Source organism: Parasphingomonas caseinilytica, assembly GCF_036663755.1.
Classification (GTDB): Bacteria; Pseudomonadota; Alphaproteobacteria; order Sphingomonadales; family Sphingomonadaceae; genus Sphingomonas.
The window spans coordinates 1-57,671 of sequence record NZ_JAXOJL010000008.1 but is presented as its reverse complement, the minus strand read 5'-3'; the positions used below and the strand labels follow the sequence as shown (position 1 = coordinate 57,671).

The window sequence follows — 57,671 nt, the reverse complement described above, 5'->3', positions numbered from 1 at the left end:
CATCCGCCGGCGGCAGGAGACGGACAACACCAAGTCGCTCCAGACCGGCGGTTCGTTCACTCTCGGCGATGCAAAGCTCGATCTGGCCGGTAGCTGGACCCGGGCCCAAAAGCGCGATCCGCTGCGCTCGGAATATACGTTCCGCACCGGCACAAGTGCGCTGACAGTCAATTACGATATCTCGGACACGCCGTATCTCTTTACGCCGACCGTGCGGCCCGCCGACAATCTGTCCGCGTATAATTTTCAGCAGGTCAATTACGATCGCCGCCTCGCGGTCGAGACGCTGTGGCAGGGGCGTGCCGACGTGACATTGCCCATCGGCATCGGATCGGACTCGACGATCAAGGCGGGCCTTAAATATCTCGACCGGCACAAAACCAACGAGCGCGATATTCTGGTGTACGGGCTGACCAGCGGACGAACATTCACCGCCGCCAGTGTCGCCTATATCGGCGATACCAACTTCTACGACGGCCGTTATCTCTTCGGCCCGCGGATCGGTTACGACGCGGCGGAAGCCTTCCAGGCGGCGAACCCGGGCGTGGCGACCGTCAATATTGCAAGCTCGCTCAACAACAGCCTTGCCAACGATTACGATGTGACCGAGCGGATCTATGCCGGCTATGCGATGGCGACGCTCAAGCTTGGCGATTTCACGCTCGTGCCGGGCGTTCGGGTCGAACATACGCGCGACCGGACCAAGGCGAAGCTCATCACGGCCAATTCCGCGCTGAACCAGGGTTTCAACGCGTTCGGCGCGAAGGATTATACCGACTTCTTCCCGGGCCTCAACGCGCGCTACGACGCGACGCGCGACCTCGTCGTGCGGGCGGCGGTGACCACCGCGATCGGCCGACCGAACTATCCCGATCTTTCGCCATATGTTTCGGTCGATCTTACGACCAGCCCGCGCCCTGTCGTTACGCTCGGCAATCCCGATCTGAAGGCGTACAAGGCGCTCAATGCCGATCTCGGCGTCGAATATTATCTGCCGGGCCAGGGCATGCTGTCGGTCGGGCTGTTCTACAAAAAGATCGACAACCCGATCTACACCCAGACCCAAGTCGCCACGACCGGCACTTTTGCCGGGCAGACGTTCGGCGCGGGCCAGACGTTCGCGGCGGTCGATCTCGTGCAGCCGCGCAACATCGACGTCGCGTATGTGAAGGGCATCGAGGCGAACGCCCAGATCCGCTTCACTTTCCTGCCATCGCCGCTCGACGGTTTCGGCGTGGCCGCGAACTATGCGCATATCGAGGGGCATGGCGAGGGCACGATCCTGGGCGCGATACCGCGCACCGGCAACGTGCCGCTGTTCCTGCAATCGAAGAATGTCGGCAGCGCGCAATTGTTCTACGAGAAATACGGCTTTGCGGTGCGCGCGGCATATTCCTATCGCTCGCCCTATCTCGACACGCTCGGCGCGACTGCGGCGACCGATCAATATACCGACAGCAACGGTCAGCTGGATGTGAATTTGAGTTATCAGGTGACGCCGCAGCTGACGTTCTTCGGTCAGGCGCTCAATCTGACCGACGCGGCGTGGCGCCGCTATATCGGGATCAAGACGCAACTGGTCGAGCGCGAGCGCTACGATTACAGCTTCCGTTGGGGCGTGCAGCTGCACTTCTAGGAGGCCGATATGAAGAAAATCGTGCGAGCGGCAATCGTCGGTGCCTTGATCCTGGCGGCCCCCGCGACCGCGCAGGATGTGCCGCGCGGGCTCACCCTGGAGCGCGTTGTGCTGATGATGCGGCACGGCGTGCGTCCGCCCACCAAATCCCCGGCCATGCCGGCCGGTGTTGCGAGCGAGGCGTGGCCGGACTGGCCGGTGAAGCCGGGCTATCTGACGCCGAACGGCGCGATGGCGGTGAAGCTGATCGCAGCCAACGACCGGGCGCGTTTCGTCTCGGCGGGCTTGCTCGCCCGCGCGGCCTGCCCGCGCGCCGGTGCGATCCGGATCGTCGCCGACAGCGATCAGCGCACGATCGCAACGGCACAAGCGTGGCTCGATGTTCTCGCGCCCAAATGCGACATGCCGATGTCGCATAAACCGCAGGACGTGCCCGATCCGCTGTTTTCACCGCTGGATGAGGGCTTGGCCACGCTCGACCCGGCGCGGGCCAATGCGGCCGTTCATGAGGCGGCCGGAACGGGTGGGATACCGGCGCAGGAGGCGCGGCTTCGCCCGATCCTCGCGCGGCTCGACGCCATCCTGTGCGGCGCGATCAGGCAGGCATGCGGCATTTCCGGCCAGCCATCGGGACTGGCCGAAGCGACGGCGAACAAGCGCCCCAAACTGACCGGCGCTCTCGACCGTGGATCGACCGTCGCGCAGATTCTGTTGCTGGAATATGCCGACGGCAAGCCGATGCGCGATGTCGGCTGGGGCCGCGCGACGGTTGCCGACATCACCCGCGCTTCGGAACTGCACGCCGTCGAATTCGCCCTGCTCGCGCGCCCGGAATATATCGCGCGCGCCAATCTTGCGGGGCTAGCGCCGATTATTTCGAACGCCCTGAGCGATCGCAGCGCAGACGCGCCGGTGGTCACGATGATTTCCGGGCACGACACCAATGTCGCGAGTCTGGGCGGCGTGCTTGGCCTGCATTGGCACGTTCCCGGCTTTGCCGCCGACGATCCCACTCCCGGTGGTGCCATCGTGCTCGAACGGCTGCGCGATGCGAAGGGGCGCTTCTATGTCCGCGCGGTGTATCGCTCGCTGACACTGGAACAGACCCGCGCGCAGACGCGAGGGGGAGCGCCATACCGGTCGGTCATGCCGATCGCCGGCTGCACTGCGCGGGGCATTCCCGGCTTGTGCGACGAGGCCGTTTTCTTGCGGTTGATGTCCGCGCGCTGATCCGTCAGTTTTTCGGCACTGGTTGAAGTCTAAACGCGCCGTGCCGCAACGATCGGTCCGCCCCGCCCTGCCTGTAAGATGAGTGCCGTCTCCGCCCCCTGCACCGCTGCGGGCAAGTTGAACCGCTTCGCCACGCCGTTCCATGTGCCGAGCGAGACGAGATCGCGAACGATGTTGCGATGGGGAAGAGTGCGCCCGCCATTCTCGCCCGCACGGATCGCGACCTGTATGGTACGCGGATCGTAGCGGACCAGCCATAAGGTCGCAGGCACCGACGCCCTGCCCTCCTGTATGCTGATGATCGACCCGTTCAACAAGATGGCCGGACCGCTCTGCGCTGCCCGAGCGCGCGTGATAACGGCATCGACCTCGGCGGCGCGACTGCCGACGATCGCGGTGCGACCGCCGACGATCATCTGCGGCGTCGAGACGTTCCCGCGTCCGCCGCTACGCGCATACTCCCATTGCCGGGCGGTGTAGGCCGGCTTGGCGAACGTATCCTTCCAACCGAGCTGATCCCAATAGGTCACGGCGAAGTTGAGCGCGATGACATCCTGGCGCGTGGCGAGCGCGTTGAGCACGGCATCGGCGGGCGGGCAGGATGAACAGCCCTGGCTCTGATAGAGTTCGACCACGACCGGCTTGTCCACCAGCGGCGCAGCGGACGCGGACGCTGCAAGCAGCAGGCAGAGCGAGAGCGGGGCGATCAGGCGCATGAAATTTCCTTCGTAACGATTTTCAATATCAGTCCATCGGCGAACCATTGGCCGAGCATCTGCCCGGCCAGCGCCAGTCCTTCCGCCTCGCCCCTCGCTTCGACCAGCGTCGTGCAGAGATCGGCGAATGCGACACCCGCCACGGCCTGCGAAATCGCAGCGTGTTCGACCGTCTCGATCGTCCGGAAACACGGCGTGAAATCCTGTCGCCACACCAGCATCGCAGCGGGTTCCGGTAGAAGCGCGACGATGGGTGGCATTTCCCCAGCAGCGAGCGCGGACCAGATCGCGCCAGCATTGGTCAACACCGGCACCGTGCGCAGGCCGGGCACGACGACGAGCACAGCATCGTCCCAGTCGATCCCGCCGATCGCGCCGGGCGGCAAGGTTTCGGCATCGCCGGATTCGAAGGCGCGCGACAATAACCATTCGAGCAGGGCAAGCTCGGCCACTTCGGGATCGTCGGGATAGAGCGCCGCCAGCGTCCGCGCAAAGCCCTCACCATATGCGCCCAGCGTCCAGCCGCTCGGGGCATTGGCTTCGATATGCTCCCGCATCGCGGCAAGAAACGCCTCACCGCCGAGCCAGGCGTGAGTCTGCTTGTAGGTTTCAGCCAGGCAGTCGATCAACTGCGCGCGGTAAGCGTTGTGATAAACCGCCAACCCGGGCGCGGCACCGCCGACCCAATCATCGATCCCACCGGAGACATCGACCAGATGGCGGTGGAAGTCGCGTTGCATGGCGAGCAGGCTCATGCCGCGAGCCGATCGAGCGATGCGGCGATGCCACGCGCGATATCGAGTTCGGCGAGTAGATCGGCAAGCGGCGGAATATCGTCGTCCCGCTCGATCATCGTCGCAACCGGGCCGACCAGTGCCAGCGCCACCTCGTACAGCGTCCAGACCGAGGCCGGCACGGGACGATCGTGCGTGTCGATCAGCAAATCCTTGCCCTGGCTATGCCCGGCGAGGTGGATCTGGCGCACCCGCTCTGCCGGCACGCCATGGATATAGTCGATCGCGTCGAATCCGTGATTGCTCGCGCTGACGAAGATGTTGTTGACGTCGAGCAGCAGATCGCAGCCGGTACGCGCGCACAGTTCGGCGAGGAACTGCCATTCGGTAGCGTCGGCCTGTGCGAACTGGACGTAGCTGGAGGGATTCTCGATCAGCATCGACCGGCCCAGCACGTCCTGCGCGCGGGCGACATTCGCGCACACCACGTCCATCGCCTCCTGCGTGTAGGGCAGCGGCAGAAGATCGTGCGAGTTGAAGCCGTCGATCCGCGTCCAGCATAGATGATCGGACACGAACAGCGGATCGATACGATCGACCAAGGTCTTGAGACGGGCAAGATGATCGCGATCGAGACCATCGGCCGAGCCGATCGACATCGACACGCCGTGCAGCGCGACCGGATGCCGTGCGCGGATGCGATCGAGGATATCGAGCGGGCGGCCGCCATCGATCATGAAATTCTCGGAAATCACCTCGACGAAATCTACCGGTACGGCACTTTCCAGAAAGTCCGGATAATGTACCGAGCGCAGCCCGAGGCCGAAACCGTGGAAACGGGGATTGGAGATCGTCATATGCTGCTCCCGTGGGAGGTGCGGGCCCGGCCGTGGGACACGGGCCCGCGAGAGATCACTTGGCTTCGGTCAGGCTGCCGCCCGCCTTGGCGCAAGCCTTGGACGACACCGCTTTGAAGCCGTGGCCCTTGCATTCGTTCTGACCCTTGCACTCGTTCGCCGCGGTCTTGCAGTCCGACGTGCCCTTGCAGCTGTTGATGCCGTAGCAATGGACCAGCTTTGCGCCCTTGGCGACGGCCGGGGTGGCGGTGGTCACACCGGCGACGGCGATGATGGCGGCGGTGGCGGCAAAGCTGGCGCCGAGGATACGAGTGTTCATGGGTTCGGTCTCCGAATGATAGCCGGAAGCGGCTATCGGTTCATTCGCGACGGCACCGCGGCCGGTTACACTACCAGCGCAACAATCGCGGCCCGAGCAGCGCACCGATCCCCGCAGCGGCAAGGATACCGAGCGTATACCAGACCAGCACGAACAACGCCGATACCTCCGGGCAGTGCAGGCAATACAGCACTGCACCGCATGCGCCCGCCGCCAGACCGGCGACCGCGCCGGTCAATCGCAACCGCGTCGGCGCGAAACGACGAAAGGCCAGCATCAGCCCGGCGAAGATCGGCAGCGACAGGATCGCAACGTTGCGCGTGCAGACGTGCCAGCTCCGGCCCTGCCACAAGGCGGTCCAGTCACCCGGCGGCGTGGCGAGCAACTGAACGACGGTCAGCACGGCGAGAATGCCGACCGGCAAGGCCAGCCATGGCAATGCGCGCGCCTGTGCCGCCTCCGGTCGGGCGAGATGGATCGTTGCCGACACCGCGATGGCGGCGGTCGAAAGCGTGTAACCCCATTTCATCCAGAACGGGAAGCCGAGCACCGCACTGCCCAGATCGTGCCGCAGCCCGAGCCATGTCGCGACCAGCAGCATCGTCACCATGCCACCGCCGGCAATGCCGAACGCCATGCGACGCGGCACCGCGCCACGCGGCACCGCGCGCACATTGCCGGCCAGGGATGCGATCAGATCCTCGGTGCGCATCACGATCCACCCTTCAGGCGCCTGGCCATCGCCAGCAGCCCGCGATGCACCGAAACCTTCACGTCGGACTCGCTGATCTCGCCACGTTCCGCCGCTTCGGCGGTGCTCAGCCCCTCGATCTTGGTCTGGCGGATGATCCGTTGCTGTTTCGCCGACAATCCGCCGAGCAGGCGATCCACATCCATCCGGGCCGAGGTCGCATCCTCGAATCCCTCGGCGACCAGGATATCCTCCAGCCCCTCGAGCGGCACGGTCGTGCGGGTACGGCGAAAATGGTCGATCATCTTGTAACGCGCGATCGCATAGGCCCAGGCCGTGAACATACGGTCCCGATCATAGCTCGCGCGACGGGTGTGAATGGCAATCATCGTTTCCTGCACCAAATCCTCGATATCCTCCGCGCCGCCACGCATGCGCCGCGCGAAAAAGGATCGCAGCATCGGTACGAGCGCATCGAGCAAGGCGGTATAGGCCCGGGCATCTCCATCGAGACCCCCGGTCATCCATATCCTGAGCTGGTCTTCGCTCGCCCTCACATGCACTCCCGAACAGGCATTCGTGCGACCGCGGCGGAAAGTTACAGCGCCCGCGCCAACGGCGAGATCTTGATCCTGCTGTAACCGATCCCGGCACGCCTGCGAAACCCTCATCGTGACCCCGCCCCCAAAGGCCTCCCAGGGTCACCGTGCGGCGGGGGTCGAACCCTCGGCCCCCGCCGCACGTCGAGGCCGCTCGTTTCGAAAGACCATCCCATGACCAAGACCCCGGCGGCGATCGCCGCCGCACTCGCGCTCAGCATCGCGCTCGGCAGCGCCGCCAACGCGCAAGCCGCCAAGAAGCCGATGGAAAAATGCTACGGCGTGTCGCTTGCCGGCAAGAACGACTGCAAGGCCGGTGCCGGCACCAGCTGCGCAGGCACGTCGAAGGTCGCCTATCAGGGCGATGCGTGGAAGCTCGTTCCCGTCGGCACCTGCGCCAAGATCAAGACGCCCAAGGGCAACGGCTCGCTCAGCGCCAAATCCTGAACCAGCGGCCCGACGGAAGGACGATCATGACCCGAAACCTCTATGCCCACCTGTCAAACCGGATCGATGGCGCGATTTCCAGCGACATTCTCCTGCTGGTCGCACGGGCAGGCATCGCCGCGATCTTCTTCCTGTCGGGCCGCACCAAGGTGGAGGGCGTGCTGACCATCACCGATTCCGCGCGAAATTTGTTCGAAACCGAATATGTCCTGCCGCTGATCCCGCCGAACATCGCCGTTCATGCCGCGACCTATTCCGAGCATTTGTTTCCGATCCTGCTGGTGTTCGGTCTGTTCACGCGCGGCGCGGCGGCGGCCCTGCTCGGTATGACGCTGGTGATCGAGATCTTCGTCTATCCCGATGCGTGGCCGACCCATCTCAGCTGGGCCGCGATCCTGCTACCGCTGATCGCGCGCGGGCCTGGGAAGTGGTCTCTCGATCATCTGTTCGGCCTAGACCGGGCGAACGAGAGGCATTCGCTCGCGCGCTAGCGATCGCAGGAGCATCGTCGACCTTCAACCCGACTGATGCTTTCCGCATCACCTAGGCCGACGGCCTACGCGCGATAAGGCGATCATCTTGCAGCAGAAAACCAAGAGACCGGTTCCGTTCGGACGGATATCGTAACCGGCAAGATCGGGCCTTCTTAAGCGACCGCCGTTTCGCGCAGCAAGGGGATCGCGCACACCATACCGGCCGTTCAAGTATAGGCGGTAGCGCGCATAGGAGAAGAGATGCAGCATCGCCCGGCCCGGCACGCCGTCGATCCGAAAGCGATGAAGGGGGATTGGCCCTCGGGATCGGTCGATAGCGGAATCTCCCGCCCGTCATCGTCTGCCCAGATCATCGCCCCGCGCAACAACGCGCGCGTTATCTGCCGTCCCCGGCCGCGATGCCTCGACGCGCAAACGAGATGGCGTGGACCTTAACCTCTTGCGCGGCGACCGCTCCGAGAATCGATCGCCAATCAACCATTCCCCGTACATCCTGCCTAGGAGACACGGACCCGGCGGACATTCCGCCGGGTCCGTGTCCGTAAGGGCCATCAGAATTTGATCGTCGTGCCGAACGAGATGTTGCGACCCAGCGAATCGTAACGCTGCGGGATGGTATTGTTGCGCGACAGGCTGACCGAATAGGAATTCGGGATGATCGGCGGATCCTTGTCGAGCAGGTTGTTCGCCGTGATACGGAAGCCGAACTGCCTGGCGATGCGGAAGCTGATCGCGAGATCGAAGTAATCGTACGCCGGGATGCGATAGAAGGTCTGGCGCACGTCCGCGGCGGTGAACCCGAACAAACCGGAATTGGTCGTGTTGAGCAATGGCCCGATATGCCGCCAGTTGAGCGAGATGCTCGCGAACTGGTCCGGCGTCGTATAGGTCGTGCGCAGGCCGTGCGACCATTTCGGGATCAGTTGGCCGCAGCCCGATCCGTAATAGCCGTCCGCGCAATCGCGCACCGGCTGGATCGGCGAATCCTGCTGGCTGGCGACGGTGGCGAGCGATCCGTTGAAGATCCATTCCACGCTGCCCAGCCGTTGCGTCAGCAGGGTATATTGCCCCTGGAAATCCCAGCCGTGCGACTTCAGCTTGTAATTGTTGGTGGTGCCCTGGCGGATATAACCGCTGGTCGGGTTGCTGCCCGCCGCATTGTAGAGGATGCCGGTGGCCGCATCGCGGACGAGGAACGAACAGAAATAAGCCAGGCCGCTCTTCGCGCAGCCGTCCTGATAATAACTGTAGTCGTTATACCCGATCGAGTTGTTCAAATCGATGATGTACCGATCGACCGAGAAGGCGAAGCGCGGCAGGAAACGCGGCTGGATCAAAACGCCGAAGGTCTTGGTGTAGGCCGTTTCGGGATCGACCGTGAAGCCACCCGTCCGCACCGTGCATTGCGAATTCGGGCAAGACAGGGTGGTGCTGCCATAGAGCGCGGCGAGCGATCCGGTCAGCCCGGTTGCGGCGCAGATTTCCCGCGACACCGTCGGCGCGTGATAGGTCGGAATGCGCCGCGTGCCGGTCGGATCGGTCGGGTCGATTTCCTGGGTGATCGTGCCGGCGCAGAAATCGTTCTGCGATCCGCCCTGCAGGCCGTAGCTGGAACCGGTCGCCTGCGCGATTTCGACCACGGTCGGCGCACGCTGCGCCTTGTTGATCGATCCGCGGAAAGTAAGGCCGGGTAGCGGCGAATACAGCCCCTCCGCCTTCCAGGTGCTGAACGTCTCCGGATTGGTATCGTATTTCGACACGCGGTAGCCGCCGTTGACCTGCAACAGTTCGGCGAAGCGGCGCTTTTCGAAGATCGGCACCTGCAGCTCGATGTTCGCTTCCTTCACGTTCTGCTGCAACGTCACGTCCGATCCACCATTCTGGCTGCGGTACAGCGCGTCGGCGGTATTGTTCAGGTGATCCTCGCGATATTCGGCGCCGATCGCGAGCGCGATGCCCTGCTCCGCCCACGGGCTCTTGATGCCGTATTTGCCCAGATCGCCCGTCACGTTGAACAATACGTCATACAGCGCATTGCGCCCGATCGTCGTCCCATCCCGGCCGGTAAAAAGATAGTTGCCCAAAGCTGCGTCACTGTTGTTCGCGCTGAACGCGTCGAACGGCACGCAGTTCGGATCGACGCCGGATATCTTGGCGGCGCAGGTCGGCACGCCGTTTACATTGACCACGTTCAGCGAACGATTGACCTTGTCGAAATCGGCATAGGCCGACGCGGTATAGGCCTGCCGGTTGCGGGCATAGACGCCGCCCAGATCGTAATGCCACGCCTCGCCGATATCGCCGCGCACACCGGCGGTGATGCGGACACCTTCGTTGACATATACGTCCGTCGCCGGCGGCAGGTTGTTGAAGCGATAGCGCACCTCGAGCGGCACCGTGGCCGACGTGCCGGCCTGCGCGCCGCAGATCGTGCTCGCCTGGCTGGCGGACAGGAAGGGGTTGTTGCAATTCACCTGGTACGGCGTGCCGCCATAGACGGTGTAGCTGTAGATCCGCGTGGGATAGGGATTGGACGACTTGTCGTGGAACCACAGGCCGGTCGAGTACAGCTCCGCTGCATCGGAAATCTTCAGGCTGGCAAACCCGCCGGCGTTCACCCGCTCCGCCGCGCGCTGGTACGGATAGCCGTCATACGGATTGGCGGCCAGGCCGGGGCCGTTGCCATAGCCGACGAAGGTGCGCGTGCCATTGGGGTTGTTGACATAGACCGATCCCGCATTCGGCCCGCTTTGCGGCGAGATGTAGCCGCTGCTTGAATAGGTCGATCGCTGGCAGCTCAGCACCCCGTCCTTGCCTGCTTCGTTCAGCTGGCAGGCAGAGGTCGCGCGATTTGTGTAGGGGACGAAATTGGCTTTGCGGTAATTGACGAAGCCCGAAACCTTGAGCGCATCATCGAACAAATGCTTGCCTGCGGTCAGCGTCAGGTCGGCGCGCGCGCCGTCATTCACCTGCCCCAATGGCGTGGCGAAGGCATAGGTCTGGGCAATCGGCGTGATGATGTTGGCGCGATTGGTGTGGTTGTAGAAACTGTAATTGCCGTCGATCTGAAGGCCGGTGAAATCTTTCTTCAGGATGAAATTGACCACGCCGGAAATGGCGTCCGATCCGTAGACCGACGATGCGCCGCCCGACAGGATATCGATCCGCTCAACCATCGATGTCGGGATCATGCCGACGTCCACGCCGTTCTGCGTGCCCGCGCGTTGCCCGTCGATCAGCGTCAGCGTGCGCTCGAACCCCAGATTGCGCAGCTTGATGCGTTGGCGCCCGTCCGAATCCTGATAATTCTGCTGACTGTCCGGCGCGATCTGCGGCATCCGGTTCAGCACTTCCTCGATATTCACGGCGGCCTGGGCCTGGATTTCGCGTGCGGTTATCGACGTTATCGGGGCGGCGGAAACCATGTTCGGGCGGCGGATGCGCGTGCCCGTCACCACCACTTCGTTGTCGTCAGCCTTGTTCTCGACGGCCGCCGCCGGGCGCTCGACCTGTCCTATTCCGAGAGTGAAGGTGCGCCCATCGCTGGACAGGACATGGAGGCCGGTGCCCTGCAACAAACGCTGAAGCGCCTCAGCGACGGGCATGTTGCCCTTGATGGACGGCGTGCGCTTGCCGCGCACCGCCCCGCTGGCGACCAGGATCTGTACGTCGGCCTGGCGAGCCAATTCGGGAATGGCTGTCGCCGCGGCTTGGGCGGGTATGTTGAACGCACGGGCCTGAGCAGATGCCGGCGATGCGGCCGTCAAGGCGATGATGGCAGTCGATGTGATCAGCGCGGCGTGAATGCCCCTGTTGCTTTGCGTCATAACGCCCCCTTAGGCCCTTGATTGGACCTTTATTGGTACGATGAAGCGCTGACCATAATCCTTAAAGTCGCGTAAAAATATTTCATCGACGTGACAGAACAATCTGATCGTTGGACATTTCGGCATGTACACCGAGCAGCACACCGGCCGAACGCGCGAAGGCATCGGGTTCGTTCGTCCTGAAACGACCCACGACCTGTTCGCGCGCCAAATCCGGATCGTCGATCCGCAACTGGATCGCATTGTAGCGATTGAATTCCGCCGCCGCGGCACCGAGCGAGTTGCCGTCGAAGATCAATTGTCCACCACGCCAGGCCAGAGCCCGGTCGATATCGACCGACGCCTCGATCGGTTGCGCCGGCCCGACGACATCACTCACGAACGTACGCGAGCCCGCGGAAATCCGGCTGATTTCGTGTTCCCGATCAATGCTCCATGCCTCGACCACGCCTTCCGTCACCTGAACATCTGCGCCAGTGTCGTGCCGGCGCACGGAAAAGGCGGTGCCGACCGCGCGGATGCGGACATTGCCGGCCGACACGACGAACGGACGCTGGCGATCCTTGGCGACCTGGAACCAAGCCTCACCTTCGTCGACATGCAGATTGCGGATTTTCGGTTTCAGATCGACAGTGAGCTTCGTCGCGGTGTTCACAGCGACAAGCGAACCATCCGCCAAAGGAACCCGACGGATTTCGCCGAGTGCGGTCTCGATGCGCAAAGGCCTGTTACGCCAGAGCGTCTGTAGTCCGTAGCCGCCGACCAAGCAGGCCGCAGCCGCGCCGCCACCCCATATCAATCGTCGCCGGGATGGGCCGAACTCCGCCACGGGCGGGCCGCAATCGTCACGCGCGCCAGTTCCCATAGCGCTAGCCCGGTCGAGCATCGCCCAGGCGGCTTCGGCGCGGAAAAACGCGCCGCGCCGCCGATCGTCGCCGGCGAGCCAGTCATCGAGTTCGTCCTGCGCCGCCTGATCCAGCGGCAGATGGTCGATCCTGGCTACCCAGCGGGCGGCACGATCATTGATCGACTGCGCTGTTTCGGTCTCGTTCATGTCTTCCAACTTTGATTAAGGCCTTTTCAGCCTGTTCTTCGCTCGTCGTGATGGCTTGCAGGATCAATCGGAGTCCCTTGGCCACATCGTTCTCGACGGTATATTCCGGTATTCTCAATCGCTGCGCCACATCGCGTTGGGACAGCCCTTCGATCTTGCGCATCTCGAAAATTTGCCGGCACCGGTCGGGTAGTGCCGCGATCAGCATCCTCACCCGATCCAGTTCCCGCCGCGCCGTCACCACCCGTTCGGGCGAAGGGTCGTCATGCGCAAAATTCATCATATCCAGTTCGGCAACGGCTTCGATGCTTACGACGCGCGCGCGCCGAACCCGCTCCAGCATCAGCATCCGCGCCGTCGTGAACAGATAGGCACGTCCATTCTGGATGTGGCCGATATCGGTCAGCCCCGAAATCCGGCAATAGCTCTCCTGGATGATATCCTCGACCTCGTCCGGGCCGGTCATCCGCCGAAGCCAACGGCGCACGCAAGGCTCGTGGGGAAGCACCTCGCTGCCCACCCAAACCATGATCCGCCGTCGGCTATCGCCGTCCAATATCGCTCCCTTCTATTATGCAGGATGTACCAGCGTCGGTCTTCCGTAAAGATTGACGGAAATCGGCGCTGTCATGGCTAATACACCGGCGATTGCTCATCTGGTTGGTCGTGCCAAGCAAGACGCGACAAAGTACCGCCGTGCCGCAGGCCGGCGAGCGGGAATAAACTCAAAACCTAATAAAATATGAACCTGATCGGCCGTGGCGGGCACAAAGGGACGGAGCGACTGAAGCGCGTGCTGATCTTTTAGGTGGCGCGGCGCTCCCGCGATCGGCGTCTTCCCGGCGGATCGCGTCCCTGATGAAGCACGGAGTCTGCACATGCGCCGATCGATCACCACAATTTCATGGATACTCCCCCTCCTGTTGGCGGCGGCGCCGGCCGGAGCCGCGACCGTCATCGATGCGACGGGCGATTTCCTGCCGACCTATACCGGTCCACAGCTGGCGGATCTCGACGTGACGAGCTTCTCGGTGAACTTTGATCCGATCAGCAGGCTCTTCACGCTGGGGGCAACGTTCGCCGGTGCGATCGACCCGACGACGGGGGGAGCCTATATCTTCGGCGTGAACACCGGCACCGGCACGATCCGACCGTTCGCCGCGATCGGGCAGGCCAACGTGATTTTCAACCAGGCGATCACCGTCAACAAGAATGGCACCGGCACCCTCGGCGGCGTGGCGCTCAACCCCGCCGACATTGCGATCGCCGGCAACATCCTGACTCTAAAGATCGCCGCGTCTTTGCTGCCCAGCACGGGCTTCGCGCCCGAACAATACGGCTTCAACCTGTGGCCGCGCCTTGGTGCGGGCAATAGCGGAGTTACTGATTTCTCGCCCGAGAACGCGACGCTGTCGGTGGCCTCAGCGGTGCCCGAGCCGGCGAGTTGGGGCATGATGATCCTCGGCTTCGCCACGATCGGCGCGGGGTTGCGCTCGCGTGGCGGCGGTCGTCGGCGCGTTGGCTTGGCGGCCTGACGTTTAGACGATCATGTGACCCGCGCCGGCTGCATTCGATATCGCGCAGGATTGAAGCTTTTGCGGTGCCGAATGTACTAAGCATGAGGGCAAGGATCGATGCGTGGGCTATGGCGAACAGACTAGCATGAACGATGGCGCCGCGCGGGCCAATCGACCGGATTCCGACGGCGGGGACCTTGACCTGGTCGCTGCGGTGGGCGGCGGGGACCCGCGCGCTTTCGAGCAGCTCTATCGCCGTTACCAGCCCAGGCTCGCGCGCTTCGTTGGCAATCTCCTCCGGTCGTCCCCGGCGATCGAGGAGGTTGTCAACGACACGCTGATGGTGGTGTGGGATCGACCGCACAGCTTCGCCGGCACCAGCAAATTCTCCACCTGGCTGTTCGCCATTGCCTATCGCAAGGCGTTGCGCGCTCGGAATCGTCGTCCGTCGGCGTTGGACGAACCAGCCTGGGATACCGAACCGGACGCAGCGCCCGATCATGGGCTGGCCCGGGAGCGTGCCCACGCCTCGCTGCTGGACGCGATGCGGCACTTGTCGGCCGAGCATCGCGCGGTCGTCGACCTGACCTATTTTCATGATCTCGGCTATCGCGAGATCGCCGAGATCATGAATTGTCCGGTCGATACGGTGAAAACCCGCATGTTTCACGCCCGCCGCCACTTGCGCCGCAAGCTGGCCGGAAACCTGAGCGACTGGATATGACGATGGGACGAGTGATCCACCTGCGCGGCGATCCGCATGACGAAACCCAGGCGCTGCTGCCCTGGCACGTGACCGGCCGGCTCGATTCCGCCGATCGGCTGCTCGTCGAGGCCCATCTGGCGACATGCGCCGCCTGCCGGGAGGATCTCGCGCTCGAGCGCCGGCTCGGTGCCGCGATCCGCGAACTGCCGCTGGCGGCGGACGAGCAATGGGAACGTATGGCCGCCCGGCTGTCGCCACGTCCCGCCGATCATCGCGTCTGGTGGCGGCGGCCGGTTCATGTCGCGTGGTTCATCGGCGCGCAGGCCGCCGTGATCCTGCTGTGCATCGGCCTGGTCGCGAGCCAGCACACAGTCGCACCGCCGTCGGCATCGACCTATCGTGCGCTCGGCGACACCGCTACGCCATCGACGGGCAACGTGCTGGTGATGTTCACGCCCGCTTTGCCCCCGCGATCGGTGCGCGCGGCGATCGCGGCAGCGCGGGCACGGCTGATCGACGGGCCGACCGAAACCGGTGCCTATCTGCTGGCAGTGGCACCCGCCGATCGCGACCGGACGCTCGCGACCCTGCGAGCAAGGCCCGACGTGACGCTCGCCCAGCCGGTGGATGCGCCGAACCCATGATCATGCGGATGCTTGGCCTGCTGCTGCTCTGGACGCTCGTCCTTCCGGCGGCTGCGCACGCCGCACCGACGGTCGATGGCGAGCGGCGGATTCTCGTCATGCTGCGCCTTGCGCCGCCGCATTTCCGGTCCGGCACCGGCTATACCGGTGGTTATGGCGAGGATCAGTCGCTGGCGGGGCGACAGCGCATCGCCGCGGGGATCGCGCGACGTCACGGCGTGACGCTCGGCGGCAACTGGCCCATGCCGATCATCGGCATCGATTGTTTCATCATGATCGTGCCGGCCGGGCGCGACACCAAGGATTCGGCGGAGGAGATCGCGCACGATCGTGCCGTGCGATGGGCGCAGCCGATCGCCCGCTATCAAGCACTCGGCGCCGATCGTACCGATGCGCGGGCCGACCCGCTGTTCGCCGCCCAGCCAGCCGCGAAGGCCTGGCATCTCGCCGCACTGCATCGCGTCGCGACCGGACGTCACGTGAAGATCGCAGTAATCGACAGCGGGATCGATGCCGCTCACCCCGACCTGGCCGGGCAGGTGGCGGTATCGCGCGACTTCGTGGACGGACATGGAGCGTCGGCGGAGGATCACGGTACCGGTGTCGCCGGCGTGATCGCCGCGAAGACAGGCAACGGGCTGGGCATCTCCGGCATCGCGCCCGACGCGCGACTCTACGCGATGCGCGCGTGCTGGCAGCCCGCTCGTGCGCCGACCGTCTGCGATACGCTGAGCCTGGCCAAGGCGATCGCCCTGGCCGTCGAACAGCGCGTCGACATCATCAATCTCAGTCTCGGCGGCCCCGCGGATCGGCTGATCGCGACCCTGCTCAAGGTGGGCATGGCGCGCGGCATCGCGGTCGTCGCCGCCTTCGACACCACGAACGCCGGGGGATTTCCGGCATCGCTCGACGGCGTGATCGCGGTATCAGGATCGCCGGTCGAGGGCCTGCGCGGGCCCTATTCAGCGCCGGGGCGCGATATTCCGACGACCCAGCCGGGCCGTCGTTTCTATCTGGTGAGCGGCGCGTCCTATGCGGCCGCCGAGGTTAGCGGGTTGTTGGCGCTGGTGCGTGAGAAGCGGGGTTCGGGCGTTGGTGCGCGGAACCTGGTTTCTGCTAGGGTGGCCGGCGGGGAGATCGATGGCTGTGCGACGTTGCTTGGAAAATCACCCGCGTGCGATGCGGTTGGCGGCGGGCCGGGCACGCGGGGCCTGCGCTGAACGCGCGGGGTTCGCCGCCCTCGGCTTGCTGTCGCTCGCCCTCGCTCAGCCCGCCTCGGCCCAGGTGAGCGGATCGCTGCGCGTGGCGAGCGACGACCGCTGGCGCGGTCGCAGCATGAGTGCCGGTCGCCCCGTTGCCGCTGCGACGATCGCCTACGACGCGCCGGACGGCGGCTATATCGACGCTGCGGGGACGGCGACCTGGGCTCGTGGCGATGTCATCGCGCTGACCGGTGGCGCGATCGACGCCGGATACGCTTGGCGCGCATCGAACGGCGTTGCGATCGACATCGGCGCGGCTCGACAACAGTTCACCCGCTTTTCCAGCGGCGGTCGCGCGACCGGCTTCAGCGAGGTGTATGGCGGCATCACCGGCCGCAGCCTGGCGGGGCGCCTGTCCTACTCGCCGAAATATTTCGTGCGTGGTTCGCGAACCGTTTACGCCAATATTGAAGCGGTTGCGCGCCCCGCGACCGGCTGGCGGCTGACCGCCCATGCCGGTGCACTCGTCTACATCACGTTGCCCCCCGCGCGGGTCGGGCGGACGGTCGAATATGATTACAGCATTGGCGCCGTCCGCCGCTTCAAGGCCATCGAACTCCAGCTAAACCTGTCCTCGGGCGGACCCAGCCCGGACAATTACGGCGGCCGGGTCCGTAGCAGGACGGCCCTTGTCGCTGCGGCAATGGTTGCGTTTTGAGCCGTGTAGCAGCGCCACGTGCGTTCGCAAAAAGGGGATTTCATGCGTTTCAAAGGCCTCGACCTCAATCTGCTCGGCGTGTTCGACACGTTGATGCGCACGCGCAGCGTGTCGCGCTCGGCCGAGGAACTCAATCTCAGCCAGCCCGCGCTTAGCTCGGCATTGAAGCGGTTGCGCGAATATTTCGGCGATGACATCCTCGTGGCGCACGGCAAGCGGATGCTGCCCACCGCTTATGCCGAAAGCCTGTTACCGCAGGTGCGCGAAAGCCTGCGCGCGATCGAAAGTCTGATCGCCACATCGACGCGGTTCGATCCCGCCACGTCGCAGCGCACCTTCCGGCTGTGTTCGTCCGACTATATCTCGACCGCATTGCTCGCGCCGCTCGCGCGGGCGTTGGCGCGGGAGGCACCGGCGGTCCGGCTCGAACTGCTGATCAGCGAAGACCAGAGTTTCGCGCAACTCGAACAGGGCGCGATCGATCTGCTGATCACTCCGGAGGCCTATATCGACCGGAGCCTGCCGGCGGAGCATCTGCTCGACGAACGCCACGTCGTCGTGGGCTGGCGGGAAAACCCGCTCTTCGCCGGGCCGATCGACGAAGCGGCCTTCTTTGCGGCGGGCCATGTCACGGTCGCCATCGGCTATCATCGCACGTCAGTGTTCAGCGACCGCACCCTCGCCCTGATGGGCAAGCACGTCCGGGTGGAGATGACCGCTTCTTCGTTCGCGGTGGTGCCCTGGCTGTTGATCCACACCGAGCGGTTGGCGCTGATGCACGAACGGCTGGCGCTGGTCATGGCGGCGCATCATCCGATCGCCATCGCGGAGATCCCGTTCGAGTTTCCGACGATGCGCCAGATGGTGCAATATCATCCGGCGCGCGCCAGCGATCCCGGCCTGATCTGGCTGCGCGAACGGCTGCGCGATCAAACCGATATCGATAGATTGCATGAATGATATTCCATAAATTCCTTCAGTTTTACAAATTATAGCGTCCGACTATCCGTTGACTCGCGAGAACCCCGATGGGGTCTGACGAGAGGATGGCATGGGCTTCTATTTACTTGGCGGATCGGCGAGATGACCAAGATATTGGTCATCGGTGGCGGTATCGGTGGTCTCACGGCGGCGATCGCCCTGCGGCGCAAGGGCATGACGGTCGACCTGATCGAGCGTGATCCGAGCTGGTCGGTCTACGGCGTCGGCATCATCCAGCAGTCGAACGTCGTGCGGGCGATGAAGGAACTCGATCTCCTCGACGATTATCTCGAGGCCGGCTTCGGTTATGACGAAGTGTGCGTCTTCCTGCCCGACGGGCAACAGGTCGCACGGCTGGCCTCGCCTGCTTTGGTCGAGGGCTATCCGGCCAATGTCGGCATCGGGCGGCGGGCGCTCCACAAGGTGCTGGGCGACCGGACGATCGCAGCGGGTGCCAATGTCCGGCTGGGAGTGACCGTCGCGAGCCTTTACGACGATGGCGACGGCGTCGATATCGTCTTCTCGGACGGGACGGCGGGGCGCTACGACATCGTGGTCGGTGCGGACGGCCTCTATTCGCAGATCCGCGGCCTGATCTTTCCGGAAACGCCCGCGCCGGAATTCACCGGCCAAGCGGTGTGGCGTTACAATTTCGTGCGCTCCGCCGATGTTACCGGGCTTCACGCCTATGAAGGGCCGATCGGCGTCGGGCTGGTGCCGCTCGCCGACGATCTGATGTATATGTACCTGACGACGCCCGAGCCCGGCAATCCCCGCTACCGGCGCGAGAAGCTGGCCGAGGCGATGCGCACGAAGCTGGCCGGTATGCCGCCCGCGATTGCCGGTCTGGCCGTGCAGATCGTCGACGACGAGGCGGTCGTCTACAAGCCGCTGGAATGGTTGCTGGTCGAAGGGCCGTGGCACAAGGGCCGCGTGGTCCTGCTGGGCGATGCGGTCCATGCCACCACGCCGCATCTCGGGCAGGGCGGCGGCATGGCGATCGAGGATTCGATCGTCCTCGCCGAGGAGCTCGCGCGCGCCGAAACCCCGGAGGCCGGCTTCGCCGCCTATCGCGACCGCCGCTTCGACCGCTGCGCCTATATCGTCCGCGCCAGCCTCGCCATCTGCCTGGGGCAGATCGGCAAGGGGCCACGCGTCGAACAGGGCAAGGCCACGCACGATATGTTCGCCGTCACCGCGGCACCGATCTGAGAGGACGCACCATGAATGCCATTACGAGCAGGGTCACTGAAATCCGCTATGTCGGCTATGGCTGCCCCGACATCGACGCCGAGCGCGACTTCTACCGCGACATATGGGGGCTGAAGCATGTCGGCACCCAGGACGGGATGGAGCATTTCGCGACCGAGGGCAGCGACGAACTGTACGTCGTGCGCCTGCGGGCAGCGGAGGAAGAGCGCATCGATATCATCGCGCTGGCGGCCGACACGCGCGCCGATGTCGATGCGCTGTTCGCCAAGGTGGAGGCGGCAGGCTGCAAGATCATTTTCGCCCCCCGCGAGCTGACGACGTTCGGCGGTGGCTATGGCTTCCGCTTCTTCTCGGCCGATGGCCTGCCGTTCGAAGTATCGAGCGACGTCGCGCGCGGCACGTCGCGGCCGATGCTGCGCTGGGACGGCGTGCCGCAGAAGATCAGCCACATCGTCATGCACTCGCCCGACCACAAGGCGATGACGGCGTTCTTCGTCGACGTGCTCGGCTTCCGCGTGTCCGACTGGCTGGGCGACTTCATGAGTTTCCTCAGGTGCAACGAATGGCATCACCGCATCGCCTTCCTGCCCGGGCCGCCATGCCTGAACCATGTCGCGTATGACATGCTGACGGTGGACGACATGATGCGCGGGATCGCCCGGCTGCGAAAGATGGGCACCGACATACGCTGGGGTCCGGGACGCCACACGGCGGGCAATAATACCTTCAGCTATTTCACGACGCCGAACGGGTTTGCGGTGGAATATACGTCGGAACTGGAATCGGTCGACGACGCCACGCACGAGGCGAAGGTGCACGAGCCGGGGCCGGGCGTGATGGACCAGTGGGAAACCGGCGTCGGCGGCCCACACACGATGCCGCATCCCGAAGCGGACGCCGCCTTGTTCCAGCCAGCGGGGGTATAGCGCGTGGCGCTGTTCGAATATTTCCCCAATTATGTCTGGAACCTGTCGGTTTCGATCGCGCTCGAAAGCGGCGCGAAGATCGGCGAGATCATCGATATGTGCGCGCCGATCCGCGATGCCGCCGCACGCGGCGAGGACGGCGGCACGGCTGCGTTCATGGCCGAATGGTCCAAGATGGCGGACAAGCTTGCCGGGCTTGCTGGCGAAGACGAGACGAACGGGCGTCTGTTCTCGGCGGGCGAGAAATTGAAACGCGCGTCGCTCTATTACCAGATGGCCGAGCGGATGCAGGGGCACGGCCATCCCGGTCGCGAGGAAACCTATGCGAAGGCGCTCGACAGCTTCGCGCGCGGGACGCTTTTCGCCAAAGACAATGTCGAGCGGGTCGAGATCGCCTACGAAGGCAAGACGCTGTCCGGGCTGTGGACGGTCGGTGTCGGGCAAGGGCCGCGCCCGGCGGTCGTCTATTGCAACGGGCTGGATAGCACCAAGGAACTGATCTTCTTTTCCTGGCTGCCGCATGCGCTCGCCAAGCGCGGGATTTCCTGCCTGTGCGTCGATCAGCCGGGCACTGGCGAGGCGCTGCGCCTGCAGGGCATTCCGGCGCGCGCCGACAGCGAGGCGTGGGCGTCGGCGTGGGTTGATTGGTTGGAGGGGCGTGACGAGGTCGATGACCAGTTGATCGGAATGACCGGTCTTTCGCTGGGCGGCCATTATGCGCCGCGGGCGGTGGCGTTCGAACCACGGTTTGCGAGCGGCGCGGTGTGGGGTGCCAATCATGACTGGGCGGAAGTCCAGCAGAAGCGGATGCGGCGCGAGGGCGAGAACCCGGTGCCGCATTACTGGAGCCATGTCTGGTGGGTGTTCGGGGCGAAGGATCAGGCCGATTTCCTCGAAAAGGCGAAGGGCATGACGCTGGAGGGGATCATGGACCGGATCATGGTGCCGTTCCTCGTCACGCACGGCGAAAACGACCGCCAGATCGGGCTCGACTACGCCCGGCAGAGTTACGACCAATTGGTCAATTCACCCCGGCGCGAACTCAAGATCTTCACGCCGCGCGAGGGCGGGGTCGAGCATGTCGGTGCCGATAATATGAGTTTCGGTCGCGATTATATCGCCGACTGGTTCGCGGAGACGCTCGGCGGCCGGACCGCGTGACGCGGGGCGTTCTCGATGCGCAGGTGCTGCTGCGGCGCGACACGGTAGCGAGTGCGGTCGTGAACGCGGTGGTGAGCATCGGGTTCTTTCTGCTGGTCTTCGGATGGATGCCGGTTGCGGGACGATCGCTCGCGATCGATTTTCTGGCGCAGACGTTCGGCATCACGTTCCTGGGCGGAATCGTACCGTCGTTCATCATGCTGGCGAGAGTTCGCAAAGGCATCCTGTCGACTGCGGGTCCGGTGCCGTCGGGCGCCAAGCAGATCTGGCGATTGTTCGTTCTGGCGCTGGCGGCGATGCCGCTGCTGGGCGGGGCGGCACTGCTATCGATGCTCGCATTCGGCCCGGCAATCATGTCGCCGCAGACCGCGCTGATCGTGAAGTGCCTTTATGGCGGGCTGGTCGGGATCCTGACGACGCCGCCGATCCTGCGGAGCGCGATGGGCATGCCGTTCTGGCCGGGGCGTGCGTCGCGCGGATCGGCGGGGAGAGTCGATACCAACGCAATCCATAAAATCTATAAATGATATTTGATAAATATAAACAACTTCTCTGATGATCCGGACCGTGGTTTTTACCGGTCACCGGACCGCCAGGAATGCGGCCGATAAGGAGAGGATTATGCGTTGCGATTTTTTGACGACATCCACGGCGTTGGTCGCGATCATGATCGGCACCGCAGCCCATGCGCAGACCGCTACGCCCGCGCCGCAGACGGTGCCCGCAGCGGATGCGCCACCTGCTGAAGAGGGATTGGCGGAAATCGTCGTCACGGCGCAGCGCCGAACCGAAAGCGCGCAGCGCGCGGCGATCGCGATCGACGTCGTTTCACCCGCGGAACTCGCCAGCAAGGGCGTGATGACCGCAGCGACGCTCAACGCCGTGGCACCCGCATTGACCGTGCAGCAGGGCGGCGGTGCCAACACGACCTTCTTCATTCGCGGCGTCGGGAACTACACCAACAACGCGTATTCCGATCCGGCGATCGCGTTCAATGTGGACGGCGTGTATCTCGGGCGCCCCACCTCGACCACCGGCACCTTCTTCGATCTCCAGCGGATCGAGGTGCTGAAAGGGCCGCAGGGCACCCTGTACGGCCGCAACGCGACGGGCGGCGCGATCAACGTGATCCCCAACAAGCCGATCCTCGGGCAACGCTCGCTGAGCGTCGCCTTCGGTGCCGGCAATTACACCGCGACCAATGTCGAGGTCGCCGCCAACCTGCCGATCGGCGACGATGCCGCACTTCGGGTCGCAGCCACATCGGCCTATCACAACGGCTATTATCAGGACGGGACGGGCGACGAGAACGGCAAGGCGGTGCGCGTGCAGCTGCTGGTGAAGCCGACCGCCAATCTCAGCCTGCGCCTGTCCGGCGACTATTCGCACCAGGGTGGTCTGGGCAGCGGAGCGAGCTATGTCGGGACAGAGAATTACACGCCCGGCTCGCCGGCGACCGCGACTTCGCCGGCGAACTACACGTTCACGCCAGCCAATCTCGATCCCTATAGCGGGCTGCTCTCCACTGCCGGCCGGGCCTATTTCAGCCGTCAGGTGATCCCCGGTGCGTTCATCAATCCGGCTCCGCTCAGCACGCCGTATCTCGACAACAATTATTACGGTGTCACGGGCGACATCTCGCTCGATACCGATGTCGGCACGCTCACGATCCTGCCGGCCTATCGCCGGTCGGAACTCGATTTCGTGTTCAACGGCCCCTCGTTCCGGTCGTCGCACAATGTGGAGACCAACACGCAGTTCAGCACCGAAGCCCGCTTCGAAGGCAAGCGCGTCGGCCCGATCGACTGGCTGGTCGGCCTGTATTATTTCGACGAGACGGTTCGGGGCCGGTACGCGATCAACCAGTATCAGATCATCTCGTTTCAGGATTTCAGTTCGAAGACCAAATCCTATGCCGGGTTCGGCCGGCTGACGCTCAATCTGACCGATCGCCTGCGCCTCGTCGGTGGCGGCCGCTACACGAAGGACAAGAAGAATTTCGACGCCAATGTCGCGACGCTGGTGGAAATCTGCGGGGCGGCCTCCTGCATCGGCGGACCTTCGCTTCCCGTCATCGATACGCTCAGCCAGTTCGTGGGCGGTCCAACGGTACCGGGCGTGCCCGTTCCTTATGGAACGCGCGGCAATCTGGTATTGTACCTCCCCAACACCGTGAAGTCCGCGATCGACAATGGTCGTTTCACCTATCGCTTGGCGGGTGAATTCGATCTCGGGCCCCGATCCCTGCTCTATGCAAGCTACGAGACCGGCTATCGCTCGGGCGGCTTCTCCGTCGCGCCGGGGCACGAGATGTTCCAGCCCGAATATGTCGATGCCTGGACCTTGGGATCGAAGAACCGCTTCTTCGACAACCGGCTTCAGCTCAACATCGAAGCCTTTTACTGGAAATATCGCGACCAGCAGGTGTCGCATTTCGGTATCGATGCGAACAATTCGGTCAATTTCTTCACCGAGAATGTCGGCCGATCGACGCTCAAGGGCATCGACGTCGATGTCCGGTTCCTAGCGACGCGCAACACGCAGCTCACCGGCACGGTCCAGTATCTCGACTCCAAGGTGAATTCCTACACGTATCAGGTGCCCAAGGCCGCGCTGCAACCGGTCGTCGGCTGCCCGTTCTCGACGCCGAGCGCCGCCAGCACCGTCTATATCGTCGATTGCTCGGGCAAGCCTGCGTACAATTCGCCGAAATGGTCGGTGAATGGCGGTATCGATCAGACGATCCCGCTGGGCGACAACAAGGCCGTCCTGTCCGGCAGCGTGCAATATCGCTCCAACGCGGTGATCGGTTTCGATTATCTGGCGCAGCAGAACACGGGCGACAACACGACGTTCGACGCCTCGGTGAGCTTCGGCAAGGCCGACGATCGCTGGACGCTGACCGGGTATGTCCGCAACCTCACCAATCGCGCGGTGCCGACCTATGCCCAGTATGTCGGCAGCGTCGGCAACCAGATCACCTCGACCTATGCTCCGCCACGCACCTACGGCGCGCGGCTGGCATTCAGTTTCTAGCATCGGGAGGCGCTGCGGATGATCAAGTTCTTTTTCCTGGGGCGACGCGCGCCGGGCCTGACGCGGCAGGCTGCACAGGCGCATCTGCGCAAAGTGCATGGCCGGATGGTCGTCCTGCCACCCCCGGATGCCGGCGCGCTGCCGGCATATTATGTGCAGAACCATGTCGTCGACGGCGGCTATCCGGCGGGTGATGGCCCCCATGCGATCGAGCGCGATCTGGTGACGGAGGTGAATTTCGAAAGCATGCCGGCGATGCAGGCGGCGCTGGCGACGCCTTACTATCTCGAAACGCTCAGCCCGGACGAGCCCCGTTTCGTGCACAATCCCAGCGTCGTCCGCCTCAATCTCGCCCCGCACACGATCGTGGAGGGTGCGAGAACCTCCGCCAAACTGTTCGTTTTCGTGAGCCGCACGCCCGACCTCGATGATGACCGTTGGACCGCGATCCGCGACGGCATTGCCGAGACGATGAGGGGTTGGGACGGCATCGCGGCGCTGACCGAAAACGTCGTCGCCCCGCCGCCGCACGGTCAGCGGTTCGCCGATAGCGTGTTCGAGGCGTGGTTCGATGGCCATGCCGCAGCCATGGCCGCAGCGTCGCAGGTGTCCGCACTGTTCAACGCCGACGGGATCGATCGTGATCGTTCGCTGACGATCGTCGCCGAGGAATTTACCGAGGAACGGCTGCGGGCGCTGCTGGCCGAAACCACCGCAGAGCAAGGCCGTTCGTGACACGTCCGGCGCAGCGTATTCTGGTGACGGGCGCGGATGGTTTCATCGGCGCCCGGCTGGTGCGCGCGCTGCTGGCCGATCCGCGCTTCGCCGATGCCGTCATCATGCTCAACGATCTTAGCCTGACGAACGGGATCGACGATCCACGGATCGTCCGCTGCGAAGGCGATTTCGGCGACCCGGCGATCCGCGCGAAACTGGTCGCGAATACGCCCGACCTGGTGTTCCATCTCGCCGGCATCTTGGGCGGCGCGGCGGAGGCGGACTATCCGGCGGCGCGCCGCGTCAATGTGGATGCGACGCTGGTGTTGCTGGAGGCGCTGCGGAACGAGGATGCGCCGCCACGCGTCGTATTCGCGAGTTCGATCGCGGTCTTCGGCCCGCCCTTGCCCGATGCGATCGACGATGACACGACCCCGCTGCCGACGATGATCTACGGCGCGCAGAAGCGGATGATGGAAATCGCCGTGGAGCAGTTCAGCGCGCGCGGCTGGATCGACGGATTGGCCCTGCGCCTGCCCGGTATCGTCGCGCGGCCGGGGGCGGATGCCCGACTGAAGTCGGCCTTTCTCAACGCCTTGTTCTATCGCTTCGCCGCAGGCGAGGCCATCACGCTGCCGGTGCGGGCAGCGGGCACGACCTGGCTGATATCGGTCCGGGCCTGCGTCGCGGCCCTGTTGCATGCCGGCACGATCGAACGCGATCGGCTGGGGCGGCGGCGAGCGATGACGCTGCCGGCGCAGCACGTCCGTTTCGACGATCTCGTCGCAGCGATCGGGCGGCGCTTTCCGGATAGCGGGGCGCGGGTCGATTATGCCCCCGATGCGACGATCGAGATGCAATTCGGCAGCCAGCCACCACTGACGACCCCGCTCGCCGACGCGCTGGGGTTCGTTCATGACGGCGATATCGACGTGCTGGTGGCGCGCGCGATGGAGGACGGCGCATGAAACTGGCCACGATTTCCGACGGAACACGCGATGGCGCGCTCGTCATCGTCTCGCGCGATCTGACGCGCGCCGTGCCCGCAAGCGACATCGCCGCCACCCTGCAGGATGCGCTCGATCGCTGGGAAGAGGTGCAGCCCGCGCTGAGCGCCCGGTTCGAGGCGCTCGAGGCGGGTACGGCGGACGGCGTTCAGGTCTTCGATCCGGCGACGGCGCTGGCCCCGTTGCCGCGTGCCTGGCAATGGCTCGACGGATCCGCGTTCGAAAGCCACGGCGACCTGATGCAGGCGGTGTTCGGTCTGGAGCCCAATCCCAAGGGCCGCCCGCTGATGTATCAGGGCATGTCCGACACTTTTCTCGCACCGACGCAGGATGCCGCCTTCCCAAGCGAGGCGGACGGGATCGATTTCGAGGGCGAATTCGGAATCATCGTCGATGCCGTGCCGTTGGGCGTGACCGCATCCGAGGCCGAACGCCACATCCGCCTCGTCGTGCAGATCAACGACTGGTCGCTGCGAGCAATCGCCCCGATCGAGATGAAGACCGGCTTCGGCTGGGTACAGGCCAAGCCCGCCAGCAGCATGGCACCGGTGGCGGTGACGCCGGACGAACTGGGCGCGGCGTGGCGCGACGGGCGTGTCGACCTACCGCTGATCGTCGACTGGAACGGCACGCGGTTCGGCGCGGCGTCGGGTTATCCGATGGCGTACTCGCTGCCCGAACTCGTCGCCCATGCGGCGCGGACGCGCGCATTGTGCGCTGGGACCATCATCGGCACGGGCACGGTATCGAACGCGAATTTCCGCGAGGTGGGGTCGTCGTGCATCGCCGAACGGCGCGGGATCGAATTGCTGGACGAAGGTGCCGCGAGAACCCCGTTCATGCACTTCGGAGACCGGGTCCGGATGGAAGCCCGCACGGCCGAGGGCAAACCCTTGTTCGGCGCGATCAACCAGCATGTGGTCGCGGTCAGTCCTGTTCTTTAATTTCGGAGACATGCCATGTCGAACATCCGCCGTATCGTGACCGGCCATAATGCGGCCGGCAAGGCGATTATCCAGTCCGATGCGCCGCCGACGCGCATCGAGAAGATCGGCCCCAAAGGCCCTGTCTTCTACGAAATCTGGAGCACGCGCGAGACGCCGGCGAAGATCGACAAGGCCAGCGGCGAATATCCCGAAACCGGCCTCATCCTGCCGCCGCCGCCCGGCGGCACGCGCATCCGCGTGCTCGATATCCCGCCCGAAACGGAGGATTTCGAGACCATCAGCGAAGAAGAAGCGCGCGAGCATTTCGCCGCGATCGGCATGGAGGACGCCTCCACGGCCGCCAAAGGCGCGCCGCATCCGTTCATGCACCGGACGCAGAGCATCGATTACGGCATCGTGATCGAAGGTGAACTGGTTCTGATCATGGACGAGGGCGAGACCATCTGCCGCCCCGGCGACATCGTCGTCCAGCGCGGCACCAATCACGCGTGGTCGAACCGTTCCGACCGGAACTGCCGGATCGCCTTCATCCTGATCGACGGCGAGTTTGCGGACGGCCTGGTCTGATACAGCGCTCGCGACAAGGCACGAGGACGCCAGCCCGACAAATTGGGGCTACGGCGCTTGTGCGCTGACCAGCGCGGTCGCACTGGTTCCGCGCGATTATCTGGCGCGCTCGAAAACGGCGGCCAGGCCCTGCCCTCCGCCAATGCACATCGTCTCGAGGCCAAACCGACCCTCCCGGCGAACCAGCTCGCGCGTGAGGTTGGCGAGTATTCGTCCGCCGGTGGCGCCGATCGGGTGGCCCAGGGAAATGCCGGATCCGTTCACATTCAGGATGCCGTGCCGACTGTCATCTTCGGACCATCCCCAACCCTTGAGACACGCCAGAACCTGTGCCGCAAAGGCTTCGTTGAGTTCGACAAGATCGATGTCGTCCCAGCCGAGCCCGGTTCGTTTGAAGAGACGTTCGACAGCAGGAACGGGCCCGATGCCCATGCGGCTCGGATCGCATCCCGCTGCCGCCGCGCCATGGAACCACGCTATCGGCTCGAGACCGAGTTCTTCGAGCTTGTCCTCCGCCACGACAAGGCAGGCCGCCGCCGCATCGTTTTGCTGACTTGCATTACCTGCGGTGACGACACCGCTTTCCAGGGGCTTGAGCAAGCCGAGCGTCTCCACGCTGGCGTCGGCGCGGTAGCCTTCGTCATGGGCGAACAGGATCGCGCCGCCCTTCTTTTGGGGCACCGGGACGGGCACGAGTTCGTCGTCGAACAGCCCTTGCTGCCAGGCCGCCGATGCGCGTTGGTGGCTGCGCGCGGCATAGCTATCGCAGGCTTCCCGATCGATTCCGAAATCGTTCGCAAGGTTTTCCGCCGTCTCGATCATGCCGGAGATCACCCCGAAGCGCTCGACGGGTTGCGACATCAGTCGACCACGGGAGAGCCGATCGTGCAGCACGAGACCGCCCGTCCGCATCCCTTTGCGTATGTCGGTCGAATAATGTTCGACATTGGACATCGACTCGACGCCGCCTGCGACGACAACGTCGGACATCCCGGTCTGCACCATCATCGCGGCATTGGCGATCGACTGAAGACCCGAGCCGCAGCGCCGATCGAGCTGGTAGCCCGGAACCTCGATCGGAAGGCCGGCCGCCAACCAGGCCCAATGGCCGATACAGGGCGCCTCGCCATTTCCATAGGATTGCGCGAAGACGACATCGTCGACGCGCGCAGGATCCAGCTTGGTTCGTTCGACGAGCGCTTTCAGGACGCACGCGCCGAGTTGCGCCGCGGAAAGCGAAGCGAGCCCGCCGCCGAACTTTCCGACGGCGGTACGGATGGGGCTGACGATAGCTGCGCGGCGAAGAAGTATAGTGATAGTCCCTGCTAAGCGATGCCGACGATACCCGCGTCGTGCAGGCGGGCGATCTCCGCCGACGACAGAGACAGGCGCTCGGCAAGCACCTCCTCGCTGTGCTGGCCGTTTCGGGGCGCGGACAGTGGCGGGTGGCGCGGAAGCTGCGGCGAGGTGACGAAGGCTCCCGCCGCCGGATAGTCGAAGCCGCTGGGGTTACGCGCGGTCCCGAAAATCGGGTTGTCCGCGACGAGCATCGGATCGTGCACGGCGTCCAGCATCGTTCGATAGACCGAATAGACGATGCCGCCGGCATCCAGCGCTGCGGCGAGATCGCCATACGTGCGCGCAGCTACAGCGCGCTCGAACAAAGGGTAAAGCGCATCACGGTGCGTAAATCTCAGACCATCGTCGGTATCGAACGATACGCCACGCGCCGTTTCGACCGCTCGAACCTGATCGCCGAGATCGAGCGAGGCGACCAATTCCGTCCACTGCCGGGGCGTAACCACCACGATCATCGTTCGACGCCCGTCCGAGGTCATGAAATCGCGGCCGAAAAGACCGTAGACCGTATTGCCGAGGCGAGGACGGTTCGCACCGGCGTGGAGCATTTCCGCGACACCGCCGAGATTGGCTACGGTTCCGATGGCTACGTCGGACAGGGGTATGCGTATCTCGCAGCCTTTGCCGGTGACTTCCCGCTGACGGATCGCGGCAAGCAGTGCGAACGCTGCGTATGAGCCGGTGAGCAGATCCCAGGCGGGCAGGACATGATTGACCGGCTCTGGCCCCTCGCCCGTCATCATCGGATAGCCGACGGCATTGTTGACGGTGTAGTCGAGCGCGGCGGACCCGTCCGCCCACCCCATGACGCGGATCGTCACGAGGTCGGGGCACCCCTCAGCGAGTGTCTCATGTCCAAGAAAGCCGGTCGCCGGGAAGTTGGTGATAAACTGCCCGGTCGCCCGCACGAGTTCCTGCAACAACTCGCGCCCTTCCGGCCGGCGCAGGTCCAGCGCCACCGACTTCTTGGCTCGGTTGAGATTTTCCCAATACAGGGAGTCGTTCGCCTCGGTCACTGGCCAGCGGCGGTAATCGGGTCCGCCACCGATCTGATCGACCCTGATCACTTCGGCGCCCATCTGTGCACAGTAGAGACCGGCCGACGGCGAGGCGACGAAGGACGAAGCCTCGATGATCGACAGGCCCGAAAGCAGATCGTACATTCCGCGACCTACGCCGCCGCGTTCACATCGCGCAGCATATGCTTGGCGATCTGCAACTGGAGGATCTGAGTCGTCCCTTCGTAGATGCGGTAGATACGCGCATCACGAAAGAAGCGTTCGGCGTCATATTCCGCGAGGTAGCCGGCGCCGCCATAGACCTGCACGCAGGCATCCGCCACGCGCCCGCACATCTCGCTGGCGAACACCTTGAAGGCGGCGGCCTGGCGAATCACGCTCTCGCCCGCATCCGCCCGCGCGGTGACGTCGGCCATCATGCTTTCGGCGGCGTAGATGTCGATCTCGCTCTGGGCGAGCATCTGCTGGATAAGCTGGAAATTGGCGATCGGCTCGCCGAACGCCTTGCGGTCGATGGCGTAGCGAACCGCGCTGTCGAGGATGCGGCGGGCATAACCCGTGGCCGCAGCACCCACCGACATGCGGCCATTGTCGAGGCTCTTCATCGCAAGGGCGAAGCCACGCCCCATCTCGCCGCCGAGAAGTGCGTCGTCAGGCACGTGAACGTTATCAAGGATCACGTCGGCAATGTGGCTGCCCGATTGGCCCATCTTCTTGTCGATCTTGCCGACCGTGACGCCGGGCGTGTCCATCGATACGATGAAGGCGGAGACGTGCGCATTCTTCGGCTGGTTCTCGCGACTGGTGCGCGCCATCACCAGCGACACCGCCGCTTCGGGCGAGTTGGTGATGTAGCGCTTGGTGCCGTTCAACACCCAGCCATTGTCGGTCTTCACCGCCATGGTCTGCATGCCCGCCGAATCCGATCCCGAACCGGGCTCGGTAAGGCCGAAACAGGCTATCTCGCCGGCGGCGATGCGCGGCAGCCATTCGGCCTTTTGCCGATCCGTGCCGCCATTCTTCAGCGCGGAGCAAAACATGCCGATGTTGATCGAGAGTACCGAGCGGAAGGCCGGCATCGCATAGCTGAGTGCGTGAACAGTGCGGACATATTGGCTTACGCTCATGCCCGCGCCGCCATAGTCTTCCGGCGTGGTCAGCCCGAACAGGCCCATCCCGCGCATCTCGCCGAGGATTTCGGCGGGGATGCCGTCCTGCGCGATGATCTCGCGTTCGGCGGGAATTAGCCGATCGCGGACGTAACGGCGAAGCTGGTCCAGGAACTGATCGAAATCGTCAGGATCCATGCCGAGGTTGGCAGCGGTCATCTCTGTGTCCTCAGATGGGATCATAGGAAAAGATGTGACCGGAAACCTCGTCGGCGCGCGCGAACGAAGATCGCAACGCCGGCTCAAGCTCATCGGCGATCGCATCGGCCGTCCAGCCATCCGTCTTGATCATCGAGCGAACCGGACGTGGTTTCGAGAAGAGCAGGATCTCGTTCTTACGGACGCAGAAGATCTGATTGGTCACATCGACCGAGCGATCGGAGCAAAGATAGGCCACGAGCGGCGCGATCTTGTCCGCCGTCATGGCCTGAAGGCGACGAACCCGTTCCAGCTGTTCCGGCGTGTCCGCCTGAATGGACGAGGTCATGCGGCTCCACGCGAATGGTGCGATGCAGTTCGACCGGACTCCGGCACGCGCCATATCGAGCGCGATCGATTGCGAAAGACCGACGACGCCAAGCTTGGCGGCGGAGTAATTGGCTTGCCCGACATTGCCGATCAGGCCGCTCGTCGACGTGAAGTGGACGAAGCTGCCGGATTTCTGATCCCGGAAATAGGGTGTCGCCGCCTTGGATACATTGAAGACGCCGGTCAGGTTGACGTCGATGACCGAGCGCCAATCCTCGAAACTCATCTTGTGCCAGATGGCGTCGCGAACGATGCCCGCATTGTTGACGACGCCATCGATCCGACCGAAAACCCGAACAGCGTCCTCAATGATGCCGGTCGCCTCCGCGGGGATCACGACGTTGCCGAGATTGGCGATGGCCTTGCCGCCGGCCGCCACGATATCCCGCGCCGTGGACTCGGCGGGCGTTGCGTCGCCGCCATCGCCCGCTTGTGCGACACCCGGATCGTTGACGACGACCGCCGCACCCAAACTCGCGCAATGCAGTGCCACCTCCCGACCGATGCCGCGTCCTGCACCGGTGACGGCAACAACCTTGCCTTCGAGAATCCTCACCTCACATTCCTCCAGCTTTTTCGCTTGAGAGCATTATGGCGGAATCAAATCGTTCTCAATAAGAAGAATCATTTTTCATCTATTGGAGAAATACAACCCGCGCTATCGTCGGTCGATGGTTCCATCCGTATCCCGTGGCTTCACCATCATGCGACTGCTGGCCGAAGCCGGCGCGCTCTCGCTGTCGGAGATCACCCGCGCGGCCGCGCTCAGTTCGTCCAGCTGCTTCAACCTTCTGGCCACGTTGATCGAAGAAGGGGCGGTGGAACGCGAGCCCGGCAGCAAGCGCTATCGGCTCTCCCCATTGTGGATAGACGTTGCGGCCCTGAAGGATGGGGAGCCACAAAGGCTCGCCGATCGCGCGCGACCGGCGATGACGCGGTTCGCTTCGAAGTTCGAAGCCGCGATCGGCCTGTGGACGCCCGCGAAAGGCAATCGCTTGAATCTCGTCGCCCGCGCCGAAAGCGAGACTGCGATGCGCATCCAGCTGATCGATGGACAGCGCCAGCCGGATGGCAGCGGCGCGGTCGGGCGCGCATTTGCCGCAGCGCAGGGGCTGTCGGAGGACGACCTTCGGCACCGATACGATGTGGTGCGATGGCAGCGGGAGGTGACTTTTTCCGACTATGCGAAACAGGTCGAGTCTGCCGCGGAGCAGGGGTTTGCCGTCGACGACGGATATACGCATCTTGGCGTCTGTTCCGTTGCAGCCGCCTGGCGGCGGGGCGACTATGTCTTCGTATTGTCTGCCAGCGTGATAGCGGCCACCAGAACCGCGGAGCAGGTCGGCGCGCTCGGGGCTGCCTTATCGGCGCTGTCGGGCCAACCGCCATTCGCCATGCCATCCTAAACCAACGTGGCAGCTTTGGCCTTCAGACGGGATCTCCGTTCAACAATTGGCCTGCCCACACGCCGGTTTCCACGAGGTTCGTAGCCAGCGAGGCGAAGGTCGCGCCGACGTATCGCGTCGCCGGGTCGATAGGCCGGTCCGCCGGATAGGCGAGCACCACGTTCCGGCTGGGCGTCGGATCGTGGATCGGTGCGACGGCGAGTTGCCCCGCGCAAACCTGCCGGTACACCGGAGCGAGCGGCAGGATCGTGGCGCCGAGGCCTGCGGCCACGAGGTCGATGATGCCGCTCAGCGAGTCCGCTTCGATCGCGGGGGCCAGCGTGACACCCGCCCGTGCAGCGCATTCATCGACGATGCGCCGGAGCCCATGGAGCGAGCTAGGCAGCACCAGTGGGCGGCGCACGACATCGGCGAAATCCACGGACACGCCATCGACGAGCCCGCTCGTGCTGGCGTCGACGAGCATCATGGTCTCGCGCAGGATCGACTGGGTTCGCACGGATAGCGAGATTTCCGGATCGTACGAGACGCAGCAGTCCAGTTCGCCGCGCTTGAGCCAGTCAAGCAGATGGCCGGAAAAGGCCGAACTTATCGACAAGGCGATGTCCGGCTGCTCCGCCTTCAGGCGGGTGGTCAACGGAACGGTCATGATCTCGGCGACGGTCGGAGTCATCCCGATCCGTACTCGCCCCCGAAGCGAGTCGCTTGCCGGTCGCGCGAGGGAGCGCATGTCGGCAAGGCGGTCGAGGATTTCTCCGGCCGGCGCCAGCAGTCGGAGAGCGACGTCGTTCGGGACCATGCCGCGACCGTGTCGCCTGAAGAGCGCGGTGCCCAACTCGGCTTCCAGCGACCTGATCTGACGGCTGAGCGCGGGCTGCGCGATCCCGAGGCGATCGGCGGCGCGGCTGACGCTCCCCAGTTCGGCGACGTGCACGAAGGTGATGAGCTGCTGCAATTCCACCGTTTTGCCAATAACACGATATGCCGTTTGAGCATAGCTGCTCGATCCAAGCGATATTCGTTCGGTATGGCCGGAATGTGTACCTTTCCGCCGATCGCCCCCTTACGAGATGCTCGCAACAAGGATCCGACGACGACGATGCAGACGACGGCTGGCCAAGGTTACGACGAGATCCGCGACGCGGTGCGTGCATTGTGTCAGGATTTCCCGGATGAATATCATCGCAAGATCGACGAAGCGCGCGGCTATCCCGAGGCGTTCGTAGATGCGTTGACGAAAGCCGGCTGGATGGCGGCGCTCATCCCGGAGGAATATGGCGGCTCCGGCCTGGGTCTTGCCGAAGCTTCGGTCGTCATGGAGGAAATCAACCGGACGGGCGGCAATTCGGGTGCCTGCCACGGCCAGATGTACAACATGAACACGCTGGTGCGTCATGGGTCGGAGGAACAGCGGCGGAGATACCTCCCCAAGATCGCCAGCGGCGAACTTCGACTTCAATCCATGGGCGTCACCGAGCCGACCACCGGCTCCGACACCACCCGCATCAAGACGACCGCCGTGCGGCAGGGTGATCGCTACGTCATCAACGGCCAGAAGGTCTGGATCAGCCGCCTTCAGCATTCCGACCTGATGATATTGCTCGCCCGCACCACTCCGCTCGACCAGGTTCGCAAGAAGTCCGAGGGGCTATCGATCTTCATCGTCGACGTGAAGGAGGCCCAGGCCAAGGGTATGGCCGTCCGCCCCATCCTCAACATGGTCAATCATGAAACCAACGAGTTGTTCTTCGACAATCTCGAAATTCCGACGGAGAATCTGATCGGCGAGGAGGGTCAGGGTTTTAAATACATTCTGACCGGTCTGAACGCCGAGCGTGCGCTGATCGCTGCCGAGTGCATCGGCGATGGATATTGGTTCATCGATCGCGTCAGCCGCTACGTGTGCGAACGCGTCGTATTCCAGCGCCCGATCGGACAGAATCAAGGCGTGCAATTCCCGATTGCCGAGGCGTTCATCGAAGTCGAGGCGGCCAATCTCATGCGTTTCGAGGCCTGCCGACGGTTCGACGCAAACGAGCCGTGCGGAACGCAGGCCAACATGGCCAAGTATCTTGCTGCCAAGGCATCATGGGAAGCCGCCAACGCGTGCTTGCAGTTCCACGGCGGCTTCGGGTTCGCGAGCGAATACGACATCGAACGCAAGTTCCGCGAGACGCGACTCTATCAGGTGGCCCCGATTTCGACCAACCTGATCCTCAGCTACGTCGCCGAACATATGCTCGGGTTACCGAGGTCCTATTGATCGGCGATCGCTTACCTCTGACGGCTTGGTCGCCGTCGAGCAGTCGAACCAGCACAAACCCTGGGTGTCTGCTAAACAAGGATCCGCTGACCCCATCGGTTCGACACTAAAACCAGCCCGGAAAAATCGCTATGTATTATTGATATAATACACTACACCACCTCTCGATATGCGCCCTATCGAGAGTGAAGCGATGAGTCCCTTTTTACGGTTGCCGACATCAAATCCCCAGCGTGCGACGCGTTCGGGAAGCGCCAGCGGCACGTCCGTCCGGGCGGTGCGCCCGTGAGTTTTCGCAACATATCCGCATGGTCGATCCGCAACCCGATCCCGTCGCTGGTGCTGTTTGCCATGCTGACCGTGGCGGGTTTGGTCAGTTTCGCGCGGATGCAGGTCAACGACAATCCCGACATCGATTTCCCGGTCGTGATCGTCTCGGTCAGCCAGCCGGGTGCCGCACCGAGCGAGCTCGAAAATCAGGTCACGCTGAAGATAGAGGCAGCGGTGCGCAGCCTGGCCGGGATCGACGAGATCAACTCGACCGTGTCCGAGGGGCAATCGACCACCGTCATCCAGTTGGCGATCGGCACCCCGATCGATCGTGCGGTCGAGGATGTCCGTGGCGCCCTGCAGCAAGTGCGCAGCGAATTGCCCGACGGCATCCTGGAGCCGCAGGTCGAACGTGCCAACAGCACCGGGAACGATTTGGCGAGCTACGCCGCGATCGGCACCGACATGACGATCGAGGAACTGAGCTGGTACATCGACAATACCGTGTCGAAGGAACTGCTGTCGGTGCCCGGTATGGCGCATATCGATCGCAACGGCGGCGTCAGCCGTGAGATCAGGGTCATCCTCGATCCCCTGAAACTGCAGGCGCAGGGTATCACCGCCAGCGAGGTCAACCAGCAACTCCGCCTCGTCAATATCAACACCGCGGGCGGGCGCGCCCAGATTGCCGGATCCGAACAGGCCGTGCGTGTGCTCGGCAACGCGCGGACCGCCTATGAACTCGGGCAGACGCAGATCGCGATCGGCGCGGGCCGAACTATCAGGCTTTCCGATATCGCGCAGATTCGCGATCTGTATGCCGAGCAAAGGTCCGCCTCGGCCCTCAACGGCCGATCGGTGCTGAGCTTCGATTTCCAGCGTGCCAAGGGCGGATCGGACGTCAGCGTCTTCCACGGGGCGGAGGCGAAGCTCGCCGCGCTCGAAAAGCGCAACCCCAAGGTCCATTTCCAGCTCATCTTCAATCAGGTCAAATATACCGAGCTGCAATATAACTCGGCGATCGACACGATGATCGAGGGCGCGGTGCTTGCGGTGATCGTCGTGTTCATCTTCCTGCGCGACTGGCGCTCGACCGTCATCTCGGCATTGGCCATTCCCCTGTCGGCGATCCCGACATTCTGGTTCATGGATTTGATGGGCTTCACGCTCAACTCGATCAGCCTACTGGCTTTGAGTTTGGTCGCCGGCGTGCTGGTCGATGATGCGATCGTGGAGATCGAGAATATCGTGCGCCACATGCGTATGGGCAAAAGCGCGTATCAGGCATCTATCGACGCCGCCGACGAGATCGGCCTGGCCGTTCTCGCCACGACGATGGCGATCGTCGCGGTTTTCCTTCCGGTCGGGCTGATGCCCGGAATTTCGGGACAGTTCTTCAAGAATTTCGGCCTGACCGTCGTCATCGCGGTGTTGATGAGCCTGGCCGTGGCGCGGCTGCTCACGCCGATGATCGCGGCATATTTCCTGAAAGCCGACGGCCATCGCTCTCACGGCGAGGGGGCGATCATGAACGTGTATATGGTGGTGCTGCGCTGGACCTTGCGGCACCGCTGGTCGGCGGTGGTCGGCGGCGTGGGCGCGCTGGCGCTGACCGTGGTGTGTGCCGGCGCGTTGCCGATGACCTTTCAGCCCGATCAGGACAGCGATGCATCGACCGCGACGATCGAGATGGTGCCGGGTACCACGCTCGCGCAGACCGAGGCGGTGGTGAATCAGGTCGCGAGCCTGTTGCAGCGGCAACCCGACGTCGAGACGACGTATCAGCGTGCCAGCGTCGGCAGCGGCCGCGTGACCGCGATCTTCAAGGCAAAGAAGCTTCAGACCAGCAACGACTTCGAACGCGCGCTGGCCCCGCGTCTGGCGCAGATCGCCGATGCTCGCGTATCGTTCCGGTCGAACAATGGCGGCAATAGCGGCCGCGATCTGTCGATCACGCTCGCCGGGTCCGACCCCGAGGTGTTGCGCAAGACCGCGATCACGCTGGCCGAACAGATGTCGCATCTGTCGACGATAACCGCGCCGCGCCTTGTCGGTGACCTGCAACGGCCCGAAATCGTCATAAAACCGCATCTGGATCTTGCCGCCAGCATGGGCGTGACGACCGCCGCATTGTCGAACGCGATCCGCGTCGCGACGCTTGGCGATATCGACCAGAACAGCGCGAAATTCTCGCTGAGCGATCGTCAGGTCCCGATCCGGGTGGCGCTCGCCGAGAGCGCCCGTACGCAGTTCTCGACGATCCGCAACCTGCCCATCCAGACCGCCAGCGGTGGATCGGTGCCGCTCGGGCTCGTCGCCGATATCAGCTTCGGCGCGGGCGCGACCAAGATCGAGCGTGTCGCGCAGCAACGCAAGATCACGGTCGGTGCCGACCGGGCACCGGGTGTCGTCAGCAGCACCGCGATGGACCAGATAAACGCATTGCCAATCATGAAGTCGCTGCCGCTCGGCGTCGCCCAATTGACGCTGGGCCAGCAGAAGTTCGAGACCGAGATGATCAATAATTTCATCGCGGCGGTGGTGGCCGGCGTGCTGCTGGTGTTCGCCGTTCTGGTGCTGCTGTATCGACGCATCCTGGCGCCGTTCGTCAATCTCGGCTCTTTGATGCTCGCACCGCTGGGTGGCCTGATCGCATTGTGGATGACGGGCAATCCGATCTCGATGCCGGTGCTGATCGGCATGCTGATGCTGCTTGGCATCGTTGCCAAAAACTCGATCCTGTTGATCGATTTCGCGCTGGAAGAAATGTCGAAGGGCGTCGAGCCGTTCGCCGCGATCCTGGACGCCGGCCACAAACGCGCGCAACCGATCGTGATGACGACGGTGGCGATGGTCGCGGGGATGGTTCCGACGGCGCTTTCGCTCAGCGGGGACGGATCATGGCGCGCGCCGATGGGCATCACCGTGATCGGCGGATTGCTGCTCTCGACCGTGCTGACATTGGTCATCGTGCCGGCGAGCTTCAGCCTGGCGATGGGCATCGAGCGCTGGATCGGCCCGCGCCTCAGCCGTCGCCTGCTGACCTATCGTCCCGACGACGCCGCGCTCCCGGCTCCGGGGGGCGGCCCCGGTACTTTGATCATCTCGGGATGAAGCATGGCCGAGGAATGCCCCAGGATCCTGCGGACTAGATCGATTGTCATACCTCTGCGAGGGTACTGTCAGTCTGATGCGAACCACTCTCCAAACGATGCAGACCGGACTTTGACTGCATCCGCCTAGCTCGCGATGTTCCCCACTCAGCGAGCGCGACTGAGCGGCGTTCTTTGAAGGTTTGGCGATCGACGAGGTGGCGTTCGAGATTAAAGTGGTTGTTGACGTTCGCATGCACGCAGGCGGTATCCAAGCGGATGTCCGGAGTTGGGGAGCGGCAAGGGCGGTCCGAACGACCACCTATGGGCCTATAACCGCAATTTTTAAGCCTGAAGCCGAACCGAAACGACTTTCCATCATTCCATAATCGGATAGCCGACCTTCACCTGCGATACTGACGACAATATTCGTCAGTGCGACCATTCGGCATCTTGGCTACGGTTGCGGCTCGGAAAAATGCTGCGGGATGATTCGTAAAGTCATCATTAAATATTCCCGCTCGGCTGATGCCAGGCAAATAATCTCGCGGCACAGCCGTTGCAGATTTTCCCGGAATTCTAGGCACTTCTCAAATTTTCTGATGAAATGAAGACGCCCAGACCATGGATCATCAAATCCATAAATATCGGAACTTTCGGAGATAAATAAGCCGAAGTTCAAATACTTCCATTATGGTAGTAAATTGTTGCCTCTTCCGCCTTGCCTTTGCAACAATGATGATAAATTATAGAAGAGCTGATCGATTCGTTTATCGGTATTTGCAAATCGGGGGGCGGTCGGGCTTGGCGCGATGTGGTCACGGTCCATCTTCTTTGGCAGCGTATCGGTATTAGCCGCCACGATCGTATCGTCCTGCGTAAATGACGATCACCCGGCGAAGGCATCATATCAGGGCTGGTCGCCGGGCCAGCAGGACCGCTGGTATGCCGGCACGCAAGGCTCCCGGTTGATGCCACTCAGCTGGCTAAAGGCTCTGGAACAGGCCGGCAGCGAGAAGCCGTTTCTCGACGCGCAGCATATCGCCGGTTTTCGCCTGTTGCCGCGGCAGAACGCTTTGCCAGTGGGCTTCGCGATCGACGACAATGACGACACCGATCTCACCGTGTCGAAGCTGCGCTGGTTCGCGGGGCAGCAGGCGAAGGAACATTGGGTCGGGCTGAACTGCGCCGCCTGCCACACCGCGCATATCGATTATGGCGCCAAACAATTGCGGGTCGATGGCGGTCCGTCGCTGTTCGACTATCAATCGTTCGTCGAGGCGATCGATGCGGCGCTCAAGGCGACGCTGGCCAGCGCATCGGCACCGACGGCCGAGGGGCAGGCGAAATGGAATCGCTTCGCGACGGCGGTGTTTGCCTGCGCGGGTCGCGCGGACGGTTGCACCAGTCGTCCCGAAGGGTGGTCGCGCGATGACGCCGCCAATCGCGGGATGCTCGCGACCGAACTGGGCAAGCTCATCGCCTGGGAGGACCGGGTCGAGCACGTCAACAAAACCCCATTGCGCTATGGCTATGGCCGGGTCGATGCGTTCGGGCACATCTTCAACAAGGTCGCATTGTTCAACGGCGCGCCGAACCCGACGGTCAATCCCGCCGACGCACCGGTAAGCTACCCGTTCCTGTGGGACATCTATCGCCACGACAAATTACAGTGGAACGGGATCGTCCAGGCATCGCGGATCAGTCTGGGCGCGCGCGATCTCGATGTAGGCGCGCTGGGCCGCAATACGGGCGAGGTGATCGGGGTGTTCGGCGATGTCGCGGTCACGCCCAATGCGGGCCTGCGCGGCTACGCGTCCAGCGTCTGGGCAGACAATCTGGAGAATCTGGAACGCCAACTGATGTCGCTGAAGGCGCCATCCTGGCCGAAGGAGCTGTTCGGCCCGGTCGGCGGAGACACCGTGCAGGGGCGGCAGATCTTCGCGGACAAATGCGCCTCCTGCCACGCGCCGCAGCCGGGCACCGTGCCGTACAAGGTGCATATGGTGCCGCTGACGCCGACCGATCCGAACGGCACCGATCCGTGGATGGCCTGCAACGCGATCCGCTACACATCGGCACCGGGGCGGCTGGTCGGTACGCCGATCGCCTATCTCGGCAACGGCCCACGCTACAAAGCGGGCGAAGACGCGCCGATCGCAGACATGCTGACGACGACGGTGAAGGGTACGCTCGCCGGCAAGAAGGGTCAGATCATCGCCCAGGCCGGACGCATCTTTCTCGGCATAGACGGCCGGCCGCGCGTGGTCAGCGCGGAGGAAACGCCAGACGTGCGCGGGCTGATCCTCGCGGCCTGTTACGCGCAGCAGAGTCCGCTGATGGCGTACAAGGCCCGCCCGCTCGACGGCATCTGGGCGACCGCGCCGTATCTCCACAACGGATCGGTCGCCTCGCTCGATCAACTGCTGTTGTCACCGGCGAAGCGGCTGCGCAGTTTTCCGGTCGGCACGCGCCAATATGATCCGGTGAGGGTCGGTTATTCGATCGATCCGCAGGCGACGGGCAACACGTTCACCTACGACACGAGCAAGACCGGCAATTCCAATGCCGGCCACGATTACGGCGTCGGCACGCTGACGGAGCCGCAACGCCAGGCGCTGCTCGCCTATCTCAAGACGCTCTGAGCACGCTATCTTTCGACGGTCCGGGGGGAGACGGGACGATGACGAGCTATGGCGACCGGATCGACGCCGCCGCGCCGCCCGCGCGCTGGCCGCTGGTGCGGGGTTGGATCCGCGGCGAACCGCAGCCCTTCTTCGCGGAAATGCGGGAAAACCGCCCGATCCTCGTCCTGCCGGAACTGACGCTGGCGTTTCGCCATGCCGATTGCACGACGATCCTGCGCCGCCACGACGATTTCGGGGTCGATCTGTACGTGCCCAAGCAGGGCGATTACTTCATGGCGCAGGACGATACCGCCGATCACTGGCGCGACAAATCGATCATGCGCGCGATCCTCGATTTCGAACAGGTGCACGAAATCCGCGCATTCGTCGCCACGACGACCGCGGCGATCCTCGATGCGGCCAGGGGCACGATCGACCTGCCCCAGGCGCTCACCCGCGCGGTGCCGGTGGCGATGGTGCAGCGCTTCTTCGGGCTGGACGAGCATGATCCCGCCGACCTCATCGAATGGTCCTACTGGAACCAGCAGGACGCTTTCCACAATCAGCCGTTCGACGATGCGCCCGACGCCGACGTGATCGTCGCCGAACGCAAGAAGGCCAATATCCGCATGGCGCTCTATATCGGGCGGCTCGTCGCGGAGCGCTCGATCGCGGTGAAGATCGGCGCGGGTGGGCAGAATTCGATCTCGCGCCTGCTCCGGCTGAGTTTTTCGGGTGGCGTGAAGTTTCCGCTCAAGAAGGTATTGTTCAACGCCGGCGGGCTGCTGATCGGGTCGGTCGAGACGACCTCGCACTGCGTCAACAACGCGCTTGCCGAACTGTTCGCGCGGCCGGATGCGCTCGCCGCGGCGCAGGCGGCGGCGCGAACCGGCCCGCCCGAGACGATCGACGCCGTGGTGCTGGAGGCGCTGCGCTTCCGCCCGGCCTTCCCGTATTTTTTCCGCACCTGCCACCGCGCGACCGAATTGGCGGGCGCTACGCCATTCGCCGCAACGGTTCGGCCGGGAACGACGGTGCTGGCGGTGACGCAGAGCGCGATGGCCGATCCGGCGGGCTTCCCCGATCCAAACCACTTCGATCCCACCCGATCGCAGGCGGACAATTTTACGCTGGGCCAGGGCCATCACGAGTGCCTCGGCCGGGCGATCGCGCGGCCGATGCTGGGCGAGATCGTCCGCCAGCTGCTGTTGCGGCCGGGGCTGCACGCCACCGGGCCGCTGCAACGCACGCGCCAGGTTCCCGAACATTTCCCGGTGGCATGGCAAGCCTGACATGTGGACGCCGGCGGACATCGCGCAGGCGATCGAGGACCACGCCCAGGCGGCGGCCGACGCGCTGGCCGCGTTGCAGCTCGACGATGCCGGCCCGCCGCTCGATCCCGCCGCGCTCGACAAGGTGGCGGAGATGTTCGGGCGTGCCAGAGGCGAATTCTGGGTCGAACAGATCATTGGACGCGGCGGGCTTGCCGGGTTCGCGGCGGCTTTGGCGGCGCAAGGCGTTGCCATCGATTTCGGCGCGGTCGATCTGGGGGCGACCAATCTCGATTCGGCCCGGCTTGCCGCGTTCGTCCCCGATGCGCAGCGCTTCCGCTGCCGCATCCTGCGCGGTCGGCAGGTGACCGGCTCCGGCACGCTCGTCGGGCCGACGACGGTGCTGACCGCCTGGCATGTCGTCGCGGCACTTGCGCCGGATCTCGATCAGGAGCCATGGCCGACGGTGAACGTGCTGCTGTCCGACGGCAGGACCATTCCGGCTTATGTACCGCCGCAATTCGCATCGGCCTGTTCGGCGGGCGAATATGCGGGGCATATACCGGCGAACGACGACGAGGTCGCCGACCGGCACGACGTGGCGGTGCTGCGGCTCGAACGCCCGGCGGGTGCGCTGCTCGGTACGGCATCGCTGCCGGAAACGCCGGCCGCGTACAAGGCAAACGCGGCGCTGCTGCTCGTCCATTATCCCGAGGGCGGCGATCACGGCATCGGGATTGGCGCGATGACCCGTATCCGCAAGCTGAACGCGCGCTGGTCGCATACGGTCGGGGCGCGCGGCGGGTCTTCGGGCGGTGGCTGTTTCGACTCGAGCTTCACCCTTGCCGGAATTCATCAGGGCAAGGACGAACAGATGCAGGGCCGGCTCGTCCCCACTGCCCGTTTCCATGCGCAATTGCGGGCGCTGGTCGATGCCGACGAGGCACCGCCCCGGATGTGGTCGCTCGACGGCACGCCCGATGGCGATCTGGTGATCGGCCGGCAGGATTTCTTCTCCGGTTTCGCCGCCGCACGCCACGAGGGCGGGCGCGTACGCGGCATCCGGGTGAAGCGCGCCGACGCCGCGGCGGGTCTGGGCGGGTTGGGCTTCACCTTCCGGATGCTGGAACGGCTGGTGGCGCGCAATCCGGAAACCCGGCACTGCCGGATCAGCTTCGAAGCGCTGGTCCCCGATCTTGCCGACGAGATCGCCCGCCGCGTCACCGATGCCGGTATTGCCATACCCCCGATGCCGCCCGCTGCCGGGGTTGCCGCCGGCGAGACCGCGAGCGAAGCGGTGGGCGCCGATCGGGGCCGCCGCGTCGCCGAGGCGATCGATCGCGGCGCGGGCGACCGCGGTATACAGCTCTGGCTGTTCATCGATCATCCGCAGGTCGCGTTCGGCGATGAAATCCGTGCCGCGCTGGAGGCGTTTGTCGATCAGGCGCTGCGCCTGCCCCGGCTCCGCCTGGTGATCGCGGGATACGAAGCGGTAGCGATGCCGGGGCTCGAATTCGAAGCGCCGCCTTTCGCCATCGATCGAGGTGCGCCCGGGCTGATGCTGGATATCGTGTCGGGCTTCGGCGAAAGCGACGTCCGCCTGTTCCTGATGGATGCGGCGAAGGCGGCCGGGCGGACGCCGTCGCCGGAACGATTCGACGAATTGATCGCCGAGGGGCTGGCAGCACTGGAGAACGTCAACGGCGTCTATGCCCCCTGGCTGGCGGGCGAGGTAGCGACGCGATTACGCCCGGCGGTGAAGGCGATGTTCGCATGATCAGCGCCGCCGATCCCGGGCTGATCGCGGATGCCAAGCAGTTCGCGGCGCTGTCGGCGGTTTACGATCCCGTCGCCGCTCTGCCCCGGGCGGTGCGGGACGATCCCGCCCAGGCGGCGCTCGTCGCCTCGGCGCTGGCGCTGGCGAGCGATACCAATCCCGATCAGGGGCGTGGCTGGCTGTTGCGATCGACCGAGCGACGCTATGTCTTGGGGGCGCTCCGACAGGATGACCGGCTCGCCGCCGCGGTGGCCGAGCGTCGGCGAGGCCCGCTCGACGCAGCCACCACCGACCTGCTCGATGCGCTGGACGGCAGGGGTCTGTTCGCGCCCGGCCCTCTCACCGAAGCGATCGCGGATCCCGACGCGACGATGGCGACGATCGAGCGGATCGTCACCGCGCTCGACCGCACCGATGCAGCGGCGCCCGGCGCCACCAGCCTCAAGGTGGCGCGGATCCGTCTCGCCGAACTCACCGAGGCGGCACGGCGCGCCAGCGTGGTCGCGCGCGGCTTTTTCGGGCGTGACAGCGAGCGGGCGACGATCGCCGACTGGCTCGACCGGCCGGTACTCGCACCGCCGGCCCGCGCGGCATTGGTCACCGGATCGCCCGGGATCGGCAAGTCGGCGCTGCTCGACGCGATGACGGCGGTGGCGGTGGAGCGGCACGGGGCGATCGTCGTCCGGCTGGATTTCGACCGTGCCGGGCTCGACATCCTCGACCTGCGCGGGCTGACGATGGAAGTCGCGCGTCAACTCGTCGAACGGATCGGGGCAGGAGCCGAGAGCCTGCTCGATATCCGCCTGGCCGCCGCGAGCGTCGGTGGAACCTCGTCGCAATACGAAGGCTCCGCGCGCGCGTCGGTGCCGGCCGAACTCGCCGCCGCGATCGGCGCTGCGGTGACGGCGGCAAAGCGCCCGGTGCTGCTCGTCCTCGATACGCTGGAGGTGCTGCGCGCACGCGGTGAGCGCCATGTCGCGCTGCTGTTCGACTGGATCGACAGGCTCGTCGCCGATGGCATGGCGCCACTGTCGATTCTGACGGCCGGGCGGGGGGAGGTGTTCGATACCTGTCCCCAGCGGAGTGGCCCCTGGATCGCGCTGGGCGGGCTGGATGACGCCGCGGCGGCGATGCTGCTCGATCGTCTGGACGTGCCGACGGCGGCACGATCGACCGTGCTGGAGATCGCCGATGGCTGTCCGCTGGTGATGCGGCTCGCCGCGCGGGTGGTGAAGGAACACGGCACGATCCCGCTGCCCCGCCGCAAACTGGACGGGGACGTGACGGCGGCTTTCCTCTACCGCTTCCTGCTGTCGCGGATCGTCGATCCCGATCTGCGTCGACTGGCTCATCCCGGCCTCATCGCCCGACGGCTGAGCGCGGATTTCCTGCACGAAGTGCTGGCACCGCAACTCGGACTGAAGGGTCTGACGGAGGCGCGTGCACAGGCGCTGTTCGATGCGCTCGCCGCCGAACACTGGCTGGTCGAGCGCGATCCGGCAGATCCGCTGTTCGTGCGTCATCGCGGCGACATGCGCGCTTTGTTGCTTCCCCTGCTCTACCGCAGCCGGCCGGCGCAATGCGCGCGGATCAACACCGCGGCGACGCGCTGGTTCGGGCGGCGCGACGATGCCGCCGCCCAGATCGACGCGGCTTATCACAGCCTGCAATTGATGCGCTCGCGATCCCGCGCGCCGATGATCGATGGCGGAATCGCACTGCAACTCGATCCCGCCGCGATCGACGAATTGCCCCCGGAGGCGCGGGCGGTCGTCGAGCGCGCACGCGGGGAGCGTACGGCATCTTTCCGGAGCGATTCCGACGTTCAGCCCCCGCCGGGCGACGACGAAGCGGTCGAGATCCACCAGCACCTCGTCGATGCCGGCGACTGGGAAGAAGGACGCTATGTCGTCGAACAGATCGAACGTGGCGGCCTCGATTCACGCGGCGTCGTCGCGGATGCGGTGCGGACATTCCACTGGCGCGCCGGGCATTGGGACGCGGCCTACCACCTCCTCGCCGATCGCGACCGTCTCGGCGCCGGCGATCACGATTTGCCGGACCTGCCATCGCATCTCGCGCTGGCCCGGCTGGAGATGCGCGCGGAGTTCGCCCCGCGTTTCACGATCGATCCGATCTTCGAAGATCGGCTGTTCGAAATAGCCGACACGGTCCGGGCGCCGGGTGCGCTATCTCGCTTTGGCGCACTGGGCTTCATGCTTGCGGCACGACGCGGTCGCGATACCCGGGAATGGGGCAAGGACGGCGATCCGGTGGACGCGGCGCTGGCGCTGTGGACGGGTGTTCGCGGGCCGGCGCTGGACTTCGCGTTCGGTCGCGCGCGCGATCGCCTACGCGCGCGCGGTCTGTCCTCGGCAGATCTGGGATGGGACAATCCACAGCTCCTGGCGACGTTGACGCCCTATGCGATCTTCGCGGCCAATCTGACGACGCAGCAACCGCATAACCGGCTGGAAGCGGCGGCGCGCGATACCGAGCTCCGCCTCGCCCGCGCCGGCGCATTATTGGGCGATGCCGGCCTTTCGGCATCCTCGTCGAATCCGGTCGCCGGTCTTGCCGATCTCGGCCTGTTCGCCGAATGGGCCGGCGTCGCCGCGATGACCGCTGCCGATCCCGACCTGCGCCGGATCGCGCGCGCCGCTGAGCGCTGGCGCCGGACGGTCGCGGGAGACTGGACCTATGGCCGCGCGCCGCGCGCCTGGCGGCGCGGGGCACCGGTCGATCGGACGCTGGCCACCCGGCTTTCGGGGCTGGCCGACGCACGGGCACCTCGCGCCGCGGCCTTGGCCCAGCTGGCCGTGTGGGCACCCGATGAGGACGGAGAGCGCCTGTGGCAGGCCCTGCGGCGACGCTTCGCTGCGAGCCTGACGCAGGCGACGACGATCGCCGATCCGTTGCAGCGCGCGGTGCTGCTGCGTCGCCGCCTGCCATCCGCGTGCGTGCCCGCCGCCACGATTCTTATTGCCGATCAACCGGGAGAGATATGATGCCGCAGGACGACAACGAACGCCGCGCTTCGCTGGAAGGGCGTCTGGCCGCCAATCCGAGGCTGGCCGAGGCGGTCCGGCAGCGTATCGCCGAAGGGCGGCTGCCGCCGGCCTTTAGAACCGCATTGTGCGAACAGGCGGAACCGACCGCCGGCACCGGATCATCCCCCTTGGAAGAAATTGCGCACCACCCGGCGGGCTTGCCGCTGCTGGAGGCCATCGTCCGGCTCACCGGCCGGCCGCCGATGCTAGTCTGCGACGACAAGGTGGTGATGGAACCGCTGCCGGATTTCCCGGTCGGCACCGATCTGAAGATCCGCGCGCTGGAGAAATGGATTCCCTCGGTCGGGCGCGTCGAATTCCTCAACGCGAACAGCAACTGGGGCGGCACGGGCAGCGTCGTCGCAACCCGTGGAACCGATCTGCTGGTGATGACCAACCGCCATGTCGCAAAGCTGGTCGCAAAGCGGCAATATGACGGCAGCGGCGTGTTCGTGCGCAATGCCGCCGGCATCCGCTGCGGCGCCGAGATCGACTTCCGCGAGGAGGCGACGAGCATCCCCGGCGATCGTAGCCGCACCGTCGCGGTCGCGGCGATCGACTATCTTGCCGACGATCTCGCGGCGGATGTCGCTTTGCTCCGGATCGCGCCGGGGGCGTTCCCGCTGCCCAGCGTGATCGGTCTGGCCGATACCGAGGCGGCGTTCGGCGATCTCGTCGCGCTGATCGGCTATCCCGCCTTCGATCCGCGCAACGATGCCGATGCGCAGGCGCGCTATTTCCACGACGTCTACGACGTGAAGCGATTCGCGCCGGGCCAAGTGATGCAGGCGCTGACCGGCACGGCCACGCTCCAGCACGATTGCACCAGCCTCGGCGGCAATTCCGGGTCGCCACTGGTCGATCTGAACACCGGCCGGATCGTCGGGCTGCATTTCTCGGGCCAATATGGCGTCGGCAACAGCGCGGTCGGGGTCGGGACGATCAAGGCATTGTTGGCCGGGGCGTTTCCGATCGTCGCCGTGCCGGGAAGCGTTGCGGGAACCGAAGGGCTGGCCGATGGCGTCCACGCCGCCGATCATTTCAAAGGGCGCGCCGGCTTCGCCACGCACTTTCTGGGGAAGGGCGCGGTCGAGACGCCATGGCCGGAATTACCCGCACCGCTGGCTGCGGCACTGGCGGCACCCTCGGACGGTCCCGTCGAGCCGGGCGAATTGCGCTATACGCATTTCGGCGTGAAATATTCGGCGGCGGAGAAACTGCCGCTGATGACCGCGGTCAATCTCGATGGCGTGCGGGCGGTGCGGATCAAGCGCAGCGCGGACAAATGGTTCGTCGACATGCGGATCGCGCCATCGGTCCAGCTTGGTGCAAAGAACTTCGTCGATGCCGAAATCGATCGCGGCCATATGGTCCGCCGCGAGGATCCCAATTGGGGCGACCCGCAAGAGGCCGAACAGGCGAATTTCGATACGTTCCACTACGTCAATGCCTGCGCTCAGCATGCGCGCCTGAACCAGGGCAAGACGCTGTGGCAGGGGCTGGAGAATTACATCCTCGACAGCGCCCGTACCGCCGGTTTTCAGGCCTGCGTCTTCACCGGACCGGTGCTCGGTGAAGACGATCCGATCATCGATGGCGCCCGCGTGCCGCTCGAATTCTGGAAACTCGTCGCGACGCTCGATGCCGATGGCAAGGCATTGCGCGCGACCGCCTATCTGCTCAGCCAGGGCCAGTTGATCCGCGACCTGATGGAGAAGCGCCGCCTGACCGAATCGGTCGAGGGCGTGACCTTGGGCGCCTATCGCACCTTCCAGATCGCGATCGCCGATCTCGCCGCCGCAACGGGGTATGGCTTCAACGCCTATCTCGCCGCCGACCCGCTGCGCCGGACCGACGAAAGCGTCGCCGGCGCCGACGATGGGCCACGCTTCATCGCGCTGGAAACGCCGGCGGACATCGTCTTGTAGCACTACGAAAGGGGAAATATCATGTCGCTGAGAATCGTCGCAAAGACCAACGACGAAGGCGTTGCCGGCCCTGTTGGCGACGAGTGGAGTACCAGAATCGCCAAGCTCATCCCGGCCGAGGCGCTGGGGCTGTACGGATCCGCCGTCGCACTGGTGCCGGACACGCCGTACCGGGCGGCAGCCTTGTGGGTGATAGTCGCCGTCTGCGTCGCCCTCACCGCGATCGTCCGCTACCGCGCTACCCGCGATCCGAACACCGGTAAGCCGCAGGTCGCGGCGATCGGTATAGCGCTCGTCTCGTTCCTGATCTGGCTCGCCGCTTTGGGCGGGACCGCATCCGGCGCGATGACGGTATCGCCGATCGTCCTGCCCGCCGGCCTTGGCTTCGCAGGGTCTCTGGCGGCGTTGCTCTGGGGAACGATGGTGCCATACTTCTACGAAGGTAATAGCTGAATTATGATGCAGATGGCGTTTGAACGATGCTGTCAGTCTGATGCAAACCGCTCTCCACTCGATGCAAGGCGCCTTCGAACGCCGCGGCCTAGCTCGCGATTTTGCTTCACTCAGCCAGTGCGGCTGCGCGGCGTTCCTTGTAGGTCTGGCGGTCGACGCGGTTGTCTGCGTTTTTGAGTTCATTCATTGCCGCACCGTAGCTGCTCAGACCAAGCCCCCGTATGTTGTTCGGACAGCATGCTTGGTCGGGGCGCTCCGTTGAAGAACTTGTCCCATATGGCTTCCTTCCATTCCAACGAAAGGATCGCACCATCAAACCGTGGGATCGAACAGGTGGCGACACGATGCCAGCCGTTTAACGATCGGCTTATGCAAAGATATCGGTGAGCCGATCGGTGTCGGGGCCGTCCTTCCAGTGGCGCAGTTCCACGAACAGGGAGGCACCCATAGTCGTGAGCCAGGTGATCATAACCGCCGTGACCAGCGCCTGCAGGAGTTGAAGGAAGATGGATGGCGTCGATACCGGCATTTCGGCCCCACCCATGATGGCACCGAAAGAGCCATATCCTGCCACGCTGATGACGCCGATCAGAATGGTAACCAGGATGTAGATCACGAACATCAGCAAAAGAATGCCGAATATCTTCCAGCGCGCGCCCTTCGTCAGTGCGCGGCTACGCGAGAAGGCACCGAATATACCGGTTCTTTCCGCGACGATGGCAGGCAGAGTTACCGACCACATCACCGCGAGCATGATCCCCGGCACCAAGAGGAGAATAGAACCGATCCACACGCCGATCACGAACAGCAGATAAACCGCGAGAAGCGGAAGACAGCGCAGAACACCGACACGGAGCATCTCGCCGATGTCCGCCTTTCGGCCTTGATCATGTGCGACCGTCGCCTGAACCAGTGCTCCACTAGCGACCAGCCACAACAGCCCGATCACCAGAAAATATGCCGCCACCGCAGCATAAATTCCATTTCGGAGATCCGCATACATAACGGCGCGCGACGTGACCTGCTGAAACAGCAATTGCGGTAAGGCCATCAGGACCAAGCTGGTACCGAGCGTCGCGACGGGATTGGACTTGATGACATCAATGCCGCGCCCGAACACGCTCCCCACCGATATTTCGCGTTCAGTTTCACCGTTTGCTCTGCTTGCCATTTCACGCCCCCAAGACCTGTCGACAATGGTGCCGGGCGAACATGATACTGTCCAGCCTGATCTTCGAATGCCGAATTGCGGATTGCGCCAAGCCTCGATCAGGGTAAGCTTCAACTGGATGCGGTGCCGTCGGCGCTGGGGAGGGCATCATCGGGGCAGTAGTAAACGATCCGGCCGTCACCGACGGGCTTGCTGCGGCGCACGCTGCGCTCAGGGCCGATCCATCCATCCAGTTTGCGCTCAAAAGCTCGCCACCGCCGCCCGAGCCGCCGGAATGGCTGAAAACGCTCGGCCGCTGGCTTGTGGACGTGTTCAGGCCGATCGGAAGATTTCTGCGCTGGCTGACCAGCCTCATGCCGGACGCGCCTTATGCCCGCATTCTGATGTGGAGCATGCTCGCGATTGTGGCGGCTGCGTTGATCTGGATGATAGTGGAGCGCATCCGGTCCGGGGAATGGCGGCTGCCGGCGCGGCGGCGACGCCCTGTCGAGCTCGTTTCGCCCGAGGCGGAAAGCTGGGTGCCCGATGTCGCTCCGGCGCGGGCATGGCTGCGCGAGGCCGACCGGCTGGCCGCCGAAGAGCGTTATGCCGAAGCCATACATTACCTTCTGTTCCATTCGATCGACGATATCGCCCGTCGTCGTCCGCAATTGCGGCGACCATCGATGACCAGCCGGGAACTTGCATCGGCAACGCTGCTTCCCGCCGGCGTACGACCGTTGTTCGCGCGCATCGCCGCGCTGGTCGAACGCAATTTGTTCGGTGGCCGCCCGGTCGCCAGCGACGATTGGCAGGACGCGCGCGCCGCCTATGCCGATCTGGCACTGCCGCAGAAGTGGCGATCATGAGCGAGGTTGCGATCGGACGCGCGAATGGTCGCGAACCGACCGGTGCATTTTCACCGCTGACGATCGCCTTGCTGCTGATCATCGGCCTGCTGGGTTTCGCCGGTTCGCTGCTGCTGGGTGCCTATGCGCCCGATCTGAAGTCCGGACGCAATGCTGGCGCGCATGCGATGTCCAACGCCGCGACCGGTTACGCCGGCATCGTCGAGCTGGCCCGCGCAACCGGACGCAAGCCACGCATTCTGCGAGCGGAGGCGAGTTGGGGAACCGAAGATCTGGTCGTCGCCACGCCTGAGCATGGCACAGTCGACATGAGCAAGTTCATGGCGACACGCCAGGCCCGTGCCACGCTGATCGTTCTGCCGAAATGGGCGACCGTGGCAGACGCCGACGTGCAGGGCTGGATCAATATCGTCGGTCTTCTGCCTCCGGCCGATCCAGCCGGTATGCTGGCGCCTCAGACCGTGATGAAGGTAGAACAACGGCCGAGTGGGGGTCGCCTGATGCATCCCGTGCGCTGGGCACCGCAATCGCTTGCGGTCGCGGCACCGCGTCCCTTGCAAACAATCACCTCGGATGCACTGACGCCGCTGTTGACCGACGATACCGGTCGGATCGTGCTGGGCCAGATCAAGGGCACCTCCACCTATGTGCTGGCCGATCCCGATCTGTTGAACAATCACGGCATCCGGCGGCTCGATCGCGCACGCGCGGCGCTGGATCTCCTGGATTTCGTCAATTCGACCGGCGCGCAGGGTATCGCATTCGATGTGACGCTGAACGGTCTGGCGCGCGGACAAAGCCCTTTGAAACTCGCATTCGAGCCTCCGTTTCTGGCGATGACGCTGGCCCTCGTACTGGCGCTGGCGCTGACCGGATGGCAGGCGCTGGTACGCTTCGGCGCGCCACAACCCCGACCGCGCGCGATCGCGTTCGGCAAGATCGCGTTGATCGACAATAGTGCGATGCTGGTTCGTAAAGCTGGCCGCGAAGGGGCGTTGGGGACGCGTTACGCCGCGCTGATCCGGGAGCAATCGCGGCTGATCTTCGGCGTACCGGCGGGGCTGCCCGACGATGCGGCCGACCGCTACCTCGACCGATTGCACGGATCGGGACCGTTCACCGCGCTGGTCGCGGTGGCGGAACGAACTGAACATCGCGCAGACATGCTCGAAGCCGCGCAGGCGCTGCATCAATGGCAACAGGAGAAGACACGGTGACGGTAGACGAGGTTCAGGCGCTGGGGCAGACGATCCGCACGGAAATCGGCAAGTCCGTGGTCGGCCACGACGCAACCGTGGACCTGTTGCTGGTGGCGCTTTTCGCGGGTGGCCATATCCTGCTCGAAGGACCGCCCGGCACGGCCAAGACGCTGATCGCGCACAGCTTCGCCCAGACGATCGGGCTGGAATTCGGGCGAATTCAATTCACGCCCGATTTGATGCCCGGCGATATCATTGGCGCGAATCTCTTCAACTTCCAGACATCGACCTTCACCCTGACCCGTGGGCCGATCTTCACCGAGCTGTTGCTGGCCGACGAGATCAACCGAACCTCGCCCAAGACGCAAGCGGCCTTGCTGGAGGCCATGCAGGAACGAACGGTAACGATAGACGGTAAAAGCCTGCCGCTCAGCAACCGTTTCATGGTCGTCGCCACCCAGAACCCGATCGAGCAGCAGGGCGTCTACCCCCTGCCCGAGGCACAACTGGACCGGTTCCTGTTCAAACAGGAGGTATCATATCCGACGGCGGAGCAGGAACGGCGCATCGTGGCCGAGCATGGCGCACGGCAAACCGCGATGTCGCCGGCGGATTGGGGCGTGGAGCGGTGCGCCGACGCAGCGACCATCGACGCGGCGGTGGCGACGGTGGCTGGCGTACGATTGGTGGACGAGGTGACCGATTACATCGTCGCACTGATCCGGGGCACGCGCGCTATCGCCGATCTGGAAAGCGGCGCGTCGCCGAGGGCCGGTGCGATGCTCGCAGGTGCCGCCCGCGCGCGCGCCGCGCTCGACGGGCGCGATTTCGTCATCCCCGATGACGTGAAGACGCTGGCGCCGCCGTTGCTGCGTCACCGGCTGATCCTGTCGCCCGCGGCCGAAATCAGCGGGCGGGCGATCGAGGACGTCGTGGCGCAGATCATCGACACGATCGAGGCACCGCGTTGATCTATCCGACCCGCCTGGCGGTGTTGGCAGCGGTGATCGGCGCACCGATCGCGTTGCTGGTCGCCATGCTGTTTCCCGGTAGCTGGTATGCGGCGCTCAGCTGGCCGCTTGCGGTGCTCGTGCTGGTGCTGGCGGATGCGCTGCTGAGCCGGGCACGGGCGACCGCGACGCTGACCTTGCCGCCATCGACGTACATCGGCGTACCGCTGGTCGTGCCGATCGCGATTACGATCACCGGGCAGCGCACGGGCAAGACCGCGCAAGTGGCGTTGGCACCAGATCCACTGGTGACGATGGATGACGACGGCAGACTTGCCATCCCGCTTCTCGAAGGAAACGGGACCGGGGCGATGATGCTGACGCCGATCCGGCGCGGCACCGCCCGGTTCGAAACGATCTGGGTACGCTGGACCGGACCGTTAGGCCTGGCATGGCGGCAGGCGCGGATCGAGGCGAAGCGCACACTGCCGATCCTGCCCGACGTTGATACGGTTCGCAGACGCGGCGCGCAGATTTTCCAGCGCCATGCCGTACAGGGTTTGTTGGCGCAGAGCGATCGCGGCAACGGCACCGACTTCGACACGCTGGTGGAATATCGATCGGGGATGGATCGGCGCGCGATCGACTGGAAGCAATCCGCTCGACACCTGAATTTGTACGCAAAGGAATATCGCACCGAACGCAACAGTCAGATCGTCTTCGCGATCGATGCGGGACGGCAGATGTCGGAACCGGTCGGCGGGATCCCGCGGATCGACCGTGCCGTATCGGCAGCGCTGCTGACGGGATGGCTGGCGCTGAAGCTTGGGGATCGCGTCGCGCTCAATGCGTTCGATTCGCAGCCTCGTATCGCCAGCGGTTTCATCAGTGGCGCGCGCGCGTTTCCGGAACTTCACCATCTCGCAGCAGGCATCGACTATAGCGGCGAGGAAACGAACTACACCTTCGCGCTGACGATGTTGGGGGCCCGCCTGACGCGGCGATCGATGATCGTGCTGTTCACCGAATTTACCGATCCCACGTCCGCCGATTTCATGGTGCGATCGGTGGGACGGCTGCTCAAGACGCACCTCGTTCTGATCGTCGTGCTGCGCGATGAGGAACTGGAAACGATCGCCGATCGCGCGCCCGAAAGCGCTGCCGATGTCACGCGCGCGGTAACCGCCGCGGCGTTGCTGCGGGACCGGCGGCTGGTGCTGCTGCGGTTGAGGCATCTGGGCGTTCATGTCATCGAGAGCGCGTACGACCAGGTCGCCGAGCAGCTGGTCGAGGGTTATGTCGATCTCAAACGCCGGAGCCTGTTGTGAGCGCGTTCGTCGAAATTTCCCCACCTTTGCTCAACGCCAGTCGATTCCGTGCGGCGCATGCGGCGGAGTGGGAGCGTCTGGAGACGTTGATCGGGCGGATCGAGAAGCGATCGGTGCGCATATTGTCGGACGACGATCTGCTCGCCCTCCCCCTGCTATACCGCGCGACCCTGTCGTCGCTGTCGGTGGCGCGCGAAACGTCGCTGGATCGCGCGTTGGTCACGTATCTGGAGCAATTGTGCGCGCGGGCTTATTTTCAGATCTACGGCGTTTCGGATTCGGCCTGGCGCGATCTCGCGCGATTTTTCAGGCGGGGCTGGCCGGATGCGGTGGCAGGGCTGTGGCGCGAGACCCTGGTGATGGCGTTCCTGACCATCGCGGGGGCGATTGCGGCCTATATGCTCGTGCGGGCGGATCCGTCATGGTATTACGGCATCATGCCCGATGGTCTCGCGAACGGACGCGATCCAAGCGCATCGGCGGCGTCGCTGCGCGCGACCCTGTATACCAGCAAGGAGGATGGGCTGGGCGTCTTCGCCAGCTTCCTGTTCGGCCATAATGCGCAGATCGCGATCTTCGCCTTTGCGCTGGGGTTTGCCTTCGTGGTGCCGACCGCATTGCTGGTGCTGTATAACGGGATGATGCTGGGTGCGATGGTGGCGGTGTTCGCCGACAAGGGCCTCGGCCTGAACTTCCTCGCTTGGCTGGGCATCCACGGCACCACCGAATTGTTCGCGATCATCATCGCCGGCGCGGCGGGCATGCGGATCGGCACCGCGATCGCCTTTCCCGGGCGGCAGGAACGGATGGTCGCGGTGGTCGCGGCTGGACGTACCGCGGCGGTCGCGATCGCCGGTGTCGTGCTCATGCTGGCGGTGGCAGCCATCCTGGAGGGTGTCGGTCGCCAGGTGGTGGACACCGACGGCGCGCGACTGGCGATCGGCGCGGCGATGCTTACCGGGTGGCTCATCTATTATTACTGGATCGGGGGGCGGCATGCGTTCTGGTCGCAAGACTGATGCACCACGAACGTTGCGTCGAACGTTCGTAACGCCGGAGGGCGTCGATCTGCAGCTCGAGCTGGGCGGGGCCGGCACCCGCGCAGCGGCGTTTCTGATCGACGTTACCATCATGCTCATCGTGCTGGTCGTCACATCGATCCTGCTCGTCTATCTGGACAGTTCCACAGGGTCCGACATCGCCAAGATCCTGTGGCTGATCGGCGCGTTCCTGTTGCGCAACGGTTGGTTCGTCCTGTTCGAGATGGGCGGGCGTGGGGCGACGCCGGGCAAGCGGCTGATGGGATTGCGCGTGGTGGCGCGCGATGGCGCACGGCTGACGGCGGGGGCCGTGCTGGCGCGCAATGCAATGCGCGAAATCGAGGTGTTCCTGCCGTTATCGTTCTTGGGCGCGCAGGCGGCGGCGGGAACGGCGGATGCCTTCCTGACGATCTTTGCGCTGTTGTGGAGCGGCATCTTCCTGTTCTTTCCGCTCTTCAACCGGGACCGGTTGCGGGTCGGCGATATCGTCGCGGGAACGTGGGTGGTGCAGACGGTGGTCCGAATGCTCGCGCCCGAGTTGACGGTACAGGCCGACCGGCCTCGTCGCGTATTCACCGACGCCGCGCTTTCACTGTACGGTGTGTACGAATTGCAGGCGCTTGAAGACGTGCTGCGCGGTGGCGACACCGAGGCCATGAGCGCGGTTGCAGCCACGATCCGGCGCAAGGCCGGCTTGGTCGACAATGACAGGGACGAAGCCTTTCTCACCGATTATTACATGGCATTATGCGCGCGGCTCGAGAAAGGTCTGCTAGTCGGTCGTCGACAGCTCGACAAGTTCGGCACCGTCCCGGCATCTTCCACCGCGACGGATCGGATAGCTGCACGATGAGGTGGGTTTAGGCTCAGGACTCGTTGATCAGAGCCAGAAGATGACGGTTGCGGCGAGCGCGATGGCTGAGAAGAAGACGGTTGGGCATCGATCATAGCGTGTGGCGACACGGCGCCAGTCCTTCA

At 64.4% G+C, this 57,671-nt stretch carries 49 protein-coding genes and 1 pseudogene (1 of these 50 running past the window's edge); 34 read left to right on the top strand and 16 right to left on the bottom strand.

The window, feature by feature from the left end:
- Positions 1 to 1,636 carry the 3' portion of a TonB-dependent receptor gene (locus U1738_RS15915; RefSeq protein ID WP_332790033.1) on the top strand. It extends 893 nt beyond the left edge of the window, so only the last 1,636 of its 2,529 coding nucleotides appear in the window; its start codon lies beyond the left edge, outside the window; its stop codon occupies positions 1,634 to 1,636.
- A 9-nt stretch (positions 1,637 to 1,645) separates the two neighbouring features.
- Positions 1,646 to 2,866, top strand: a complete 1,221-nt coding sequence (locus U1738_RS15910) for a histidine-type phosphatase (RefSeq protein ID WP_332790032.1) — start codon at positions 1,646 to 1,648, stop codon at positions 2,864 to 2,866.
- A 29-nt stretch (positions 2,867 to 2,895) separates the two neighbouring features.
- Here U1738_RS15910 and U1738_RS15905 read toward each other — a convergent pair whose 3' ends face one another.
- The 6 genes from U1738_RS15905 to U1738_RS15880 form a co-directional block, all read right to left on the bottom strand.
- A complete protein-coding gene (locus U1738_RS15905; RefSeq protein WP_332790031.1) occupies positions 2,896 to 3,582 on the bottom strand; it encodes a DUF1223 domain-containing protein in 687 nt (228 codons plus the stop codon).
- Positions 3,573 to 4,337, bottom strand: a complete 765-nt coding sequence (locus U1738_RS15900; RefSeq protein WP_332790030.1) for an HvfC/BufC N-terminal domain-containing protein — start codon at positions 4,335 to 4,337, stop codon at positions 3,573 to 3,575. The genes U1738_RS15905 and U1738_RS15900 overlap by 10 nt, the downstream gene beginning before the upstream one ends.
- Positions 4,334 to 5,173, bottom strand: a complete 840-nt coding sequence (bufB, locus tag U1738_RS15895; protein WP_332790029.1) for an MNIO family bufferin maturase — start codon at positions 5,171 to 5,173, stop codon at positions 4,334 to 4,336. The genes U1738_RS15900 and bufB overlap by 4 nt, the downstream gene beginning before the upstream one ends.
- Before the next feature lie 55 nt (positions 5,174 to 5,228).
- Complete coding sequence (gene bufA2, locus U1738_RS15890; RefSeq protein WP_332790028.1) at positions 5,229 to 5,492, bottom strand: BufA2 family periplasmic bufferin-type metallophore; 264 nt, start codon at positions 5,490 to 5,492, stop codon at positions 5,229 to 5,231.
- A 70-nt stretch (positions 5,493 to 5,562) separates the two neighbouring features.
- Positions 5,563 to 6,204, bottom strand: a complete 642-nt coding sequence (locus U1738_RS15885; RefSeq protein ID WP_332790027.1) for an NrsF family protein — start codon at positions 6,202 to 6,204, stop codon at positions 5,563 to 5,565.
- Positions 6,204 to 6,740 carry a sigma-70 family RNA polymerase sigma factor gene (locus U1738_RS15880; protein ID WP_332790026.1) on the bottom strand — a complete coding sequence of 179 codons (537 nt, stop codon included), beginning with the start codon at positions 6,738 to 6,740 and terminating at the stop codon, positions 6,204 to 6,206. The genes U1738_RS15885 and U1738_RS15880 overlap by 1 nt, the downstream gene beginning before the upstream one ends.
- A 216-nt stretch (positions 6,741 to 6,956) precedes the next feature.
- Here U1738_RS15880 and U1738_RS15875 point away from each other — a divergent pair, with 216 nt between their 5' ends.
- Both U1738_RS15875 and U1738_RS15870 read left to right on the top strand, forming a co-directional pair.
- Positions 6,957 to 7,229, top strand: coding sequence for a BufA1 family periplasmic bufferin-type metallophore (locus U1738_RS15875; RefSeq protein WP_332790025.1), 273 nt, complete (start codon positions 6,957 to 6,959; stop codon positions 7,227 to 7,229).
- 26 nt (positions 7,230 to 7,255) lie between these two features.
- Entirely contained in the window at positions 7,256 to 7,720 is a 465-nt protein-coding gene (locus U1738_RS15870; protein ID WP_332790024.1) for a DoxX family protein, read from the top strand.
- Positions 7,721 to 8,274: 554 nt separating this feature from the next.
- On the opposite strand, the gene U1738_RS15865 is transcribed toward U1738_RS15870, so the two are convergent.
- The 3 genes from U1738_RS15865 to U1738_RS15855 all read right to left on the bottom strand — a co-directional run bounded on the left by U1738_RS15865 (position 8,275) and on the right by U1738_RS15855 (position 13,133).
- Positions 8,275 to 11,550 carry a TonB-dependent receptor domain-containing protein gene (locus U1738_RS15865; RefSeq protein WP_332790023.1) on the bottom strand — a complete coding sequence of 1,092 codons (3,276 nt, stop codon included), beginning with the start codon at positions 11,548 to 11,550 and terminating at the stop codon, positions 8,275 to 8,277.
- An 82-nt stretch (positions 11,551 to 11,632) separates the two neighbouring features.
- On the bottom strand, positions 11,633 to 12,604 hold the full coding sequence (locus U1738_RS15860; RefSeq protein ID WP_332790022.1) for a FecR family protein: 972 nt from the start codon (positions 12,602 to 12,604) through the stop codon (positions 11,633 to 11,635).
- On the bottom strand, positions 12,570 to 13,133 hold the full coding sequence (locus U1738_RS15855; RefSeq protein ID WP_332790160.1) for an RNA polymerase sigma factor: 564 nt from the start codon (positions 13,131 to 13,133) through the stop codon (positions 12,570 to 12,572). The genes U1738_RS15860 and U1738_RS15855 overlap by 35 nt, the downstream gene beginning before the upstream one ends.
- Before the next feature lie 394 nt (positions 13,134 to 13,527).
- On the opposite strand from U1738_RS15855, the gene U1738_RS15850 reads away from it, so the two are divergent.
- The 15 genes from U1738_RS15850 (at position 13,528) to U1738_RS15780 (ending at position 27,945) form a co-directional block, all read left to right on the top strand.
- The gene (locus tag U1738_RS15850) at positions 13,528 to 14,139 is read left to right on the top strand and encodes a PEPxxWA-CTERM sorting domain-containing protein (protein ID WP_332790021.1); all 612 of its coding nucleotides are present in this window, start codon (positions 13,528 to 13,530) and stop codon (positions 14,137 to 14,139) included.
- 103 nt (positions 14,140 to 14,242) lie between these two features.
- Positions 14,243 to 14,845: an RNA polymerase sigma factor gene (locus tag U1738_RS15845; RefSeq protein WP_332790020.1), complete on the top strand. Its 603-nt coding sequence runs from the start codon at positions 14,243 to 14,245 to the stop codon at positions 14,843 to 14,845.
- Entirely contained in the window at positions 14,842 to 15,471 is a 630-nt protein-coding gene (locus U1738_RS15840; RefSeq protein ID WP_332790019.1) for an anti-sigma factor family protein, read from the top strand. The genes U1738_RS15845 and U1738_RS15840 overlap by 4 nt, the downstream gene beginning before the upstream one ends.
- A 2-nt stretch (positions 15,472 to 15,473) precedes the next feature.
- Positions 15,474 to 16,691, top strand: coding sequence for a S8 family peptidase (locus tag U1738_RS15835; protein ID WP_332790018.1), 1,218 nt, complete (start codon positions 15,474 to 15,476; stop codon positions 16,689 to 16,691).
- Positions 16,630 to 17,391, top strand: coding sequence for a TorF family putative porin (locus tag U1738_RS15830; RefSeq protein WP_332790017.1), 762 nt, complete (start codon positions 16,630 to 16,632; stop codon positions 17,389 to 17,391). Before U1738_RS15835 ends, U1738_RS15830 begins: the two co-directional genes overlap by 62 nt.
- A gap of 42 nt (positions 17,392 to 17,433) precedes the next feature.
- Positions 17,434 to 18,351 carry a LysR family transcriptional regulator gene (locus tag U1738_RS15825; RefSeq protein WP_332790016.1) on the top strand — a complete coding sequence of 306 codons (918 nt, stop codon included), beginning with the start codon at positions 17,434 to 17,436 and terminating at the stop codon, positions 18,349 to 18,351.
- A 123-nt stretch (positions 18,352 to 18,474) separates the two neighbouring features.
- Complete coding sequence (locus tag U1738_RS15820) at positions 18,475 to 19,584, top strand: FAD-dependent oxidoreductase (RefSeq protein ID WP_332790015.1); 1,110 nt, start codon at positions 18,475 to 18,477, stop codon at positions 19,582 to 19,584.
- Positions 19,585 to 19,595: 11 nt separating this feature from the next.
- Positions 19,596 to 20,510 (top strand): VOC family protein, encoded by a 915-nt coding sequence (locus U1738_RS15815; RefSeq protein WP_332790014.1) that lies wholly within the window; start codon positions 19,596 to 19,598, stop codon positions 20,508 to 20,510.
- Between the two features lie 3 nt (positions 20,511 to 20,513).
- A complete protein-coding gene (locus U1738_RS15810) occupies positions 20,514 to 21,671 on the top strand; it encodes an alpha/beta hydrolase family protein (RefSeq protein ID WP_332790013.1) in 1,158 nt (385 codons plus the stop codon).
- Positions 21,668 to 22,198, top strand: coding sequence for a hypothetical protein (locus tag U1738_RS15805; protein WP_332790012.1), 531 nt, complete (start codon positions 21,668 to 21,670; stop codon positions 22,196 to 22,198). The genes U1738_RS15810 and U1738_RS15805 overlap by 4 nt, the downstream gene beginning before the upstream one ends.
- Positions 22,199 to 22,292: 94 nt before the next feature.
- Complete coding sequence (locus U1738_RS15800) at positions 22,293 to 24,707, top strand: TonB-dependent receptor (RefSeq protein ID WP_332790011.1); 2,415 nt, start codon at positions 22,293 to 22,295, stop codon at positions 24,705 to 24,707.
- Between the two features lie 18 nt (positions 24,708 to 24,725).
- Positions 24,726 to 25,442: an EthD domain-containing protein gene (locus U1738_RS15795; protein WP_332790010.1), complete on the top strand. Its 717-nt coding sequence runs from the start codon at positions 24,726 to 24,728 to the stop codon at positions 25,440 to 25,442.
- Positions 25,439 to 26,392: an NAD-dependent epimerase/dehydratase family protein gene (locus tag U1738_RS15790; RefSeq protein ID WP_332790009.1), complete on the top strand. Its 954-nt coding sequence runs from the start codon at positions 25,439 to 25,441 to the stop codon at positions 26,390 to 26,392. Before U1738_RS15795 ends, U1738_RS15790 begins: the two co-directional genes overlap by 4 nt.
- Positions 26,389 to 27,375, top strand: coding sequence for a fumarylacetoacetate hydrolase family protein (locus U1738_RS15785; RefSeq protein WP_332790008.1), 987 nt, complete (start codon positions 26,389 to 26,391; stop codon positions 27,373 to 27,375). Before U1738_RS15790 ends, U1738_RS15785 begins: the two co-directional genes overlap by 4 nt.
- Before the next feature lie 15 nt (positions 27,376 to 27,390).
- Positions 27,391 to 27,945: a cupin domain-containing protein gene (locus U1738_RS15780; protein WP_332790007.1), complete on the top strand. Its 555-nt coding sequence runs from the start codon at positions 27,391 to 27,393 to the stop codon at positions 27,943 to 27,945.
- Positions 27,946 to 28,041: 96 nt separating this feature from the next.
- Here the strand turns inward: U1738_RS15780 and U1738_RS15775 are convergent, their stop codons facing one another.
- The 4 genes from U1738_RS15775 to U1738_RS15760 are packed head-to-tail and all read right to left on the bottom strand — an operon-like array spanning position 28,042 to position 32,570.
- The gene (locus tag U1738_RS15775; RefSeq protein ID WP_332790159.1) at positions 28,042 to 29,256 is read right to left on the bottom strand and encodes an acetyl-CoA C-acetyltransferase; all 1,215 of its coding nucleotides are present in this window, start codon (positions 29,254 to 29,256) and stop codon (positions 28,042 to 28,044) included.
- Positions 29,257 to 29,270: 14 nt separating this feature from the next.
- Positions 29,271 to 30,467, bottom strand: a complete 1,197-nt coding sequence (locus U1738_RS15770; protein ID WP_332790006.1) for a CoA transferase — start codon at positions 30,465 to 30,467, stop codon at positions 29,271 to 29,273.
- A gap of 8 nt (positions 30,468 to 30,475) precedes the next feature.
- Positions 30,476 to 31,651 (bottom strand): acyl-CoA dehydrogenase family protein, encoded by a 1,176-nt coding sequence (locus tag U1738_RS15765; RefSeq protein WP_332790005.1) that lies wholly within the window; start codon positions 31,649 to 31,651, stop codon positions 30,476 to 30,478.
- Between the two features lie 10 nt (positions 31,652 to 31,661).
- Entirely contained in the window at positions 31,662 to 32,570 is a 909-nt protein-coding gene (locus U1738_RS15760) for an SDR family NAD(P)-dependent oxidoreductase (protein ID WP_332790158.1), read from the bottom strand.
- A gap of 121 nt (positions 32,571 to 32,691) precedes the next feature.
- Between U1738_RS15760 and U1738_RS15755 the strand changes: the two genes are divergently transcribed.
- Positions 32,692 to 33,426, top strand: a complete 735-nt coding sequence (locus U1738_RS15755; protein WP_332790004.1) for an IclR family transcriptional regulator — start codon at positions 32,692 to 32,694, stop codon at positions 33,424 to 33,426.
- A 22-nt stretch (positions 33,427 to 33,448) separates the two neighbouring features.
- Here the strand turns inward: U1738_RS15755 and U1738_RS15750 are convergent, their stop codons facing one another.
- Positions 33,449 to 34,387, bottom strand: a complete 939-nt coding sequence (locus tag U1738_RS15750) for a LysR family transcriptional regulator (RefSeq protein WP_332790003.1) — start codon at positions 34,385 to 34,387, stop codon at positions 33,449 to 33,451.
- A gap of 138 nt (positions 34,388 to 34,525) precedes the next feature.
- Between U1738_RS15750 and U1738_RS15745 the strand changes: the two genes are divergently transcribed.
- The 8 genes from U1738_RS15745 (at position 34,526) to U1738_RS15710 (ending at position 50,157) form a co-directional block, all read left to right on the top strand.
- Entirely contained in the window at positions 34,526 to 35,689 is a 1,164-nt protein-coding gene (locus U1738_RS15745) for an acyl-CoA dehydrogenase family protein (protein WP_332790002.1), read from the top strand.
- A 285-nt stretch (positions 35,690 to 35,974) separates the two neighbouring features.
- Positions 35,975 to 39,073 carry an efflux RND transporter permease subunit gene (locus tag U1738_RS15740; RefSeq protein ID WP_332790001.1) on the top strand — a complete coding sequence of 1,033 codons (3,099 nt, stop codon included), beginning with the start codon at positions 35,975 to 35,977 and terminating at the stop codon, positions 39,071 to 39,073.
- A gap of 790 nt (positions 39,074 to 39,863) precedes the next feature.
- On the top strand, positions 39,864 to 41,696 hold the full coding sequence (locus U1738_RS15735; RefSeq protein WP_332790000.1) for a di-heme-cytochrome C peroxidase: 1,833 nt from the start codon (positions 39,864 to 39,866) through the stop codon (positions 41,694 to 41,696).
- A 38-nt stretch (positions 41,697 to 41,734) separates the two neighbouring features.
- Complete coding sequence (locus U1738_RS15730) at positions 41,735 to 42,970, top strand: cytochrome P450 (RefSeq protein WP_332789999.1); 1,236 nt, start codon at positions 41,735 to 41,737, stop codon at positions 42,968 to 42,970.
- A 1-nt stretch (position 42,971) separates the two neighbouring features.
- Entirely contained in the window at positions 42,972 to 44,726 is a 1,755-nt protein-coding gene (locus U1738_RS15725; protein ID WP_332789998.1) for a serine protease, read from the top strand.
- Positions 44,723 to 47,734 (top strand): AAA family ATPase, encoded by a 3,012-nt coding sequence (locus tag U1738_RS15720; RefSeq protein WP_332789997.1) that lies wholly within the window; start codon positions 44,723 to 44,725, stop codon positions 47,732 to 47,734. The genes U1738_RS15725 and U1738_RS15720 overlap by 4 nt, the downstream gene beginning before the upstream one ends.
- Positions 47,734 to 49,704 (top strand): DNA/RNA non-specific endonuclease, encoded by a 1,971-nt coding sequence (locus U1738_RS15715; protein WP_332789996.1) that lies wholly within the window; start codon positions 47,734 to 47,736, stop codon positions 49,702 to 49,704. Before U1738_RS15720 ends, U1738_RS15715 begins: the two co-directional genes overlap by 1 nt.
- Before the next feature lie 21 nt (positions 49,705 to 49,725).
- Positions 49,726 to 50,157 carry a hypothetical protein gene (locus U1738_RS15710; protein WP_332789995.1) on the top strand — a complete coding sequence of 144 codons (432 nt, stop codon included), beginning with the start codon at positions 49,726 to 49,728 and terminating at the stop codon, positions 50,155 to 50,157.
- Positions 50,158 to 50,524: 367 nt separating this feature from the next.
- Here the strand turns inward: U1738_RS15710 and U1738_RS15705 are convergent, their stop codons facing one another.
- The gene (locus U1738_RS15705; protein ID WP_332789994.1) at positions 50,525 to 51,442 is read right to left on the bottom strand and encodes a DUF7847 domain-containing protein; all 918 of its coding nucleotides are present in this window, start codon (positions 51,440 to 51,442) and stop codon (positions 50,525 to 50,527) included.
- A 194-nt stretch (positions 51,443 to 51,636) separates the two neighbouring features.
- Between U1738_RS15705 and U1738_RS15700 the strand changes: the two genes are divergently transcribed.
- The 6 genes from U1738_RS15700 to U1738_RS15675 are packed head-to-tail and all read left to right on the top strand — an operon-like array spanning position 51,637 to position 57,546.
- Entirely contained in the window at positions 51,637 to 52,176 is a 540-nt protein-coding gene (locus tag U1738_RS15700) for a DUF4129 domain-containing protein (protein WP_332789993.1), read from the top strand.
- The gene (locus U1738_RS15695) at positions 52,173 to 53,393 is read left to right on the top strand and encodes a hypothetical protein (protein WP_332789992.1); all 1,221 of its coding nucleotides are present in this window, start codon (positions 52,173 to 52,175) and stop codon (positions 53,391 to 53,393) included. Before U1738_RS15700 ends, U1738_RS15695 begins: the two co-directional genes overlap by 4 nt.
- Positions 53,390 to 54,346 (top strand): AAA family ATPase, encoded by a 957-nt coding sequence (locus tag U1738_RS15690; RefSeq protein ID WP_332789991.1) that lies wholly within the window; start codon positions 53,390 to 53,392, stop codon positions 54,344 to 54,346. The genes U1738_RS15695 and U1738_RS15690 overlap by 4 nt, the downstream gene beginning before the upstream one ends.
- A complete protein-coding gene (locus U1738_RS15685; protein ID WP_332789990.1) occupies positions 54,343 to 55,653 on the top strand; it encodes a DUF58 domain-containing protein in 1,311 nt (436 codons plus the stop codon). The genes U1738_RS15690 and U1738_RS15685 overlap by 4 nt, the downstream gene beginning before the upstream one ends.
- Positions 55,650 to 56,672 carry a stage II sporulation protein M gene (locus tag U1738_RS15680; protein WP_332789989.1) on the top strand — a complete coding sequence of 341 codons (1,023 nt, stop codon included), beginning with the start codon at positions 55,650 to 55,652 and terminating at the stop codon, positions 56,670 to 56,672. The genes U1738_RS15685 and U1738_RS15680 overlap by 4 nt, the downstream gene beginning before the upstream one ends.
- On the top strand, positions 56,650 to 57,546 hold the full coding sequence (locus tag U1738_RS15675) for an RDD family protein (protein ID WP_332789988.1): 897 nt from the start codon (positions 56,650 to 56,652) through the stop codon (positions 57,544 to 57,546). Before U1738_RS15680 ends, U1738_RS15675 begins: the two co-directional genes overlap by 23 nt.
- Positions 57,547 to 57,573: 27 nt before the next feature.
- On the opposite strand, the pseudogene U1738_RS15670 reads toward U1738_RS15675, so the two are convergent.
- Positions 57,574 to 57,671: pseudogene (locus U1738_RS15670) on the bottom strand (IS5 family transposase); the annotation flags it as partial.

Coding starts and splice junctions, on each gene's coding strand:
- bufA2 (WP_332790028.1), bottom strand. CDS start 5,492: ATGAACACTCGTATCCTCGGCGCCAGCTTTGCCGCCACCGCCGCCATC.
- U1738_RS15800 (WP_332790011.1), top strand. CDS start 22,293: ATGCGTTGCGATTTTTTGACGACATCCACGGCGTTGGTCGCGATCATG.
- U1738_RS15875 (WP_332790025.1), top strand. CDS start 6,957: ATGACCAAGACCCCGGCGGCGATCGCCGCCGCACTCGCGCTCAGCATC.
- U1738_RS15695 (WP_332789992.1), top strand. CDS start 52,173: ATGAGCGAGGTTGCGATCGGACGCGCGAATGGTCGCGAACCGACCGGT.
- U1738_RS15755 (WP_332790004.1), top strand. CDS start 32,692: ATGGTTCCATCCGTATCCCGTGGCTTCACCATCATGCGACTGCTGGCC.
- U1738_RS15835 (WP_332790018.1), top strand. CDS start 15,474: ATGCGGATGCTTGGCCTGCTGCTGCTCTGGACGCTCGTCCTTCCGGCG.
- U1738_RS15900 (WP_332790030.1), bottom strand. CDS start 4,337: ATGAGCCTGCTCGCCATGCAACGCGACTTCCACCGCCATCTGGTCGAT.
- U1738_RS15735 (WP_332790000.1), top strand. CDS start 39,864: ATGTGGTCACGGTCCATCTTCTTTGGCAGCGTATCGGTATTAGCCGCC.
- U1738_RS15840 (WP_332790019.1), top strand. CDS start 14,842: ATGACGATGGGACGAGTGATCCACCTGCGCGGCGATCCGCATGACGAA.
- U1738_RS15865 (WP_332790023.1), bottom strand. CDS start 11,550: ATGACGCAAAGCAACAGGGGCATTCACGCCGCGCTGATCACATCGACT.
- U1738_RS15715 (WP_332789996.1), top strand. CDS start 47,734: ATGCCGCAGGACGACAACGAACGCCGCGCTTCGCTGGAAGGGCGTCTG.
- bufB (WP_332790029.1), bottom strand. CDS start 5,173: ATGACGATCTCCAATCCCCGTTTCCACGGTTTCGGCCTCGGGCTGCGC.
- U1738_RS15725 (WP_332789998.1), top strand. CDS start 42,972: ATGTGGACGCCGGCGGACATCGCGCAGGCGATCGAGGACCACGCCCAG.
- U1738_RS15905 (WP_332790031.1), bottom strand. CDS start 3,582: ATGCGCCTGATCGCCCCGCTCTCGCTCTGCCTGCTGCTTGCAGCGTCC.
- U1738_RS15870 (WP_332790024.1), top strand. CDS start 7,256: ATGACCCGAAACCTCTATGCCCACCTGTCAAACCGGATCGATGGCGCG.
- U1738_RS15720 (WP_332789997.1), top strand. CDS start 44,723: ATGATCAGCGCCGCCGATCCCGGGCTGATCGCGGATGCCAAGCAGTTC.
- U1738_RS15780 (WP_332790007.1), top strand. CDS start 27,391: ATGTCGAACATCCGCCGTATCGTGACCGGCCATAATGCGGCCGGCAAG.
- U1738_RS15910 (WP_332790032.1), top strand. CDS start 1,646: ATGAAGAAAATCGTGCGAGCGGCAATCGTCGGTGCCTTGATCCTGGCG.
- U1738_RS15785 (WP_332790008.1), top strand. CDS start 26,389: ATGAAACTGGCCACGATTTCCGACGGAACACGCGATGGCGCGCTCGTC.
- U1738_RS15770 (WP_332790006.1), bottom strand. CDS start 30,467: ATGTACGATCTGCTTTCGGGCCTGTCGATCATCGAGGCTTCGTCCTTC.
- U1738_RS15885 (WP_332790027.1), bottom strand. CDS start 6,204: ATGCGCACCGAGGATCTGATCGCATCCCTGGCCGGCAATGTGCGCGCG.
- U1738_RS15795 (WP_332790010.1), top strand. CDS start 24,726: ATGATCAAGTTCTTTTTCCTGGGGCGACGCGCGCCGGGCCTGACGCGG.
- U1738_RS15860 (WP_332790022.1), bottom strand. CDS start 12,604: ATGAACGAGACCGAAACAGCGCAGTCGATCAATGATCGTGCCGCCCGC.
- U1738_RS15855 (WP_332790160.1), bottom strand. CDS start 13,133: ATGGTTTGGGTGGGCAGCGAGGTGCTTCCCCACGAGCCTTGCGTGCGC.
- U1738_RS15765 (WP_332790005.1), bottom strand. CDS start 31,651: ATGACCGCTGCCAACCTCGGCATGGATCCTGACGATTTCGATCAGTTC.
- U1738_RS15825 (WP_332790016.1), top strand. CDS start 17,434: ATGCGTTTCAAAGGCCTCGACCTCAATCTGCTCGGCGTGTTCGACACG.
- U1738_RS15730 (WP_332789999.1), top strand. CDS start 41,735: ATGACGAGCTATGGCGACCGGATCGACGCCGCCGCGCCGCCCGCGCGC.
- U1738_RS15745 (WP_332790002.1), top strand. CDS start 34,526: ATGCAGACGACGGCTGGCCAAGGTTACGACGAGATCCGCGACGCGGTG.
- U1738_RS15815 (WP_332790014.1), top strand. CDS start 19,596: ATGAATGCCATTACGAGCAGGGTCACTGAAATCCGCTATGTCGGCTAT.
- U1738_RS15675 (WP_332789988.1), top strand. CDS start 56,650: ATGCGTTCTGGTCGCAAGACTGATGCACCACGAACGTTGCGTCGAACG.
- U1738_RS15710 (WP_332789995.1), top strand. CDS start 49,726: ATGTCGCTGAGAATCGTCGCAAAGACCAACGACGAAGGCGTTGCCGGC.
- U1738_RS15820 (WP_332790015.1), top strand. CDS start 18,475: ATGACCAAGATATTGGTCATCGGTGGCGGTATCGGTGGTCTCACGGCG.